Origin of the sequence: Sphingomonas aurantiaca (assembly GCF_003050705.1) — a bacterium.
GTDB lineage: Bacteria > Pseudomonadota > Alphaproteobacteria > Sphingomonadales > Sphingomonadaceae > Sphingomonas > Sphingomonas aurantiaca.
The window spans coordinates 417,105-472,361 of the sequence record NZ_QAOG01000001.1; the positions used below are offsets into that span (position 1 = coordinate 417,105).

Genomic DNA, 55,257 nt, shown 5'->3' on the forward strand with positions numbered 1-55,257 from the left:
AGACACCGACTTCTCGTCGGAAACGACTGCGCTCGCCAAGGCGCAGATCCTGAGCCAGGCATCGACCGCGATGCTGAGCCAGGCCAACCAGAGCCAGCAGGGCGTTCTGAAGCTGCTCGGCTGATCCGGTTCGGTGCCGGCACCGCCCCCCTAGGGTGACGGCGCCGATCGGAGCGATGACGCGCACGCGCTTTCCCGTGCGGCGTTCAGGATCCAGAGACTCGAACCCCGGCGACCAAAGGTCGTCGGGGTTTGTTCGTTCTCGGCCGACAGGAAAACTCCAGCAAGATTTTATAAACCAAAGAAAAAAGCGGCAATATATGGCCGGTTTTATTTAAGTCCGGCGGGATCCTGCCGTTACTTATTATGGCGGCACGGCCCTTCGCCACGGGGGCGGCGGGGATCGCCGAGAATTACTGGAGTTTTACAATGTCTGTCATCGGCACCAATGTTTCCGCACTGCGCGCGACCAACGCTTCGACCAAGGCCTCGAACATGCTGGCCACGTCGATGGAGCGCCTGTCGACCGGCAAGCGCATCAATTCGGCCAAGGACGATGCCGCCGGCCTCGCCATCTCGTCATCGATGACCGCGCAGATCAAGGGCATGAACCAGGGCGTCCGCAACGCGAACGACGGCATTTCGATGGCGCAGACCGCCGAGGGCGCACTCGACGAGGTCACGAACAACCTGCAGCGGATGCGCGAACTCGAAGTCCAGAAGGGCAACGGTACCTATTCGCCCGACGACATCAAGAACATCAAGTCCGAGCAGGACGCGCTGTCCAAGCAGATCACGAGCGTCCTGACGAACACGAAGTTCAACGGCGTGGCACTGTTCGCCGGTACCGCAGGTAAGGGCACCGACGGCAAGGTTTCGATCCAGGCCGGTGCCAATGCGACCGACGCGATCGAGCTTGACCTCGGCGGGGATCTTTCCGCCGCCGCCACGGGTGTCGGCACGGTCGTGACCGCAACCGGCTCGGCAGGCGCGCTTTCCGACTACGACACGGCGATCTCGAACGTCTCGAACCGTCGCGCAAACCTCGGCGCGTCGCAGAACCAGTTGCAGTCGGCGGTCAACAACCTGACCTCGAACGCGACCAACCTGTCGGACGCCAAGAGCCGCATCGAGGACACCGACTTCTCGTCGGAAACGACTGCGCTCGCCAAGGCGCAGATCCTGAGCCAGGCATCGACCGCGATGCTGAGCCAGGCCAACCAGAGCCAGCAGAGCGTCCTGAAGCTGCTTCAGTAATCCGAGCACCGGCATTGGCATCGCCCCCCAAGGGTGCCGATGCCGGTCGGATCCGCCCGCGCCTGGCGCGAGCGGTACGAAACCCCGGCGGCCTCGGCCGTCGGGGTTTTCTGTTTGGGGCGGGCGCCGACGGGCAATCGCCAAGCGCCGCATCGCCGCGCTACACTCCGCCGCATGACCATCCGAATCGGCATTGGCGGCTGGACCTACGCGCCGTGGCGGGGGACCTTCTATCCCGGGAAATGGCCGCAGACGCGCGAGCTGGACTATGCCGCGGCGCGCGTCACCGCGATCGAGATCAACGGCACCTATTATAGTAGCCACAAGCCTGCGACGTTCGCGTCCTGGGCCAAGGCTGTGCCCGATGGCTTCGTCTTCGCCCTCAAGGCGTCGCGCTATTGCACGAACCGCAAGGTGCTGGCGGATGCTGGCGAGTCGATCGCCAGGTTTACCGGACAGGGCATCGTCGAGCTGGGTGACCGCCTCGGGCCGATCCTGTGGCAGTTCATGGCGACCAAGCGGTTCGATCCCGAAGATTTCGGTGCGTTTCTCAAACTCCTGCCCGCCAGCCAGGATGGTCTTGCGCTACGCCACGCGATCCAGGTCCGGCACGAGAGTTTCGCGGTGCCCGAATTCGTCGCGATGTGCCGGGACGCGGGCGTCGCGATCGCGTTCGCGCAATCGGCCGGATACCCCGCGATTGCCGATGTCACCGGCGACTTCGTCTATGTGCGGCTGGAAGATGCCGAGGAGCGGTTCGTCGCGGGCTATGCGCCGAGCGCGCTCGATGCGTGGGGGGCCAGAGCGAAGACGTGGTCGGCGGGTGGGCGACCAGAAGGCCTGCCTTATGTCGAGGACGTCGTTCCGCCGGATCGCACCCGCGATACGTTCGTCTTCGTCATCAACGGCGCCAAAGTGCGCGCACCCCACGCAGCAATGGCGTTGATCGAACGCATCGCACCCTGACCGCGAGAGGACCGGGACGGGTCCGATAGGGTGGGGCACAAGCGGTGAGGTCGCGCGGCGCGGTCAGGCCTTGCCTAGGAGGATTGCGGCGATCTGCTCTCTGTACAGACCGGCAAGACTCAGATGCATCTCCATCACCTGCGCGGTCAGCGCCAGCGCGGCGAGCTGGAGATGACGCCCATGCCAGAGTTCGAGATCCTTCGGGGAGCGGGGCATGAACTGCATCATGTGCCCAGTCTGGGGGCATCGGGTTAAATTAACGCTATTATGTCAGTAATATGATCACAATCTAGATCAATATATCAGTCGGAATGGTTGTATCGGACACGGGCAGAATGCCCGATTTTTCCGACACCCGACCGCGCCCGTCGGCGGTCTATATGCCGGCTGCGTCGTCCGGCGTCGCGGTTTCCACGACCGGCGCGGGGATGACCACCGGAGCCGGCTGGGGTTGGCCGGCCTGTCCGATCAGCGCGGTGTTCTCGATCACGTCGAGCGCCTGGCGCGCCACGACGTACCGGCGGGCGGCGCTCATCCAGTTGCCGGCCTGTGCCGCACCCGGCAAGCGCGCGACTTCGGCGCGGGCGGCTTCGACCTGGCCGGCTTCGAGCAACCGGCGTGCGCGGGCGAGGCGATCGGTCGGCATCGGCGATGGGGTGCCGGCCTTGCGCAGGACCACGAGCGAGTCGATCTGATGTTGCAGCGTGTCGAGCCAGCCATCGCCGGTCGACGCAGTGATGTCGGGCGCGATCGTGTCGAGGCCCTGGCGCAGATCCTCGAGCGTCACCGGCTGGCGTGCGGCCTGGATGAGCGTGGTCGTCGCGCGCGGCTGCGCCTGGGCGAACCGCAACCGCAACTGTTCCTCGAGATAGCCGAGCCCGACCCCGCGATCGAGCGCACGGCGCGCAGCGAATGCCACCATCAGCCCTTCGGCGCGCGTCGCCTGTCCGCCGGCCGCGGTGGCATCGGTGGTGATCGTCGCGGTGCGCGCCTCGAGCGCGGTCAATTGCGCCGCCAGCGTTGCTTCGCGCGTCGCCAGAACGGCGGTATCGACCGGCGCTGCGGCCTGCGGCTGACCATCGGGGCCGAGCGGCTGCGACGGAATATAGCCTGCATTGCCCGCGGCAGCCTTCTGTCCGGCAGCGGTCGATGCGGCATTCGTCGCGCGGAAGGTGGCGAACCAGGGCAGCGTCCGGACCGCATAGCCCATCAGGCCGAGCCCGGCGATGAAGGCGAGGCCGACCAGCGCCAGGATGACGCCCATTCTGGGTCCGCGTGCCCGTGGGCGGTCGGTCGGCACGTAGTCAGTCATGGCGTGCTTATCTCCGGCCTAGCCACGCTGGTCAATCGCGCGTGTGTTCGCACGTGCAGCAGCACATGCGACGACCGCGGCATCGGTCGGTTGCGGGGCGATCGTGACGTCTTGCCAACCCGCGCCGGCGGCGTCGCCGACCGCCTGGCTGATCGCGACGAGCGCGATCCGCGCACGCGCCGCTCCGCTCGCATCGACCAGCGCGGCCAGCCGCATCGCGGCGCGTGTCGAATGGAGCAGTATCGCGTTATTCTCGAACGACCGTGCAACCGCGTCGTCGAGCGGCACGGGATTGCTGGCATAGACGGTGACCGGCTCGACAGCGCGATCCCGGTCCTCTGCCTCACCCGTGGCCGCGCGGTCGCGGCCCGTGAGATGCAGCAGCCGGGCAAAGCCGCGGTCCTGTGCCAGCGCGACGGCCGCTCGCCCGTCCGCGTTGCCGGTGAGCGCAACGCCGAACCCGGCCGCGCGCGCCGCCGCCGCCGTCGCCTGGCCAACCGCGACGACGGGCAAGTGTTTCAACGCCTCGACCCCGATACCGGCGTGGCGAACCGCGTTCGCGCTTGTCAGCAACAGTGCGTCGAACCGGGCGGGGTCGGGCGAGGTCCAGTCGACCGGCACGACCGCGAACAGCGGGATCTGGCGCACGTCCATCCCCAGCGCCCGCAGCGCGGTGGCGGTGCGCGTGTTGCCGGGCTCCGGCCGCAGCACCACGACCGGCGTCATGCGGAGAATAATCGTCTCACGCTGGCCGGTGCGCGTGCGAGCAGATCCTCCGCAAGCGCCGTCCCGAGATCGTCGTCGACCGTCCCCTCGATCGATCCCGCGACGTCGCACGCGCCGTCCTCCGCGATCAGCTCGGCGCGGAGCGTCAGCGTCTCGCCCGCGAGCGACGCCAGCGCCGCGACCGGCGAGTGACAGTCCGCGCCGAGCCGCGCGAGCAGCGCACGCTCGGTCAGCACGCACAGGCTCGTATCGCGGTGGTCGATCGCCGCGACGATCCCGCCCGCTGCGCTCCCGGCGAGCACCTCGATCCCGACCGCCCCCTGCGCGGGCGCGGGCAGCATCACATCGGTCGGGATCGCATGGCCGTCGTCGCGCCCGAGCCGGTCGAGCCCGGCGGCCGCCAGCAACGTCGCGTCCATCTCGCCGCTCGCCACCCGGCCGAGCCGCGTATCGACGTTGCCGCGGATCAGCACGATCTCCAGGTCGGGCCGCAGCCGCAGCATCTGCGCGCGCCGCCGCGGCGAACTCGTGCCCACCACCGCGCCTTGGCGCAGGTCGGACAGCGTCTCCGCGCCGATCAGCCGGTCGCGCACGTCGGCGCGCGGCAGCATCGCCGCGATCGCCAGCGTATCTGGCCGGATCGTCTCGACGTCCTTCATCGAATGCACCGCGCAGTCGATGTCGCCGTCGTGCAGCGCGCGATCGAGCTCCTTGGTCCACAGCGCCTTGCCGCCGATCTCGGCCAGCGCGCGATCCTGTACGCGGTCGCCGGTGGTGCGGATCACGACGATCTCAACGGCGTCGGGCGACCAGTCCTGCGCCGCACACAGCGCATCGCGCACCATGGCTGCCTGGGTGAGAGCGAGCGGCGAGCCGCGCGTACCGAGCCGAAAACGAGTCATTCGCGTGCCATGCAGAAAGGGCAGGGCTTCGACAAGCGCCGGCGGGCACGATAGGACGCGGTGATGATCATTCTCGGCATCGAATCCTCCTGCGACGAAACCGCCGCCGCGCTCGTCACCGGCGACCGACAGGTCCTCGCGCACCGGCTGCTCGGACAGGAGGCCGCGCACGCGCCGTTCGGCGGCGTCGTCCCCGAAATCGCCGCGCGCGCGCATGTCGAGGCGCTCGAGCCGCTGATCGTCGCGGCCTTGGCCGACGCGGGGCTCAAGCTGGCCGATGTCGATGCGATCGCCGCCACCGCCGGGCCGGGACTGATCGGCGGCGTCATGGTCGGGCTTGTCACGGGCAAGGCGCTCGCGCACGCCGCGGGCAAGCCGTTGATCGCGGTGAACCATCTTGAAGGCCATGCGCTGTCGCCGCGGCTGTCCGACCCCGACCTCGAATTTCCGTACCTGCTGCTGCTCGTGTCCGGCGGGCATTGCCAGTTGCTGCTGGTCGAGGGTGTCGGCGCGTACCGGCGGTTGGCGACGACGATCGACGACGCGGCGGGCGAGGCGTTCGACAAGACCGCCAAGCTGCTCGGGTTGGGCTTTCCCGGCGGCCCCGCGGTCGAACGCGCCGCCGCGCTCGGCGACCCGAAGGCGGTGCCGCTGCCGCGTCCGCTCAAGGGCTCGGCCGAACCGCATTTCTCGTTCGCCGGGCTGAAGAGCGCGGTCGCGCGCGTCGTCGGGCAGTATTCGCCCGAGGATCTCGCTGCCTCGTTCCAGGCCGCGGTGGTCGATTGTCTGATCGACCGCACGACCAAGGCGTTGCGTACGTCGCACGGCGCCACCGCGCTCGTCGTCGCCGGCGGTGTCGCGGCCAACACCGCGGTGCGTGGCGCGTTGCAGGCGCTCGCCAGCGCACACGGCCTTCGCTTCGTCGCGCCGCCTTTGTGGCTGTGCACCGACAACGCTGCAATGATCGGCTGGGCGGGGGCCGAGCGATTCGCGGCGGGCCTCACCGATCCGCTCGACGTCGCCGCGCGCCCGCGCTGGCCGCTCGATCCCAACGCCGAAGCGGTGCGTGGCGCGGGGGTGAAGGCATGAAGATTGGGGTCATTGGTGGCGGCGCGTGGGGCACCGCGCTCGCGCAGGTCGCGGCGCACGAAGGGCGTGAGGTTATCCTGTGGGCGCGCGAACCCGCGGTCGTCGACTCGATCAACGCGACCCATGAGAACGCACTGTTCCTGGCGGGTGTCGCGCTCTCGCCAACGATCCGCGCGACGGACGACCTCGCCGCGCTAGCCGGCATGGACGCGATCCTCGTCGTCGCGCCGGCACAGCATGTCGGCAGCGTCCTCGCCGCCGCGCCGGTCGGCCGCATCCCGCTCGTGCTGTGCGCCAAGGGGATCGAGGCGGGCAGCAAGCGGCTCGTCGGCGAAGTCGCGCGCGCGGTGCATCCCGACGCGCCGATCGCGGTCCTCTCCGGCCCGACCTTCGCACACGAGGTCGCCGCGGGATTGCCCACCGCGGTGACGCTCGCATGTGAGGATGCCGAGCTCGGCGAGCGCCTCGCGGCACGGCTCGCCGCGCGTCATTTCCGTACTTACGCCTCGACCGACGTCGCGGGGGCGGAGATCGGCGGCGCGGTGAAGAACGTCCTCGCGATCGGCTGCGGCGTGGTCGAGGGCGCAGGGCTCGGCCAGAACGCGCGCGCCGCGCTGATCGCGCGCGGGTTCGCCGAGATGACGCGGTTCGGCCTCGCCCGCGGCGCGCGCGCGGAAACGCTGGCGGGCTTGTCGGGGCTTGGCGACCTCGTCCTCACCTGCTCCTCGCCCAGCTCGCGCAACTTCTCGCTCGGCGTCGGCCTCGGCCGCGGCGACTCCGCAGCCGCCCTTCTGTCCGACCGCCGCACCGTCGCAGAAGGCGCCTTCACCGCCCCCGTCCTCCGCGAAGCCGCGCGCGACGCGGGGGTCGACATGCCGATCACCGAGGCCGTCTGCCGCCTGTTGGAAGGTGCGCCCGTCAGCGACGTGATCGGCGACCTGCTCGCGCGGCCGCTCAAGGGCGAGGCCGGCTGACCCTAGATCCTCCCCCTGGCGGGGGAGGATCTAGGGTTACCGCAACACGCGTGCCGCCAGCCCCGAACAATCCGCATCGCTTGCGACCGGACCCTGCTTCCCCGTAATCCCCCGGCCGATCGCCTTTAAGATGTTTCCGACCGACTTCACCTCGGGCGGGATCGTCACCTGCGGCCGCTCTATCGTCCCCGTCATATAGGCCGACCCCGGCAACCGCAGCAGCGCATGCTGTTTGGGCGTGCCCGTCAGCCGGATGTCGAGCGTCTCGCCGGGAAACACCACGCTCCCTTGGCCGCGCAACTGGCTGGCGGTCGTGTCGACGATCATCGGATCGACCCGTCCGCGCCCGCGCGTCACGTCGAGCTTGAGCACCACGCACCGCAGACCCGCACGCTCGCCATCCTTCGCCAGCAACGCGCGCGCCGCATCGAACCCCAGCGCCGCCGCGATCCCCTGCGGCAAATGCCCGTCGCGCGCGACGAACCCGATCGTGCCGTTCGATCGCCCGACCGCCGCACGGATCGTCTCGCCGGGTCCCTTCAGCCGCACGCGCGCGCTGAGGTTGCCGCTGAAATCGCCGCCGCCGCCCGCGATATCCTGCACGCTGCTGCCGCGCAGCCGGAGGTCGATATCGACCGTGGGCACCTTGCGGTCGCCGCGCTGGTCGACGGTCACGCGTCCCGTGACGTTACCATGCGGCAGCCGCGCGACCAGATCGCTCAGCGTCAGCAGCTGGTGGTCGATCGCCAGCACGCCCTTGGCGGACAGGATCGGCGACGCGCCCTTGCCGCTGACGATCCGCCCGATCCGAAACCCCATCCGCGCATCGGTGGTGTCGATCTTGCCGATATCGATCCGCGTATTGGGCACCAGCCGCGGCCCGATCGCGCGTTCCAGCGCGGCGCCCTCGGCCTTGCCCTGGTCCGACGCCAGATCGCCGAAGTCGAACTGCCGCGACACGATATCGCCGTCCACTTTGCTGCGCCCCGCCTGCTTGTCGACCGTGACATGGCCGGTGAAATCGGACCGCCCGACCACGCCTTTCAGCTCCGTCACCGTCCATTTCGGCTGGTCGTGACGGACATGCGCGCTGAACGACACCGGCTGCGTGCGGAACAGCCCCGCCTCGATCACCGCGTCGATCAGCTTCAGATCGGTCGCGCGCGCGGTCACGTCGAGGCTCATCGCATCGGTATCGAGCGGCCGGTCCATCCGGCCCTTGGCGCTGATCGACAGCGCATCGCCATCGATCGACGCGGTGAACGGCCAGGGCTTGCCCTGGAATTTCGCCACCGAGGGCCCCGCGACCGCGATCCGAACGGCCGCGCCGCGGATCGTGCCGCTGCCGGTCGCGCGGATCCCGTGCACCGGATCCGATACGAACCGCGCCGTGGCAAAACGGTCCTGCTTGTCGTCGCGATACGTGATCACACTGTCGCTGATCGTCAGCGCGTCGAGATCGGTCGAACTCCCGCCGCTTTTGGGCTTGCCCGGCCGCTCCCAATTGGTTCGGCCATGCTTGTCGCGCACCAGCACGAGCCGCAGCCCGCGCGCCTTCACGTCGCGCGGTCCGAACGCGCCCTTGAGCAGCGCGAGCCCGGAAAACGTCGCCTCGGCTTCGCGCAACCGCACGAAATCGCCCTTGCCGGCCCAGTTGGCCTGCGGGATCCGCACATCGGTGATCCGGATCGTCGGGTTGAACCCGAACGCATCGACTCGCTCGATCCCGCCGATCGTCACCGGCCGCCCGAACCGCGCGGTGAGCTGCCGCTGGATCACGCCTTTCAGCGATCCCCAGGGGAAGGCGGCCAACCCCACCAGCCCCAGCACGAGCACGCCCGCGACGACGATGCCGGTGATTTTCACCCAGCGTTTTTCGAAGAATCCCCTCATCTTACCGCGACGCGCCGAGCGGCCATTCGTTCCGCCTGCGTCAGGACCGCTGCCGCAGATTTAGCCCGTCACCCCAACTTTACCCCGTCACCCTGACTTTACCCCCGTCATCCTGACTTCACCCCCGTCATCCTGACGAAAGTCAGGATCCAGAGCCCGTTACGGTGTCGTTCGTGATCCTGGATCCTGACTTTCGTCAGGATGACGAGATGTCAGAAATCGATCGCCATGCCCTTCAGCTCCCAGTCGCCATAACGCGTGGGATCGCGCGGCTCGGGGTCCTTGTCGGGCACGATCGGCTCGGGTTTCGGCACCGGGGTGGTCTTCGCGAGATATTCGGGTGGCTTCACATGATCGGGGCGCTGGCCCATCGCGGCTCTCCGGATTTGCGTGTTGGCGTCGTTATCGCCAAATGGGCCTTGTCGCGCGACTTTCCAATGGACGCAGCGGCACCCGAACGCGAAGGACCTTTGATGCCCGACTATACCCACGCCCCCGAGCCGCTTGGCGTCCCCACACGCCGCGCCGCGCTCCGCCTGCTCGACGCCGTGCTCCGCCGCGGCGAGTCGCTCGAATCCGCGCTCCCCGCCGCGACGCGCGCGATCCACGGCCCCGATCGCGGCCTCGCGCATGCGATCGCCGCCGAGACGCTGCGCCGCCTCCCCGATCTCGACGCGATGATCGATTCGGTCACCAAGACCAACCTGCCCGACGATGCGAAGGCGCGGATGGCGCTGCGCATCGCGCTCGTCCAGGTGCTGATCCTCGGCACGCCGTCGCACGCCGCGATCTCGACCGTGCTGCCCTTGGTCGACGGCGGCCCGCGCAAACTCGTCCACGGCGTGTTCGGCACGCTGTTCCGCGCCAACATGCTGCTCCCCGAGGTGCCGACACTGCCTGCCCCCGTCGAACTGCGCTGGGAAGCCGCGTGGGGCGAGGAGATGGTCGACGCCGCCGGCCGCGCGATCGCCGCGCCGCCGCCGCTCGACCTGACGATCGCCGACCCCGCCGAAACCGAAGGCTGGCGCGAGAAACTGGGCGGCGAGAGCTTCATGCCCGGCCATCTCCGCCTCGGCGACCACGACTCGGTCCCCGACATGGCCGGGTTCGGCGACGGCGCCTGGTGGGTGCAGGACATCGCCGCCTCGCTTCCCGCGCGCCTGCTCGGCAAGGCGCCGTCAGAGGGTGGGGGCCATGTCCTCGATCTGTGCGCCGCGCCCGGCGGCAAGACGCTGCAGCTCGCCGCGGCCGGCTGGACCGTCACCTCGGTCGACAATTCGCAGAGCCGGATCAAGCGCCTGCGCGAAAACCTCTATCGCACACATCTGAAGTCGGAAGTCGTCAACGCCGACATTCTCGAATGGGCGCCGACCGAGCCCGCCGACGCGATCCTGATCGACGCGCCGTGCAGCGCGACGGGCATCTTCCGCCGCCACCCCGACGTTCTCCACCGCGTTCGCCCCTCGATCATCGCCGAGACCGCGGCGTTGCAGGCACGCATCTTCGCGCGCGCCGCGGACTGGGTGAAGCCCGGCGGCACGCTCGTCTATGCGACCTGCTCGCTCGAACCGTCGGAAGGCGAAGCGCAGCTCGACGCGTTCCTTGCGGCGCGTAGCGACTACACGATCGTGCCGGTCGAACAGGCCGAACTACCCGCCGGCATCACCCCGACCGAAGCCGGCACCGTCCGCACGCTTCCCGGCATGCTCGCCGAGCAAGGCGGCTGCGACGGCTTCTTCATCGCCCGCCTGAAGCGCAGCTAACCAGGAAGGCCGTTCCCCCGCGAAAGCGGGGGGCCAGGATCACGCAGCGCGCCGCTCGTGACCCTGGATTCCTGCCTCCGCAGGAAAACATGAAGGGCTGGTACAGCGTACCAGTCCCGCGCTAGGACACAATCATGCAACCCGTCCGCATCGCCCCCTCGATCCTCTCCGCCGATTTTGCCAAACTCGGCGGGGAGGTCCGCGCCATCGACGCCGCCGGCGCCGACTGGATTCATATCGACGTGATGGACGGCCATTTCGTCCCCAACATCTCGTTCGGTCCCGCGGTCATGAAGTCGGTGCGCGGCGTGACCACCAAGCCGTTCGACGTCCACCTCATGATCGCCCCCGTCGACGCCTATCTCGACGCGTTCGCGGAGGCCGGCGCCGACTGCATCACCGTGCATTACGAGGCCGGCCCGCACATCCACCGCTCGCTCCAGCACATCAAGAGCCTCGGCAAGCGCGCGGGGATCGTGATCTGCCCCGGCACGCCCGCCAAGATGCTCGACTATCTGCTCGACATGGTCGACCTTGTGCTGGTGATGAGCGTCAACCCCGGCTTCGGCGGCCAGAGCTTCATTCCGAGCCAGCTCAAGAAGATCGCCGCGATCCGCAATATGATCGACAAGAGCGGTCGCGCGATCGACCTCGAAGTCGATGGCGGCGTCGATGCCGAATGGGCGAAGCGCTGTATCGAGGCGGGCGCCGACGCGCTCGTCGCCGGCACCTCGGTCTTCCGCGGCGGCCCCGATCACTATGCCGCCAACATCGCCGCGTTGCGGGGGTGAACGAACCGTATAACCTGACGCGCGATGTCGTGACCGATCCCGCGCCCGACGGGATCGACGAAGGTCGTCGCCTGATCCGTCTCGGCGGCGACAAGGGGCTGTCGCTCGCCGATCGCCTGGCCGAGCGCTTCCACCGGCTGACGTGGCGCACCCCGCTCCACACGCTGCGGCTCAAGGGACGCTACCCGCTCAAGCTGATCGCGGTCCCCGACGACCCCATCCTCGGCGACATCCCGCGCGGCACGATGCTGCTGGAGGGCGTGCTCGCGTTCCGCGGCGAAGCGCGCGATATCGAGACGCTCGATCTCGCCAAGCCGCTGCCGAAACCCTTCGCCGAATATCTGCAGAGTTTCGCGTGGCTGCGCGATCTGTCGACCGTCGCGACCCGCTCGCGCGGCGCGCCGATCGCCGAATATCTCATGGGCCTCTGGCTGACCGCGCACGCCGACACGCAGGGCGGGATCGCGTGGCGCCCGGACATGTGGGGGCGGCGGATCCTCGCCTGGACCGCGCACGCGCCGCTGATCCTCTCGTCGTCCGACCAGATCTACCGCTCGAAGGTGCTCAACGCGCTCGCCAAGGGCGCGCTCCACCTCGATCGCAATGCCGACAAGGCCCCCGCGGGCGCGCCGCGCATCGCCGCGTGGTGCGGGGTCGTCGCGGCGGGCCTCCTGATCCCCGGCGGCGAACCCCGCCAGGCGTTCGGGGAGGCCGGGCTGCTCCGCGCGCTCGGGACCGGTCTGTTCGACGACGGCGGCTCGGTCTCGCGCAGCCCGGCGATGCTGCTCGATTCGATCCAGCTGCTAACGTTGCTCCAGGAGAGCTACGCCGCGCGCGGTGCCGAATTGCCCGAGACGGTCGCGGTCACGCTCACCCGGATGGTCGCAGCCCTGCTCGGTGTCGCGCACGCCGATCGTGGGTTGTCGAGCTGGCAGGGCGGCGGTCCGTCGAGCGAAACGCAGGTCGCCGCGGTGATCGAGGCGAGCGGCGTGCGCACGCGTCCGCTCCGCCAGGCGCGCGACTGGGGCTATCAACGCCTCGCGGCCGGCACCGCGGTGCTGATCGTCGACGCGGCACCGCCGCCGATCGCGCGGCTCGTCGAGGGCGGCTGCGCGTCGACGCTGGCGTTCGAATTCTCCGACGGCCCGGCACGGATCGTCGTCAACTGCGGCGGCGCGCGGGCCGGGATCGCGCAGCTGCCCGCGGCGATGGTCGAGGGGCTGCGCTCGACCGCGGCGCATTCGACGCTGACGATCGCCGACAGCAACTCGACCGCGATCCTGGCCGACGGCACGCTCGGCCGCGGCGTCGGCGAAGTCGAACTCAGCCGCCAGGAATCGGAGGCTGCGAGCCGGATCGAGGCGAGCCATGACGGCTATGTCCGCCGCTGGGGCTTCCTCCACCGCCGCCAGCTGATGCTCACCGGCGACGGTCGCGAACTGCGCGGCGAGGATGCGCTGTTGCCGCAGGGGCGCAAACGCCGCGTCGGCCTGTCGCTGTTCGCGATCCGCTTCCATCTCGGCGAAGGCGTGCAGGTGTCGCCGACCGCGGATGGCCTTGGCGCGATCCTCCGTCTGCCCGGCGGCGCGCTCTGGCAGTTCCGCTGCCGCGGTGGCGCGTTGGTGGTCGAGGACAGCGTCTGGATCGACGCCGACGGCCGCCCGGTCGCGACGCAACAGCTGATGATCACGGGTGAGGCGGCGGCCGGTGGCGCTAGCGTGAGTTGGGCGCTGAAGAAGGCCTGACGGTCACCGCCATCATCCCCCACCGCCGTCATCCTGACGAAAGTCAGGACCCAGGATACCAAACGACCGCGCCCGTGGCTCTGGGGCCTGACTTTCGTCAGGATGACGTAAGGAGGAGAGCGCAAGCCCCCCTGTTCCCCAACGGCAACCGACGCTAAGGCCCGCCGCACGGCGACTCCACGAAAGACCCTCATGACCAGCATCCCGATCAAGCGCGCGCTCCTGTCCGTCTCCGACAAGACCGGGATCGTCGATCTCGGCACCGCGCTCGCCAGCCACGGCGTCGAACTCGTCTCGACCGGCGGCACCGCCACCGCGCTGCGCGCCGCGGGTCTCACGGTGCGCGACGTGAGCGAACTCACCGGCTTCCCCGAGATGATGGACGGCCGCGTCAAGACGCTCCACCCGATGGTGCATGGCGGCCTGCTCGCGGTCCGCGACGACGCCGGCCACGCCGCCTCGATGGCCGAGCACCAGATCGGCGCGATCGATCTCGTCATCGTCAACCTCTACCCGTTCGAAGCTACGGTCGCAAAAGGGGCAGATCGAGAAACGGTGATCGAGAATATCGACATCGGCGGCCCCAGCATGGTCCGCTCGGCGGCCAAGAACCACGCCTATGTCGCGATCGTCACCGACCCCGCCGACTATGCGCTCGTGTCGGGGGGCACCACCACGCTCGACGACCGCAAGACACTCGCCGCCAAGGCCTTCGCCACCACCGCCGCCTATGATTCGGCGATCGCGACGTGGTTCGGCACCGTCGACCAGGCCGAGGAATTCCCCGCGACGCTGCCGATCACGCTCAAGCGCGGCGACACGCTGCGCTACGGCGAGAACCCGCACCAGTCCGCCGCCTTCTATACGGCGACGGGCAGCGTCCGCGGCATCGGCCAGGCGCGCCAGCTCCAGGGCAAGGCGCTGAGCTACAACAACCTCAACGACGCCGACGCCGCACTCGAACTCATCGCCGAGTTCCGCGACGCCGACCCCTCGGTCGTCATCGTCAAGCACGCCAACCCGTGCGGCGTCGCCACCGCCGCCACGCTCGCCGAAGCCTATGCCGCCGCGTTCGCGTGCGACACGGTGTCGGCATTCGGCGGCATCATCGCCGTCAACCGCACGCTCGACGCCGAGACCGCGCGTGCGATCACGGGCATCTTCACCGAAGTCGTCGTCGCGCCCGATGCAGACGACGACGCGATCGCGCTGTTCGCCGCCAAGAAGAACCTCCGCCTGCTGCTCACCGGCGCGCTCCCCGATCCCGCGCGCACCGGCCTCACCGCCAAGTCGATCGCGGGCGGCTGGCTCGTCCAGGGCCGCGACAACGGCACGCCGGGCGAACTCACCGTCGTCACCAAGCGCCAGCCGACCGAGCAGGAACTGATCGACTGCCGCTTCGCCTGGACCGTCGCCAAGCACACCAAGTCGAACGCGATCGTCTACGCCAAGGACGGCAGCACCGCGGGGATCGGCGCGGGCCAGATGAACCGCCTTGAGTCCGCGCGCATCGCCGCGTGGAAGGCGAAGGACGCCGCGGACAAAGCCGGTTGGGGCACGCCGCGCACGATCGGCTCGGCGGTCGCCTCCGACGCGTTCTTCCCGTTCGCCGACGGGCTGCTCGCCGCGGTCGAGGCAGGCGCCACGGCCGTGATCCAGCCCGGCGGCTCGATCCGCGACGCCGACGTCATCGCCGCCGCGGACGAAGCCGGTCTCGCGATGGTCTTCACCGGCATGCGCCACTTCCGCCACTGATACAGCCCGCATTGTTCCCGCGCGAAAGCGGGGGCCCAGGACCACGAACGCCATCGTGCGTACCCCTGGGCTCCCGCTTCCGCGGGAGGACAGCGGTGTGTGGCAAAGCTGCCCATAAAACAGGCACGCTCGCCGCACTGCACAAGTTTTAACCCCAAATCGCCCGCTGCTCGCCTTCCGAGCGCCGTCCACCCCTCCGCACCAAAACTGGCACGCACATTGCGATGCGGTTCCCAAGACAACTGGGGAAGGGGCGCGATGAAACTCGTCATTGCCATCATCAAGCCGTTCAAGCTCGACGAGGTGCGCGAAGCGCTCACCACGATCGGCGTGGCGGGCATGACGGTCACCGAGGTCAAGGGGTTCGGCCGGCAGAAGGGCCAGACCGAAATCTATCGGGGGGCCGAATACAGCACCAACATGGTGCCCAAGATCAAGATCGAGGTGGTCTGCGCCGCCAGCCTGTCCGACCGCGTGGTCGAGGCGATCCAGGCCTCGGCGAACACCGGCGCGATCGGCGACGGCAAGATCTTCGTGCTCGACGTGGGGCAGGCGGTGCGCATCCGCACCGGCGAAACCGACGATTCAGCCCTGTGACAATGAACGACTCGAGGGGGGACATGATGAAGCATGATATGAAGACGGCCGCCGCCGCGGTCCTCGGGTTCGGCGCGGCGATGATCGCCGCCGCCCCCGCCTGGGCGCAGGACGTCGCCGCACCCGCCGTGGCGCCGGTCGTCGCGCCCGTGGTGGCGACCGTGAACAAGGGCGACACCGCCTGGATGATGACGTCGACGCTGCTGGTGCTGATGATGATCGTCCCCGGCCTCGCGCTATTCTACGGCGGCCTCACCCGCGCCAAGAACATGCTGTCGACGATGACCCAGATCGGCGCGGTCGCGTGTCTCGCGATGCTGCTGTGGGTCATGTACGGCTACACGATGGCGTTCGGCGACGGCGGCGGCGAGTATATCTCGGGCTTTGGCAAGGCGCTGCTCCGCGGCATTACGCCCGACTCGACCGCGGCGACCTTCACCGCGGGCGTCGCGATCCCCGAATATGTCTTCATCTGTTTCCAGATGACGTTCGCCGCGATCACCATCGCGCTCGTGCTCGGCTCGGTCGTCGAGCGCATGAAGTTCTCGGCGGTGATGGTGTTCGCCATCGTCTGGCTGACGATCGTCTATTTCCCGGTCGCGCACATGGTGTGGGCATCGGGCGGCAAGTTCTTCAAGATGGGCGCGCTCGATTTCGCCGGCGGCACCGTCGTCCACATCAACGCGGGCGTCTCGGCGCTGGTCGCAGCGCTCATTCTCGGCAAGCGGATCGGCTACCCCGCCGAGCGCATGGCACCGCACTCGCTGACGATGACCGGGGTCGGCACCGGGCTGCTCTGGGTGGGCTGGTTCGGCTTCAACGCCGGCTCGGCGCTCGAAGCGAACGGGTCTGCGGGTCTCGCGATGCTCAACACCTTCGTCGCCACCGCGTCGGCCGGCCTCGCCTGGATGCTGATCGAGCGCGTCAACGGCCACAAGGGTTCGGCACTCGGCTTCTGCTCGGGCATCATCGCCGGCCTCGTCGCGGTCACCCCGGCGGCGGGCAATTCGGGCCCGTTCGGCGCGATCATCCTCGGAGCGGTCGCCTCGGTGGTCTGCTATTATGCGGTGACCTTCCTCAAGCCGAAGCTCGGCTATGACGATGCGCTCGACGCGTTCGGCATCCACGGCATCGGCGGCATGATCGGCGCGATCGGAACCGGCATCGTCTACGCTCCCGCGTTCGGCGGCCCCGGCAAGCCCGATTTCGACATGGGCCACCAGCTCTTCGTCCAGATCGCCGCTGTTGCTACCACGATTGTCTGGGCTGCGATCGGCACCGTCATCGCGATCTACGTCGCCAAGGCACTGACCGGCCTGCGCGTCTCGCCCGAAGTCGAAACCGAAGGTCTCGACATCGGCGAGCACGGCGAGCGCGCGTATAACTGATCGGTATCGGGCCGGACGAGCCCGAACCCACGACGTTCCTCCTGCGGACAACCTTGGCTCGGTATGGCAACATACCGGGCCATTTTTCTAGTTGATCGAAGTGGTGCTTCGATCGCGTTCGAGGAGGGGGGCGCCTTGAAAGTTCTCCTGAAAGCGGGCGTTCAGGGCCAGGCAAAGCTACGAGAGTCAAATCCCCCTTCCGCTTGCGGGAGGGGTTAGGGGAGGGGCCGACGTACGTACTGGCCTCCGGTCCATGGGGCTAGCCCCTCCCCCGACCCCTCCCGCAAGCGGAAGGGGAGCAGAAGAGTGCCATTTCGACTCTGTTCGCCGCTTATGTCCTAAGTGCCGGTACACCCCGGCAAAGGCCGGGGCCCAGTTGGAAGGTCTCAGTACCGACGTGCCGCGTTCCGTTAGCGCCGTCTCCCAACTGGACCCCGGCTTCCGCCGGGGAGGAACGCGTCAGCCGTCAGCGAACCGCGTCAGACCCGCACGCCCTTCGGCGCCAACCGCCGGATATCGAGCACGTCGACCTGCGCGAGCATGACAGCCCCCAGCGTGCGGTCCCCGGTCTCGACGAGGATACCCTCGCGCGTCGCGCGCACGGTGCGCCAACTCACCTCGCGCACAGCCAGCCGCTTGCCGATTCGCCGGACCGCCGCGACTCGCCCGTCGGCCGCGATCGCCAGCGCGCCATGGCCATCCGCCCCGACGACCGCGCCCGCCACCGCAAAGCCCGGAAGCTGTGCCTGCGCGGCATCCGCCGCTTCTTCGGGCGTCTCGATCTTCATGACGCGCCGCATCCGCACGGCGGCCCAGGCCAGCCCCGCGAGCAGCACCACCACGACGGCCACGATGCCGCCGACGATCGCAGGCGTCATCGCGGCCCTGCGAGCGCGTCCAGCATCGGGCGAATACCGCGCAGGTCGTACCCGGCGTCCTCGGCCTGGGCGAGCAGCAAATTGGGGTTGCGCCCCTGCTTCGCCGCCGCCAGTGCCCACAAATTGCAGCTCCGCGTGCCCGACCGGCAATAGGCCAGGACGGGGCCCTTGGACTCCACCAGCGCCGTGGTCATCGCGTCGATCTGCGGATGCGAGAAGCCCGCATGCGTCACCGGAATAGAGAAATAGGCCAGACCGGCCGCCTCTGCCGCCGCACGGATCGAATCGCCCGAAGGCTGGCCCGCATCCTCGTCGTCGGGGCGGTTGTTGACGATCGTCTTGAAGCCCGCCGCGGCGATGTCCGCGACCTGTTCGACCGCGATCTGCGGTGCGACCGAAATGCTTTCGTTGATGTGCCGGATCATGCGGACTCGCGGATAACTGCCAGAAAGGCATCTCCATAGGCGTCGAGTTTGCGCGCGCCAATGCCCGACAGCACGGCGAGCGCCGCGCGCGATGCGGGCCGCTGCGCCGCCATGTCACGCAGCACCGAATCGTGGAAGATCACATACGGTGGAACGCCCGCTTCCTTCGCCAGATCGCGCCGACGGATGCGCAGTGCCTCGAACAGCGGATCGTCGACCGGGTTCGGCACCGCGCCCGCCGCAGCCTTGCGCCGCCGCTCGCGCTTGGGCGGCACGATCACCGACAATGCGGCCTCGCCCTTGAGGATCGCCTTCGCCGCTGGGCCGAATTCGAGGCCGCCATGCGGATTGGTCCGCAGCGCATCCTTCAGCATCAGCGCGCGCGACACGGGTTTGAGCAACGCCACCTCGTCGCCCTCGACGATCCCGTAGACCGACAGCGCCTCGTGCCCGTTCATGAGGCTGCGCTCCGACGACACGCCGGTCAGGATGCCCTCGATATAACCGACGCCGAACATCTGCCCGGTGCGGAACACCGCCGACAGGAATTTCCGCGCGGTCTCGGTCGCGTCGACCGCGTCGACATTGCCGAGGCAATTGTCGCAATTCCCGCAATCCTCGAGCCGCTCCTCGCCGAAATGCTTGAGCAGGATGCGGCGCCGGCACCCCGCCGTCTCGACCAGCCCGCCCATCGCGGTCAGCCGCTGGCGTTCGCCTGCCTGCCGCTCGGGCTCGACCTCGCCGATCCGCTGGCGCGCGCGCGCGAAATCCTCGGCGCCCCAGAACAGATGCGCGATCGCCGGGTCACCGTCGCGCCCCGCGCGGCCGGTCTCCTGATAATAGGCCTCGATCGATTTCGGCAGCCCGGCATGCGCGACGAAGCGCACGTCGGGCTTGTCGATCCCCATCCCGAACGCGACCGTAGCGCAGATCACCATGTCCTCGCTCGCGACGAAATCCGCTTGGTTCTTCGCGCGCACCTGCGGATCGAGCCCGGCATGATAGGCGCGCGTCGGCCGTCCACTGCGCCCCAGCGCCTCGGCGAGCTTCTCGGTCGCGGCGCGTGTCTGCGCATAGACGATCCCCGGCCCCGGGATCTTCTCAAGGATATCGGCGATCTGCCGGTTGACGTTGTCGCGCGCGGAAATCGCATAGCGGATGTTCGGCCGGTCGAACCCCGACACAATCAGCCCCTCGCGCGAGATCCCCAACTGTTCGAGGATATCCGCGCGCGTATGTGCGTCCGCGGTCGCGGTCAGCGCGAGCCGCGGCACGTCGGGAAAGCTGTCGAGCAGCGGCCGCAGCAACCGGTAGTCGGGGCGGAAGTCGTGCCCCCACTCGCTGACGCAGTGTGCCTCGTCGATCGCGAACAGCGAGAGCTTCGCCTGCGACAACAGATTGCGGAAGCTCTCGTTCGAGGCCCGCTCGGGCGCGACGTATAGCAGGTCCAGATCGCCCGCGCGGAACCGCGCGATCGTCTCCTCGCGATTGGTATCGACCGAGGTCAGCGTCGCCGCCTTGATCCCGACCGCGGTCGCCGCGCGCAACTGGTCGTGCATCAGCGCGATCAGCGGCGACACGACGACGCACGTCCCCTCGAGCATCGTCGCGGGCAGCTGGTAGCAGAGCGACTTGCCCGCACCGGTCGGCATTACCGCCAACGTCCGCTGCCCCGCGAGCACACGGTCGACGACATCGCGCTGCACGCCACGAAAATCAGGAAAGCCGAAGATGCGCTGGAGATCGGGGAGGGGGTCGAGTGCCATTGCCTCGGACCTAGGGTTCGTTCACCCTCGCCGCAATGGATGATCCGCGTGGGCGAGCATTCGCGACGGGATCACCGGGGGGAATCCTATGTCGACGGCCCATACCATGTTCGCCGCGATCCTGGCGCTATGCGCGCTGACCGGCGCGGCGACGCCGGCGCGCGAACGCGTCATCGGGGGCAACGGCATCGTCGACTCGACCATCGCGGGTGCCGCGGGCCGCATTCGCATCGAACCCTCCGGCACCGGGATGCCGCTGATCACCACCGCCTTTGCCGAGCGCGCGACATTGAAATCGGGGATGCTGTCGTTCAGCTACGCGGTCGGCACCGAACGCGTCCACGGCAGGACGGGGGTTGGGTCGATCGACCTCGGCACCGGCCCGTCCAAGCATCGCATCGGCTGGACTGCGATCCCCTACACGACCGCTGCCGATGGCGTGGTAGGGCCGGGCGGGGTATCCGAAGACGTTGTTCGGTTCGTCCTGCATCCACCGGTTCCCGGCGAGCGCATGGCGACGTTGCCGATGACCGACCAGGGCGGCCTGGCGGGCGGCTGGGGCGAATTATACGCGCTGATCGATCTTGGCGGGCAGCCGCTGCGGATCCGTTTCGACCCGTATCACGCACGCACGCTCGCCACGGCGAGCGCCGCCGTCCGCATCGCGGCCGCGCAGGGCGGTACGCTGCAGGGGGCGGTCGAAAAGGTCGAGATCGCGTTCGGCATCGAACGCCCGGTCCGCACCATGACGCTCGCTCGTAGCCTCGCCATCGGGCCGTTGCAGTTCGCCACGCTGGGTGTTCGTACCGCCGATTATGGCTCGACCGCAGGCCTTGCCGATGCTGCCGCACCGATCGACCCGGACGAGGTCGTCGTCACCGCAAAATCCAAAAAGCCAGGGCGTGATCGGCTCTCGATCGGCGCGGACCTGCTCGCGCGCTGTTCCAGCATCGTCTTCGACAAACCGGCCAAGCAAATCCGCCTGACCTGCGGATAAGGGCAACTCGGTCGAGATCGGGCCAGTCTGTTGCAGAAGCGCGGCGCCAAAACACGGCCACGCGCGAGGTCTGCGTGCGGCGGTTATTCCGCCGCCAGGGCCCCGTCATCGTCCCCGGCACGTTCCTGCGCCTGGCGGTTCCACATCTCCGCATACACGCCCTCTCGGCGCAGCAGTTCGCCATGCGTGCCCTTTTCGATGATACGCCCTGCCTCCAGCACGACGATCTGGTCGGCGTGCACCACGGTGGACAAGCGGTGCGCGATCACGATCGTGGTGCGGCCGCGCTCGATCGCTTCAAGGGTATCGAGGATATCCGCCTCGGTGCGGCTGTCGAGCGCCGACGTCGCCTCGTCGAGGATCAGGATCGGCGGGTTCTTGAGCAGCGTGCGTGCGATCGCCACGCGCTGCTTCTCGCCGCCCGACAGCTTCAGCCCGCGTTCGCCGACGCGCGTCGCATAGCCCAAAGGTTGGCGTTCGATGAACCCGGCGATCGCCGCGCCCTTCGCCGCCGCCTCGACCTCGGGCATTTCGGCGCCCTCGCGGCCATAGGCGATGTTGTAGCCGATCGTGTCGTTGAACAGCACGGTGTCCTGCGGCACGATCCCGATCGCGGCGCGCAGCGACGCCTGGCGGACCTGCGCGATGTCCTGGCCGTCGACAGTGATCCGTCCGCCCGTCAGGTCGTAGAACCGGTATAACAGTCGCGCGAGCGTCGACTTGCCCGCGCCCGATGGCCCGACGACCGCGAGTGTCGATCCCGCCGGCACGTCGAGTTCGAGGTCGCGCAGGATCGGCCGGCCTGCATCATAGCCGAACGAGACATTCTCGAACCGGACATGGCCTGCGCTCACCGCGAGCGCAGGTGCGTCGGCGACGTCGACGACGGAGGCGGGCGTATCGATCAGGTCGAACATCGCGGCCATGTCGAGCGCGCCCTGCCGGATCGTCCGGTACACCATCCCCAGCAGGTCGAGCGGCCGGAACAGCTGTGCGAGGAGCGTCGACACGAACACCACGTCGCCCGCGGATGCGAGCCCGCGGCTCCACCGCCACACGACGAAGCCCATGCCGCCTGCGAGCATCAGGTTGGTGATCAGTGCCTGACCGAGGTTTAGCCAGGCGAGCGAATTCTCGCTCTTCACAGCGGCTTCGGAATAGGCGGTGATGCCTTCGTCGTAGCGGCGGGCCTCGCGTTCTTCCGCACCGAAATATTTGACGGTCTCGAAGTTCAGCAGTGAATCCACCGCATGCGCGACCGCGCCGGTATCAAGGTCGTTCATCCGCGCGCGCAGTGCGTTGCGCCAGTCGGTCACCATCCGCGTGAAGGCGATATAGCCGACGACCATCACGACGGTCGCGATCACCAGCGGCCAGCCGAACTTGGTCCAGAACAGCCCCAGCACCAGGACGAGTTCGAACACCGTCGGCGCGATGTTGAACAGCAGGAAATAGAGCATCGTGTCGATGCTCTTGGTGCCGCGCTCTACGACCTTGGTGACCGCGCCGGTTCGCCTGGACAGGTGGAAATCAAGGCTCAGCGCGTGGAGGTGGCGGAATACCTGCGCGGCAAGGCGCCGCGACGCATCCTGCCCGACGCGCTCAAACACCGCGTTGCGCAGATTGTCGAACAGCGTCGTCCCGAACCGCGACGCGGCATAGCCGACCACCAGCAGTACGACGAGCGTCAGCGCGCCGCGATCATTCCCGGCCATCCGGTCGACTGCGTATTTCAGCGTGAACGCCGCGCCGAACACCTGCACCAGCTTCGAGGCGATGACGAGCAACATCGCGACGACGATCCGCGCCTTCAGCTTGGGCTGCCCCGCCGGCCACAGGAATGGCAGGAAGCGGCGGAGCGTCGGCAGCAACGGCTGGTCCGCGCGGGTGGAGGTGTAGGTATCAGGGGGCATTGCTGGTTGGGATGTAGGCGCGGTCAAGCCCCGGCGAAAGCGGTTGGGGGAACAATCCTGCCACTTCGTCGCTTTTCCTATCGTGTCCAACGCCGGGCGCCGCGATCCACTGGAGAATGAAATGGAACCGCTGTTCTACGTCATGGCCATCATGGGCTGCGGTGACGGCAACATCAATTGCACCGAGGCGCGGGTGATCCCGGCACGATATGAGACAATGGCGCAGTGCCGTGCGGCGCTGCCAGATCAGCTCGCGCAAAATACCGATGTGCCGTATCCGATGATCGGCGCAAATTGCCGCGCGCAGGGGCGGTACATGGCGAAGGTCGGCAAGCCCAAGTCGCAGGGCTGATCACTATTCCAGCCGCCGTCCTAGCCTTTGGGACGGGTCCACAACCGCGGATCGCGCGGTTGCCGGGGATACAGCTTTTCGCGACCAGCGGCCTCTCGCGCTGCGGCGACGATGAACCCGAGCTTTTGCATCCCGGACGTAGTCACACGGTGATCCCAAGCGTGCTCTCCGCGAGCTGCAACGGTCCGTCCAATCGCGCCGTAGATCCCAGCAGCCGCGAGCACCGCCCAGGCCGAGCGGAACGATAGCGAGGGCGTTCCTTGTCGAGCGCTAGCTTCGAATGCTGCCGCGCGATCGGCCATCCGCTTCGACAGTAGCGCAAGCCGCGAGCGGAAGGGCGGCTTCATGTGCTGGCCCGGCGGAAAGTCCATTTCTACCAGCCATTCGATCGGCAGGTAGCAGCGCCCGACGCGATCATCCTCCTCGATGTCGCGTGCGATATTGGCGAGCTGGAATGCCATGCCCAGGTCGCAGGCACGGTCGAGCGTGTCGTCGTCATCGGGGTCGACGCCCATCACCACCGCCATCATGCAGCCGACGACGCCCGCGACATGGTAGCAATAGCGATACAGGTCGTTCTCGGAGCGCGGTCGCCAATCCTCGGCATCGAGCGCGAAGCCCGCGACGAGATCGCGAGCGAACCGCTTGGGCATCCGCGTCTCGGCCGCAACGATGCGCAGCGCATCGAAGGCGGGCTCGCCGACGACCTCGCCCGCCAGCGCCTGCTCGGTCATCGCCGAGAGCGCTGCGAGCCGTTCGGGCGCGTCGTGGACCACGGTCATGCCGTGGCCGTGATCCTGCCCATCGGCGATGTCGTCGCAGCGTCGGCACCAGGCGTAGAGCAGCCACGCCCGCTCGCGCGTGGGCTTGTCGAACAACAGGCTGGCGGCGGCGAAACTCTTCGATCCGCGCGCGATGGATTCGTGCGCGGTCGCGACGATCGCCTCGCGCGAGGGGGCGGGGTGACTCATCCGCGCACGCGCGCCACGATTGCGGTCACCACCCCGGCGAAGGCCGGGGCCCAGTTGGGGAACAGCGTTTGGTTGGCGTTGCGCGTCGTCACCTCAACCTTTCCAACTGGGCCCCGGCCTTCGCCGGGGTGGCGATGTAGGTTGAGATCGGACGTCAACTGAGGCTGCCTCACAGATCCGACGCGTTCATCCGGACGATCGGCTGGGTCGGCACATGCTCCGCCATCCGGTCGAGCAGTACGTCGAGCGTATCCGCGACGATCAGCAGGTCGCGGTGCTGCGGGCGCAGGAAACCGACCTCGCCCATCTTGTCCCAGAACGCGATCAGGTGATCGTAATAGCCCGCAGTGTTGAGCAATCCGACCGGATCCGCATGATAGCCGAGCTGTGCCCAGCTTAGCGCCTCCCACAATTCGTCCATCGTGCCGGTGCCGCCGGGGATCGTCACGAACCCGTCGGACAGGTCGGTGAACATCTGCTTGCGCTGGTGCATCCCCTGCACGACGTGGAGTTCGGTGAGCCCGCGATGCGCGACCTCGGCATCGACCAGCGCCTGCGGGATGACGCCGATTACCTCGCCGCCGCCTTCCAGCGCGCCATCGGCGATCGCGCCCATCAGGCCCGTCCGGCCACCGCCATAGACGAGGCCGATCCCGCGCTTCGCAAAAGCCAGCCCCAGCGCCCGCGCGCCCTCGATATAGGTCGGATCGGCCGGCGTCGCCGACCCACAATAGACTGCAAGACGTTTCATACGCCCGCGTTAGGGGATGTGATACCCGGTCACAAGGAGGGTACCCGGCCTGATTGGGCGGGTGCCGCCGCGATGGCGGCACCCGCCGACTATCTCAGCACTGGCTCCGACAAAAATCACCGGCCTTCTCGGCGGCATAGTTGCAGACCGTGCTCGCAGGCCAGGGCAGGGCGTTACAGGCGATTTGGGCTGCCTGCTGCGCGATGTTGCAGGCCGTCGTGCAGGCATTGCCGGCGTCGGCTTGCAAGGGGGCCTCGCCGACCTCGACCGTCTGTCCGTCGAAGTTCTTGCCGATGATGTCGCGGATCTTCTGCTGCTCGTCGCTGCTGATCCCGTTCCAGTCCACGCTGTTGACAGTAATGGCCATGACGCATCCTCTCTGTTGTCGACCGGTATCCGGTCGACAAAGATGCTAGAACACTGACCGCCGGCATCTACATCCGATACAGCCATTACTGCGTTAGTCGCGACGTCAGAGGAAGTTTAGCCTAGTAGTCTATCGAAAATTAGACCGTTTCGGACGAATCTGGCGGACGCTATGAGGCTTGGTAAGGCTATCGTTCGCCGAGCATCAGTGCCGCCGTCGCCTTCGCACTCCCCACGACCCCCGGAATTCCTGCCCCCGGATGCGTGCCCGCTCCGACGAAGTACAGGTTCGGAATATGCTCGTCGCGGTTGTGCACGCGGAAATAGGCGCTCTGCGTCAACACCGGTTCCAGCGAGAACGCCGACCCCAGATGCGCGTTCAAGTCCTGCGCGAAATCCTTCGGTGCGTAGCTGAACTTGGTCACGATCCGATCGTGGATATCGGGGATCAACCGCCGCCCGATCTCGTCGAGGATGCGCTTTTCGAGGATCGGCGCGATCTCGTCCCAGTCGACCGGGAACTTGCCCATGTGCGGCACCGGCGCCAGCGCGTAGAAGGTCGAATGTCCCTCCGGCGCCAGCGAAGGATCGGTCACGGTCGGATGATGCAGGTACAGCGAGAAATCCTCGCTCAGCACGCCGTGATCGTAAATGTCCTCGAGCAGCCCCTTATAGCGCGGCCCGAACAGGATCATGTGGTGCGGGATGCCCGGCCACGTGCCCTTGATCCCGAAATGCACCACGAACAGCGACGGCGAATATTTCTTCCGCTCGAGCGATCCCGTCTTGCGCTTGGCGCTGCGCGACGTCGCGAGCAGGTCGCGGTAGGTGTGCATGATGTCGCTGTTCGCCGCGACCGCGTCCGCCTGACCCGACCAGCCGCTGGCGGTCGTCACGCCGGTCGCGCGGTCGCCGAGAGTCTCGATCGCGGTGACCGGATCGTCGAGCCGGAGCACGCCGCCGAGCCGCTCGAACTGGGTTACCAGTGCGGCGACCAGCCGGTTGGTGCCGCCGCGCGCGAACCACACGCCGCCGTCGCGCTCGAGCTTGTGGATCAGCGCATAGATCGCGCTCGTCGTCATCGGGTTGCCGCCGACCAGCAGCGTGTGGAACGAGAGCGCCTCGCGCAGCTTCTCCGATTTCACATAGCTGGACACGATCGAATAGACCGACCGCCACGCCTGGTATTTCGCGAGTGCCGGCGCCGCCTTGATCATCGACCCGAAGTCGAGAAACGCCACGTGGCCGAGCTTTTCATAGCCCTCGTGGAAGACGCCCGCCGAATAGGCGAGGAACTTCTCGTAGCCCGCCCAGTCACCCGGATGCAGCTTCTCGATCTCGGCGCGCATCTGCACGTCGTCGTTGGTGTAATCGAAATTCGTCCCGTCGGGCCAGTTCAGCCGGTAGAACGGCAGCACCGGATCGAGCGTCACGTCCTCGCTCATGTCGCGCCCCGTGAGTGCCCACAGCTCGCGCAGGCAATCCGGATCGGTAATGACAGTCGGCCCCGCATCGAAGGTGAAGCCGTCGCGTTCCCAATAATAGCCACGGCCGCCCGGCTTGTCGCGGCTCTCGACGATCGTCGTCTGCACGCCAGCGGATTGCAGCCGGATCGCGAGTGCCAGCCCGCCGAAACCTGCGCCGATGACTATTGCGGTCTTCATGATGACATACTGCCTGCGATGGCGCGGACGGCGCGCACGATGGGGACGGGGGGCTTGCCGGTCAGGACCCGCGCCTTGTCGGAGAGAGTCGAGCGTCCGGCGTAGAAACGGCCAATGAGCGGTGGTGAGAGGCGGTAGAAGCGTTCGAGGATACGATAGCGTTCCTCGGGCTCCGCCGCGCGAAACAACATCGTGTCGAGCATCCGGTAGAAACCGCGGCTTTTCCACGTCGCGCGCGCCATCGCATGCGTCGCGTCGTGCAGCCTTGCACCGGAGAAATCGCTGAGGCCCGCGAGCATCGCGGCGGTCCGCACGGCATCGGGCAGCGAGTAGCCCGTGGTCGGATGGAACATGCCCGCGCGCATCCCGGCCTTGGCGACGCGTGCGCCGCCCGATCGCCAATAGGCCTCGAAATCGCCCCCCATCGCGACCGGCAGAACGCCTGATTCATGCCGCGCCGCCTGCGCCACGCGCCAGCCGCGCGCGTCGGCATAGTCATGGATGCGCGCGGTCAGCGCCTCGACGTCGAGATCGGGCGTGTCGCTGTAATAGGTGTCTTCGACGAACATCCGGTCGGCCGCCAGCGGCAGGCAATAGACGAAGCGATAGCCGTCGATCTGCGGCACGGTCGCGTCCATGACGATCGGCACCGGGCTCTCGTGCGGCGCGTCGAGCACCAGTTCGCGGCCGACGAATTTCTGCCACGCCAGATCGAGCAGCGACAGGTCGCCCGGCCCGCGCGCGTCGATCACGCCGGTCGCCTCGATCCGGTCGCCGTCGGCCAGCACCACCGCGGTGGCACTCGCGCCCGATACCTTGCGGCCCAGCATCAGCGCGTGCGGCGGCAGGACGCGGCGCACCTCGCGATCGAGCCGCTCGCTCTCGATCGAATAATAGGTCGCGTCGATCGTCCGCGCATGCGCCGGGAAGCGGACGTCATAGGCAGGCCATGCATGCACGACGAGCGGTGCGACGAGCCAGCGGTCGGCCTGCGCGACGTCGCTGCCGAAGAACGACCAGAGGTGATTACCGCCGACGACGCGCGCAGAGTCGATCAGTCGCACGTCGAGCGCGGGGTGCTTGGCCTTGAGCGCCAGCGCGATCATCCCGCCGGCCAAACCCGCGCCAACGATCGCGACGTCGCAGGAGATCGTCGATGCCATGCCTCCGACTAGCGCAAACGGCGGGACACGAAAACAGCCTTTCCCAAGCAATCTTGAACGAAGGCAACCTGCGTTGCCGGGCTCGCCCATGATCCTCCCCCGCCAGGGGGAGGTGGCTGGCGATTGCCAGACGGAGGGGGCGGTAATGGAAACCACTGTTCCGTGTCCTCCCCCTCCGTCACCTTCGGTGCCACCTCCCCCTGGCGGGGGAGGATTGAAGGCGTGCGATCAGGGCGTCTTCGCCGTGGAACGGGGAGGGCGGGGGTGTTCCCCTTTCCCTGCCGATAACGGTATCGTGCGGCGATGCAGACGTCACTCTCCGTCCCCATGCTCACCACCGCTCGGCTGACGCTGACCGGCCACACCGCGTCCGACCTCGAGGACTGCGCCGCCATGTGGTCCGACCCGCGCGTCTATGCGATGATCGGCGGACAGCCGCGATCGCGCGAGGACGTCTGGATCCGCCTCCTGCGTGCGATCGGCCAGTGGACGCTGTTCGGCTACGGCACCTGGGTCGCGCGCGATACGGCGGGCCGGCTGATCGGTGAACTCGGCCTGATGGAGACGCGCCGCGCGATCACGCCGTCGATCGACGCTGCGCCCGAAATCGGCTGGACGCTGGCCGGCGACGCACATGGCCAGGGATACGCCTCCGAGGCGCTCGCCGCGATCCTCGCCTGGACCGACGCGCGAATCCCCAGCACGACCTGCATCATCGATCCCGCCAATGCCGCGTCGATCCGCCTTGCGGACCGGCTTGGCTATCGCCTGCGCACGACGGGCCTCTACCGCGATGCGCCGATCCTGATCCTCGATCGTGCCGCGGGTTCGGCGGGTGCCGGGGTCAGCGCTGCGCGGTGACGACCGGTTTCTGCACCGCTCCGATGGGCATCGGATCGCCTGCCCGATCATAGAACGCCATCAGGACCAGCCCCAGGGCCAGGATGCTGCCAGCGATCGCATAGATCAGCCCCTTATGGTCCTTACCGGTATCCCCGCGCGCGGCGTTGTGGTTTGCCATGCATCACTCTCCGATTTGGCAGGTCATCCTGCTCTGGAGGGGAGGCTATCACGTTTCGGTGCACTGCATAGAGGCTATTGCAACGCCGAGCTATTCTCCCCGCGACGCTGTCGATCTCCGCATCAGCCACCCGAACACCCGTTACCCGACAGGGCGAAACCCCCTATACGCCGCATCATGTGGCTCGCCATTCTCCTCTCCGCGATCGTGATGACCGCGATCGTCGGTGTCCGGTATCTGATCGTGTCGGGCGCGTTCGCTGCGGTGACGCGGGCGCGGCATCCCGGCCTCTATCGCGGGCTCGACGCGCAGATGCGGCGCGAGATCTGGTGGAGCATCGCGTCGGCCGCGATCTATGGCGTTCCCGCGGGGGTGGTCGCCTGGGGCTGGCAGTATCGCGGCTGGACTCAGGTCTATACCGACGCCCATGCGTATCCGGTTTGGTATCTGCCGGTGTCGGTGCTCGCCTTCATGGTCGCGCACGACACCTGGTTCTACTGGACGCATCGCTGGATGCATCGGCCCAAGCCGTTCAAGCTGGCGCATGCGGTGCATCATGCCAGCCGCCCGCCGACCGCATGGGCGGCGATGGCGTTTCACCCGATCGAGGCGATCACCGGCGCTGTGGTAATTCCGCTACTGGTGTTCGTCATTCCGATCCATGTCGGCGCGCTGGGTCTGGTACTGACGATCATGACCGTTATGGGTGTGACCAATCACATGGGGTGGGAGGTTTTCCCGCGGTTCATGTGGCGGGGCGCACTCGGCGGCTGGCTGATCACGGCAAGCCATCATCAGCGTCATCACGAACAATACGGGTGCAACTATGGCCTATATTTCCGCTTCTGGGATCGGCTCTGCGGCACCGACAACGGGCTCGGCGACTTTGCCAAGGCGCATGCAAAGGCTGCCGCTCGTGGCAGCCGCGGCGGTGACCTGGGCGATGCTGGCCGCGGCGGCCCCCGTCACGCGGCTTGACGTCGAGGTCGACAATCTTCGGTCGGCCAAGGGCATGATCCGGATCTGCCTCACCGCTGATCCGGACAATTTCCCCGCCTGTATCGACGATGCCAACGCGTTGACCCGCTCGGTGCCCGCCAGCGTCAGGACCACCAGCTTTCCCGGCCTGCCGCAGCGCGGCTATGCGCTGGCGATCATCCATGACGAGAACAGCAATTCCAAGCTCGACACGATCGCGGGCATCCCGCGCGAGGGCTATGGATTCTCGCGCAACGCCGCGGTCCGGTTCGGTCCGCCGCGCTTTTCGGCGGCCCGGTTCATGGTCGCCGGTGATGCCGAATTGCAACAGGTAAAAATGCGTTACATCTTCTGATTGCCCGTAACGGACCGAAAACGATTTCACCGCGTTGCGACGTGGAACGTTTTTGTCCGGAGCATTTCCTTGCGCGCATTCACTCTCTTTACGTCTGCCGCAATCGCGGCACTTGCGATCGCCACCCCTGCGCTGGCACAGACCGATCCCAATCCGTCGCCGACGATCACCGATCCCAAGGACAACAACCGCGTGACGGTCGCGCTCGGTGTGGTGTCGATGCCCGATTACGAAGGCGCGGACAGCAATTCCTTCACTCCCGCGGGCGCCTTTGTCGGCACCGTGCGCGGGCATGACTTCTTCCTCCGCGGCACGCAGCTGTATTTCAACCTGATCCCGAACACGGGTGAGGTCGGCACCAATTTCGAGCTCGGCGTGATCGGCGGCGTCCGCCGCGATCGCACCGGCGACATCGACAACCGGCAGGTCCGCGCGCTCGGCAAGATCGATACCGCCTATGAGCTGGGCGGCTATGTCGGCGTCGCCCGGACCGGCGTCATCACTAGCGACTATGACACGCTCACCGCGCGCGTCGCCTATGTCCATGACGTTTCCGGCACGTACGACAGCTATGTCATCACGCCGCAGGTGAACTACACCACGCCGCTGTCGGTCCGCACGCTCGTCTCGCTCGGCGTATCCGCGGACTATGCCGGAAAGGGCTTCGGTCGCACCTACGCGGCGGTGACGCCGATCGGCACGCTGGCCAGCGGGCTGCGCACCTATGACGTGAATGACAGCGGCTTTCGTCGCGTCAACGCATCGCTGTTCGTCGTGCAGAGCCTGTCGGGCGATCTTCGCCACGGTTTCGGCATCGGTGCGGGCGTGCTCTATGGCCGCATGGTCGGCAAGTACAAGGACAGCCCGATCGTCGCCGATGTTGGCGATGCCGATCAGTGGCTGGGCGCACTGGGCCTGACCTACACCTTCTGACACTTGCATAGTCTGGACCTCGCCTCGCGTTGAGGTCGGAAGCCTTCCCCATCGGTTCACCCGATGGGGAAGGGCGGTTGTACCCCGCGTCAGGTCGCTGCTTGAGCGCGACCCGCTGATCCCCGTCGAGGGCGTCGCGTACCCCGCAGACATGGTCTGCAACACACCGTAAAATTATTTCATGGCGACCCCTTGAAGCGTGCGTCCAGAATCCGATGGCGGACGTTCCTCGACATGGACGGCATTTTTTTGCCCGCAATAGAGCGCTTTACGGGCTGGACCTTCTTGAAAGGGTCTGGCTTATATCGGTCCAGATTGTTCGATTGTTCTAAAAACTCCGACGTCTGCAACTACAAGGGGAGGACCCTGATATGACCGAGAGCGTGCACCTGATCGAAGCCCTCGATGCCCGCAAAGAGCGACGCAGCGAGCGGCGTGACTTCTTCAAGAACGCGCTCGGCGCGGCTGCGATCACCGCAGCCGGTGCGACCGCCTTGTCCTTTTCCAGCTCGGCTGCGGCACAGACCATCACCGATGCGGACGTTCTGAATTTCGCGCTCAACCTCGAATATCTCGAGGCGCAATTCTATTCCTACGCCGCCTATGGCACGGGTCTCGACAACAGCCTGCTGTCCGGCACCGGTACGCAGGGTGCGGTCCGCGGCGGTCGCCAGGTGACCTTCACCGATCCGGTCGTTCGCCAATATGCGCGCGAAATCGCGCAGGACGAGATCGCCCACGTCAAGTTCCTCCGCACCGCGCTCGGCAGTTCCGCCGTCGCGCAGCCGGTGATCGACGTCAGCGTATCGGCCACCAGCGCCTTCTCGACCGCGGCGCAGGCTGCAGGCCTCGTCCCCGCCGGCACCGCGTTCGATCCCTATGCGTCGGACGAAGCGTTCCTGCTCGGCGCGTTCATCTTCGAGGACGTCGGCGTGACCGCCTACAAGGGCGCTGCCCCGCTGCTGACCAGCAAGGCGTATCTGGAAGCCGCGGCCGGCCTGCTCGCGGTCGAGGCGTATCACGCGGCGATCGTCCGCACGACGCTGTACGGCAAGGGCATCGCGACCCCGTCGCTGCGCACCTCGGCCGACGCGATCTCGCGTGCGCGCGACAGCCTCGACGGCGGCGGCGCGAACACGACGATCTTCGGCACCAACGATCTCGACCAGGGCATCTCGTCGTACAGTGCGACGCCGATCAACCTGGCGAGCACGCAGGCCGCAGTGACCGTGTCGAACATCGTTCCGCTCGACAGCAACGGCGTCGCGTACAGCCGCTCGGCCAGCCAAGTGCTCAACATCGTGTACCTCAACAGCGGTGCAGCGTCGGCGGGCGGTTTCTTCCCGAGCGGCATGAACGGCAACATCAGGACGAGCACCGCGGCGGGCTGATCGCATCAGCCTAGCCCACTGCTTTTCTTCGCTATTCAGGGGATACCCCAATGACCGATCTCAATACCAAGCTCGAAATATTCGACGCGATCGCCACGCGCCGCAACGAGCGCCGCAGCTTCCTTCGTTTCGCCGGTGGCTCGGCGATCGCACTCGGCGGTGCGACGCTGCTCTCCGCCTGCGGCAGCGATGATTCCGATCTCGCCCCGTCGCCGACACCGTCGCCGACTCCGACGGCTGCGCTGAATGACGCGGACGTGCTGAACTTCGCACTCAACCTCGAATATCTCGAGGCACAATTCTATGCCTATGCGGCGTTCGGCGTCGGGCTCAATGCGAGCCTGCTGACCGGGACCGGCACGCAGGGTGGGGTCACGGGCGGTGCGCAGGTACCGTTCTCCGACACTGTCGTGCGCGAATATGCCCGCGAGATCGCGATCGACGAGGTCGCGCACGTCGCGTTCCTGCGGTCCGCGCTTGGCACCGCCGCCGTGGCGCAGCCTGCACTCGACATCTCGGCCGGCACCGCTGCCGCGCCGGGTGCGTTTACCTCTGCTGCGCGTGCGGCTGGCGTCATCGGTGCGACGGGTGTGTTCAACCCCTATGCCGACGACAACAGCTTCCTGCTGGGGGCATATATCTTCGAGGACGTCGGCGTTTCGGCCTATAAGGGCGCATCGCCGCTGATCGCGAACAAGACGTATCTGGAAGCTGCCGCCGGCATTCTTGCTGCCGAGGCCTATCACGCCGGTCTTATCCGGACGATCCTGTTCCGCAAGGGCCTGACCACACCTTCGCTGGTCACAGGCGCCAACCAGATCAGCGACGCGCGCGACAGCCTCGACGGTACCGTCACGAACACGTCGACGGGCGTGATCGGCGACGACGATCAGGGCATCACCGGATCGGATGCGACCATGTCGAACATCGTGCCCACCGACGCCAACGGGCTCGCCTACAGCCGTTCGACCGGCCAGGTGCTCAACATCGTCTATCTCAACAAGACGGCCGTCTCGATGGGCGGGTTCTTCCCGGCCGGTGTCAACGGCAACATCAAGACGAGTGCCGCCAACGCCTGATCGGCCTGCGCAACCGAAACAGAAACCTTGGGTCGCGGCGAGCATTGGGAGCGCCGCGACCCTTGTTTGGGGAACGACCATGACTCACTTCACGAAACTCACGATGCTCGCCGGTCTCGCCACCGCGGGCATTTTTGCCGTTCCGGCGCACGCGCAGGACATGACGACCGACGACAAGCCGTTCTCGGGCCTGTATATCGGTGCTGCCGGCGGTTACGACGTCCAGCCCAACGACGTCGGCTCGTCGATCCTGTTCGACCGCAATGGCGACGGTAACTTCAGCGACAGCGTTAACACGATCACCGGTGCAAACGCCTTCTCGCCCGGCTTCTGCAACGGCTCGGCCCGCACCGCCGTCCCGGCTTATGGATGCCGTAACGACGATGACGGCTGGTCCTATTATGGCCGCGCGGGCTTCGACGTGCAGAGCGGTCCGTTCGTGGTCGGCCTGGTCGGCGAGTTCGGCAAGGCCGAGATCACCGACAGCGTCGCCGCCTTTTCGACCACGCCCGCCAGCTACACGATGGCGCGCAAGCTGAAGTGGGAAGGCTCCGTCCGCGCCCGTGCCGGTCTCGCCGCGCACAACACGCTGTTCTACGCCACCGGCGGCGCCGGTTATGCAAAGATCGACAATCTGTTCTTCACCACCAACACCGCCAACGCGTTCGCGGCGACGGGTTCGGACAAGCGCTGGGGCTATGTCGGCGGCGGCGGCATCGAGCAGAAGCTGACCAAGAACATCTCGATCGGCATGGAATACACCTATCACCAGTATAAGGACGACGACGCACGCGTCCGCGTCACCGCTGGCACCGCGCTTGCCGGCAGCCCGGTCCTGCTGGCGAACAACCCGTTCGTGCTGGCGCCCAACACTTCCGGCACCACGTTCCGCCGCAGCGACGAGAATTTCCGCTGGCATAGCCTGCGCGGGACGGTGTCGTTCCGCTTCTGACGTAAAGGTCAGCCCCCGACGCAGTGGCTGACAACCGACCAATCGACAGGAAGGACCGCTACCCGAACTGGGCGGCGGTCCTTTTTGCGTTGCGCGCCAAGCGCATCCTCCTATGCTGGCCATACCCCGGGGGAGCGCTGCCGGGTTTCCATCAAATGCGAATTTGCTGGGCACCCCACCGCGCTTGAGAGGAAGGCAGGAGCCTTCGACCCGCTGAACCTGATCCGGTTGATACCGGCGGAGGGAGGGAGCGGTCGCTACAGAACCGCAGCCTTGCTCCGATATCTTTAGGAGCAAGCGCATGGCCGACGTCGACACGCATTTCCCCCAGCCCGCAGCACAGATCGGCGTCACCACCGGCCCGATCCGGGGCTCGCGGAAAATCCACGTCGCGGTGCCGACCAGCCCCGACGTCCGAGTCGCGATGCGCGAGATCGTCCTCGACCCGAGCTGTTCCGAGCCGCCCCTGCGAGTCTATGACACGAGCGGCCCGTACACCGACCCGCGCGCCACGATCGACATCGACGCGGGCCTGCCGCAACTCCGCCGCGCCTGGATCGAAGCGCGCGGCGACGTCGAGAGCTATGACGCGCGCGAAGTCCGTCCCGAGGATAATGGCCAGCTCGGCCCCGACCGCTCGGGCGGCGTCCCGCAATTCCCCGGCAGCATCAAGCGCCCCTTGCGCGCCAAGCCCGGCGCCAATGTCAGCCAGATGCATTACGCGCGGCGTGGCATCATCACCCCCGAGATGGAATATGTCGCCACCCGCGAGAATCTCGGCCGCGCGATGCTCAAGGACTATAAGCGCGACGGGGAGAGCTTCGGCGCGCAGATCCCCGACTTCGTCACCCCCGAATTCGTGCGTGACGAGATTGCGCGGGGCCGCGCGATCATCCCCAACAACATCAACCACCCCGAATCCGAACCGATGGCGATCGGCCGCAACTTCCTGGTCAAGATCAACGCCAATATCGGCAATTCGGCGGTCGCATCGAACGTCGCGGCCGAAGTCGACAAGCTCGTCTGGGCGATCCGCTGGGGTGCTGACACGGTGATGGACCTCAGCACCGGTCGCAACATCCACGACACGCGCGAATGGATCCTGCGCAACTCGCCCGTCCCGATCGGCACCGTGCCGATCTACCAGGCCCTGGAAAAGGTCGGCGGTGTCGCCGAGGACCTGACCTGGGAGATCTTCCGCGACACGCTGATCGAGCAGGCCGAGCAGGGCGTCGACTATTTCACGATCCACGCCGGCGTCCGCCTCGCCTATATCCCGATGACCGCCAAGCGCGTCACCGGCATCGTGTCGCGCGGCGGCTCGATCATGGCGAAATGGTGCCTCAGCCATCACAAGGAGAGCTTCCTCTACGAGCGCTTCGACGAGATCACCGAGATCATGAAGGCGTATGACATCGCCTATTCGCTCGGCGATGGCCTGCGCCCCGGTTCGATCGCCGACGCGAACGACGAGGCGCAGTTCAGCGAGCTCTACACGCTCGGCGAACTGACGCATCGTGCGTGGAAGAGCGACGTGCAGGTCATGATCGAAGGCCCCGGCCATGTGCCGATGCACAAGATCAAGGAGAATATGGACAAGCAGCTCGAGGTCTGCGGCGAAGCGCCGTTCTACACGCTCGGGCCGCTCACCACCGACATCGCGCCGGGCTACGACCATATCACCAGCGGCATCGGCGCCGCGATGATCGGTTGGTATGGCACCGCGATGCTTTGCTACGTGACGCCCAAGGAGCATCTCGGGCTTCCCGACCGCGACGACGTGAAGGTCGGCGTCGTCACCTACAAGCTGGCCGCGCATGCCGCTGATCTGGCGAAGGGCCACCCGGCCGCGCAGATGCGCGACGATGCGCTGTCGCGCGCGCGGTTCGAATTCCGCTGGCGCGATCAGTTCAACCTGAGCCTCGATCCCGATACGGCCGAACAGTATCACGACCAGACGCTTCCCGCGGAGGGCGCCAAGACCGCGCATTTCTGCTCGATGTGCGGGCCCAAATTCTGCTCGATGAAGATCACGCAGGAGGTGCGCGATTTTGCCGCCAAGCAGAACAGCCCGGCGGATACGTTCCTCGCGGTGGACGTCACCGCGGCCGATGCCGACCGCGCCAAGTTCGCGACCGGCGCGACGCTGGCCGATGCCGAGCAGGGCATGGCCGATATGAGCGAGAAGTTTCGCGCGAAGGGCAGTGAAATCTATCTGCCCGCGGAATAACTCAGAGCCACAGCCCGGCTATCCTCCCCTTGGCGGGGGAGGATAGCGTCTCGCGATCAGGCGAGACTGACGCGTCCGCCGGCGTGACGCTCGAGGCGGCCGGCGAGTTCGAGTTCGAGCAGCACGGTGTGGACGACCGCCGGGCTCTCGCGCGACTGGCGAATGAGCTCGTCGATCGCAACGGGGACGGGGCCGAGCAGGTCGGCGATCCGGCGGCGGTCGGCGTCGCTGGCATCCTGCGTCGGCGTCGCGGCAAAGGCGTCGATCGGCGAGCGGACCGAGCGGGGATCGAACGGGCGGATCTGTTCGAGGATATCGGCGGCCGATTGCACCAGGGTGGCGCCCTCGCGGATCAGCAGGTTGCAGCCTTGCGCCCGCGGGTCGAGCGGGCTGCCGGGCACGGCCATGACCTCGCGGCCGGATTCGTTGGCGAGCCGCGCGGTGATGAGCGACCCGGATTTGGGGACGGCCTCGACCACGACCGTGCCGATCGCAAGGCCTGCGATGATGCGGTTGCGCGAGGGGAAGTTGCGCGCCTTGGGTTCGGTACCGGGGGGTTGTTCGGCGAGCAGGAGGCCGGCGGTGGCGATCCGCTCCTGCAAGGCGGTGTTGTCGGGCGGATAGGCGATGTCGATTCCGCTGGCGATGACCCCGATCGTGGCACCGTCGGAACCGGCACCCAGCGCGCCGATATGCGCGGCCGTGTCGATACCGCGCGCGAGGCCCGAGACCACGGTCGTGCCGTTCTCCGCCAGCTGGAGCGCGAGTTGGCGCGCGAACCTACAGGCGGCGGCCGATGCGTTGCGCGCGCCGACCATCGCGACGCAGGGGCGGGCTGCGTGCGCGATGTCGCCGCGGAAGATCAGCGCCGGGGGGGCGGTTTCGATCTCGGCTAGGAGACGCGGATAGTCCGGGTCGTCGAGGAACAGGTAGCGCGCACCAAGCCTGGTGGTGGCGGCGATTTCGCGTTCGGCGACGGAGACGTCGGCGATCCGGGGACTGCGCCCGCCGCCGCGTTGGGCAAGCATCGGGAGTGCGGCGATGGCAGCCTCCGCGTTGCCGAAGCGGGCGATGAGCTGGCGATAGGTGACCGGTCCGATCCCGGTCGTGCGGATGAGCCGAAGACGGGAGACCGTCGGGTCAGCCACTCTTTTTCCGGTTGGCGCCGATCCGCGGCTCGGTGCCGGAAAATAACCGCTCGACGTTCTCGCGGTGCTTCCACAACACGATCAGCGCGAGCGCGAGGAGCAGCAGGACGAGGTCGAACCGACCGAACAATGCCGCCGCGAAGGGTGCGCTGAGTGCGGCGGTCATGCCGGCGACCGACGAGATACGCAGCCCCGCGAGAAGGCCTAGCCAGACGACCGCATAGACGAGCCCCAGCGGCCAGTAGAGCGCGACGACGATCCCCATGAGCGTGGCGACGCCCTTGCCGCCCTTGAACCTGAGCCAGACGGGATAGCAATGGCCGATGAACGCACCGGCGGCGGCCAGCAATGCGTTACCGGGGAAGAGCGACGCGACAAGCAGGACGGCCACCGCCCCCTTGGCCATGTCGAGCAGCAGCGTGGCGGCGGCAAGGCCCTTGCGACCGGTGCGCAGGACGTTGGTGGCGCCGATATTGCCAGAGCCGATCGTGCGCAGATCGCCCGCGCCGCCGAGCCGAGTCAAAATGACGCCGAACGGGATCGAGCCGAGCAGATAGCTGAGCACGAGCGATAGCGTGGGCGCGACCCAGAGAATTTCCGTCTGCAAGCATGTCCCCCGTTCTGGCCGCGCTTATAAACGAGTCGTGGCGGACGGCAAATGGCCTCGAGCGGCGGCCGATCGCACGCGAGGTCTGGTTCAGACGCGCCAATCCGTCCTAAGGCGCGGGGATGGATATGCGCCCCATCCTGTTCTTCGATTCCGGTGTCGGCGGGTTGTCGATCGTCGGACCTGCGCGCGCGGCGCTGCCTGAGGCGCCGTTCGTCTACGCCGCCGACTCGGCCGGTTTTCCCTATGGTACCAAGAGCGAGGCGGAGATCGCCGCGCGCGTGCCGGTGTTGCTGGGGCGGCTCGCGGAGCGGTACCGGCCGCGGTTGATCGTGATCGCGTGTAACACGGCCTCGACGATCGCCTTGCCGGTGGTGCGCGCGGCGCTCGACCTGCCGGTTGTCGGAACGGTGCCGGCGATCAAGCCCGCCGCCGTATTGTCGGTCACGCGGACGATCGGCGTGCTGGGGACCGAGGCGACGGTGCGGCAGGCCTATGTCGACGATCTCGCGGCGAGGTTCGCTGGCGATTGCACCGTGCTGCGCTACGGATCGGCGGCGCTGGTCGAGATGGCGGAGGCCAAGCTGCACGGGCGGGCGGTGGCGCCGGAACGCTATGCCAAAGTGCTCGACGGCTTGTTCTCGCAACCCGGCGGCGACTCGATCGACGTGATCGTCAACGCGTGCACGCATTTCCCGCTGGTCGAGGCCGAGCTTGCGGCGGCGGCGCCCGGCGTCCGGTTCGTCGACGGCGGTCCCGGGATCGCACGGCGGATCGTTTACCTGGTGCAGGGCGAAACGTGGTCGGGTGCGGGCGAGGGCATCGCGGTCTTCACGCGGTTGGGCAACGACGAACGCGCGCTCGGACGGGCGTTGGCGGCGCGCGGGTTCGGCAGGATCGAGCAGCTTTAGGCGTCGGCCTGGGACAATGTGGCACCTTGCTTCGCGGGCGCATCGTGGCAATGTGCTGCCAGGACGAGGAAAGCGATCACCGTAAGAGCGGTATTGCGCTGGAACTGAGTGAAAGTGAGGCGTAGTGCCCAAACCTATGAGTATCGACGGCAAAACGGCGACGGACGGCATCAGCGGTCCACGAGTCGATTATTCGCGCGTGTTCACGCAGGCGATCGACCGGTTGCATGCCGAGGGGCGCTACCGCGTGTTCATCGACATCCTCCGCAACAAGGGCGCGTTCCCCAACGCGCGCTGTTTCGCCGGGCATAACGGTCCGAAGCCGATCACCGTCTGGTGCTCGAACGACTATCTCGCGATGGGCCAGCATCCCAAGGTGATCGCGGCGATGGAAGAGGCGCTGCACGACGTCGGCGCAGGCTCGGGCGGCACGCGCAACATCGGCGGCAACACGCATTACCATGTCGATCTGGAGGGCGAACTCGCCGACCTGCACGGCAAGGAAGCCGCTTTGCTGTTCACCAGTGGCTATGTCTCAAACGAGGCGACGCTGGCGACGCTGGCGAAGGTCCTGCCGGGCTGCATCATCTTTTCGGACGAGCTGAACCACGCATCGATGATCGCAGGGATCCGCAATTCGGGCTGCGAGAAGCGCGTATTCCGCCACAACGACCTCGCGCATCTCGAAGAGTTGCTCGCCGCGGAAGACCCGGCGGTGCCGAAGCTGATCGCGTTCGAGAGCGTCTATTCAATGGAGGGCGACATCGCGCCGATTTCCGCGGTGTGCGATCTCGCCGACCGGTACAATGCGCTGACCTATTGCGACGAAGTCCATGCGGTCGGGATGTACGGCGCGCGGGGCGGCGGGATTTCGGAACGCGACGACGTCGCGCACCGGATCACGATCCTCGAGGGCACGCTGGGCAAGGCATTCGGCGTGATGGGCGGCTATATCGCTGCCGATCGGACGATCGTCGATGTGATCCGCAGCTATGCGCCGGGGTTCATCTTCACGACCTCACTGTCGCCGGTGCTCGTCGCAGGCGTGCTCGCCAGCGTGCGGCATCTGAAGGCGTCGAGTGTCGAGCGCGACGGGCAGCAGGCCGCAGCGGCGATGCTCAAGGCGATGCTCAAGGATGCCGGGCTGCCGGTGATGATCGGCGACACGCATATCGTGCCGCTGATGGTGGGCGATCCGGTCAAGGCGAAGAAGATCAGCGACGTGCTGCTCGCCGAATACGGCGTGTACGTGCAGCCGATCAACTATCCGACCGTGCCGCGCGGGACCGAGCGGCTCCGGTTCACGCCCGGCCCTGCGCATACCGAGGCGATGATGCGCGAGCTGACCGATGCGCTGGTCGAGATCTGGAGCCGGCTGGACCTGCGCAAGGCGGCGTGAGACGGAGCTTGCGCGAGGGGCGAGCCAGCTTCAGTCGATCGTGATGGTGCCGTCGGTACCGGGGACATCGAGCGGTTCTCCGAATCGTATCGTACGGACCTGCGCGTAGTCGCCATCGATCGGTTCGCCGAACACGTGAACAACTGATCGGGCACTGTCGACGACCCAATACTGGGCGATGCCTATCCGTGCATAATCCGTGCGTTTGGGCCCCATATCGCGGGCCAGGGTCGTTTCGGCGATCTCTACGGCCAGAACTATATCGGGAGCGCTGCACAGCCGGTTCGTGTCCGGGCGCGTTCGAACCAACGCCACGTCACACGCCCTGATCGTCGATTCGCTTACGCGAAGTCCGGTTTCTGCCAACGCGAATAGCCCGGCGACATGTGCTATCGGTAACAGCGCCGCAAATACTTCGGACTGGTACCAGCTGTGGTTGCTCATCGGCGGGTTCATGCGTTCGAGCTCCCCGTCGACCAATTCGATCTTCATGTCGTCGAACGCACCGGCTTCGGCCATGCGCATGAATTCCGCAGCCGTGAACCGCGCCGGTGTCGAGCGAACCTGGGGTTCTGGCTCGGCGCGGACGATGGCGGCGTGCTTGTTCATTGATGGACGATAGCACTTATCGGACGCCACGCAGAGTCGTTAGAGTGCCGCCGCTAAAAGAGTCAGCACGCCCAAACCCAGCGACAGAGGCAGCCGCAACGCCATCCAGCCGGGCGGTGCGATACCGTCGCGGACCAGCGCGCGGTCGACGAGCAGCGCGCCGATCAGGCTGATGCCGAGCACCACCAGCGACGGCCCGGGCCAGCGCAGGCCGACCATCCAGGGCCACGCCGTGCCGAGCGCGATCAGCGAGGGGGCGACGCTGGCGAACCAGAGCCAGCGCGGGGCCGAGTCGGTGCGCGCGGCGAGGCCCCACCACAAGCCACCGAGGAAGCTCAGGATGATCGCGGCATAGGCATAGGCGATCGCCAGCGCGGCATAGCGGCTTTGCGGGTCACCGCTCAACAACAGCGCGACTGCGCCGAGTTGTGGGAGCAAGCCGCTCAGGCCTAGCAGCCGCGCGATGGGCGGGATGCCGCCGGTCGCGGCAGGTCGCACGGTCATCAGACGCGCGCGACCACGCCGGTCGCGACGACCGGACCGGTCGGCAGCCCGGTCGGCGAGCCGCCGAGCGGTTCGAGCGAGATCGCGAGCGTCGCGCCGGGGGCGATGCGACCGCGGTCGACGCCCTTCGGCGCCAGCGCGGTCGGACGCCCCGAGAGCAGACCGAGCGAGTGCGGCACGCCGTCGCCGCCGATCACCCAGAGCTGTGCGACGCGCGCGTCCGGAACGCCGGGACCGGCAGCGACGCGCAACGCACCGTTGGCGGGATCATAGACCGCGGCAATGGGCGACTTCGCATCGCCGAGCATCGCGACGAGCACGCTGGTCGCGCGGGCGACGGGGATCGGTTGCGAGACGGGCACGGTCGGTTCGGGGCGAACCATGACGAACAGCAGCAGCGATGCGGCGATCGCACTGGTGATGGCGGCCAGCGCGGGCCACGCAAAGCGGCTGGTCGTGGTAGACGTTGGACCGTCGAGGCTGGCTTCGATCCGCGCGGCGAGATGCGGCGGGGCCGCGTGCTCTGGCCAGAGATCGAACAAGGCGGCGAAGCGCGATCGCCACCATTCGACCTGGGCCGCAAAGCCGGGTTCGGCGAGCACGCGACGAAGCGCCGCGCCGCGTTCCTCGCCGTCGAGCAGGCCGAGCGCGAGTTCGGCGGCGGCGACGTCTTCGGGGATGGTGTCGGGATCAGCCACCGAGGCAATCCTTCAGGCGAGCGAGGCCGCGGCGGACCCAGCTCTTCATCGTCCCCAGCGGCACCGCGCGCTTAATCGCCAGTTCGGCATAGGTGATGCCGTCGAAGAAGGCGGTGCGGATCGCGTCGCGCTGCTGCGGCTCGAGACCGTCGAGGCATTCGATCAGCTCGCGCGACGATTCGCTCGCCAGCATCCCCGCCTCGGCGCCTTCGCCGGGATCGGCGATGTCGGGCGCGTCGTCGAGCGGGCTCGTGCGGCGGACGCCCTGCGCGCGCTGCCAGTCGATGGCGCGGTTGCGCGCGATCGTCGCCAACCAGGTTATCGGGCTCGCGCGCCCGGGTTCCCAGGCCCCGGCGCGTTTCCAGATCGTGAGATAGACCTCGTGCAGCACATCCTCCGCGGCTTGGGCATTGCCGCAGATACGGTGCGTGATGCCGAAAAGCTTCGCGCTGGTCAGCGAATAGAGCTCGCGAAACGCATCGCGATCCTCTTGTCCGGTGCGCAGCAGCACTTCGGAAAGGTGCGCGCGCGCGGCATCGGCGTTGAGATGTGTGATAGTCACAGTTGGGAGCCTAGCGGCTAAGTCCGTCGCGGCAATAGCCTTCGCCTGGCTTGACGGTAAGGCAGTCGGTTTTTCCCGCGAGATATTTCAGGGCGGTCGCAGTGCCGTTCGTGGGGCGCAGCGTCTCGCGTATGCCGTTGCGATCGAACGTGATCGTGTCGCCGGCCGCGACCCCGTCGAAACTGCCCTTGTTGTCGAGATCCCATTGCATCGTGAGTGCATAGCGGCCGGGCACGCCAGCGGGGGCGGGGGCGATGTCGAGGACCATGCCTTCGACGCCGATCCAGCGGCCGGCATAATCGGGCGCGGGCTTCGGCTTTGGCGGGGCCATCTTGCGTTCGACCGATCCGACGGACGTCATGGTGCCGTCGCTGCTGGTGTCGGGCGCGGGGCCGGAGCAAGCGGTCAGCGCGACGGCGGCGATCAGGGCGTGGGGTTTCATGGCGGTCTTCCTTCGCGGTCGGCGTTTTGCGAAACTGCAAATCTTAGCGCGTCATCCTGACGAAAGTCAGGACCCAGAGCCAAGAAGGGCGCGCTATATGACCCTGGATCCTGACTTTCGTCAGGATGACGGCGTCAATTGGGATGCGCGCTTCTATCACGGCCTCGCGAACAGGTGTGGCAAATCCCGGCTCGGCTCGGTAAAGGGCTGGGCACCCGATCCCCCGTCACAGGATTACGCCAGGTGCGCATCGCCATCGCGTCCGATCACGCCGCCGTTTCGTTGAAAGCGGTGCTTGCCGCGTGGCTGCGCGAGGCAGGGCACGACGTGCTCGACCTTGGCCCCGAAGGCACCGCCAGCGTCGATTATCCCGATTACGGGTACACGCTCGCCTCGGCGATCGCCGATGGCAGCGCGGACCGCGGCATCGCGCTGTGCGGGTCGGGCATCGGCATCTCGATCGCCGCGAACCGCAATCCCGCCTGCCGCTGTGCGCTCGTCTCCGAGCCGCTGTCGGCGAGTCTTGCGCGCATCCATAACGACGCCAATGCCATCGCGATGGGCGCCCGCCTGATCGGCGAGGAAATGGCCAAGGCCTGCGTCGAAGCCTTCCTGACCGCCGATTTCGCCGGCGGCCGTCATCAACTCCGTGTCGACAAGCTAAAGGTCCCCGCATGAGCACCCAGCCCAATACGCTCCATGACGTCCAGCCGGACGGCTTCTTCACCCGCGGCCTCGCCGATGCCGATGCCGCCGTCTTCGCCGGCGTAGAGGCCGAGCTCGAGCGCGAGCAGACCCAGATCGAGCTGATCGCGTCCGAGAACATCGTCTCGAAGGCAGTGCTCGAGGCGCAGGGCTCGGTCTTCACCAACAAATATGCGGAAGGCTATCCGGGCAAGCGCTATTACCAGGGCTGCGCGCCGTCGGACACAGTCGAGACGCTCGCGATCGAGCGTGCCAAGCAGATCTTCGGCTGCGGGTTCGTCAACGTCCAGCCGCATTCGGGCGCGCAGGCGAACGGCGCGGTGATGCTCGCGCTGGTCAAGCCCGGCGACACCATCCTCGGCATGAGCCTCGATGCCGGCGGTCACCTGACGCACGGCGCCAAGCCCGCGCAGTCGGGCAAGTGGTTCAACGCGATCCAGTACGGCGTCGACGCGACCACGCACCTGATCGATTACGACGCGGTCGAGGCGCTGGCGGTCGAGCATCAGCCGAAGCTGATCATCGCAGGCGGCTCGGCCTATCCGCGCGTCATCGACTTCGCGCGCTTCCGGGAGATCGCGGACAAGGTCGGCGCGTATTTCATGGTCGACATGGCGCATTTCGCCGGGATCGTCGCCGCCGGGCTGCACCCGACGCCGTTCGGCCATGCGCATGTCGTCACCACCACCACGCACAAGACGCTGCGCGGTCCGCGCGGCGGCATGATCATGACGAATGACGAGGCCGTCGCGAAGAAGATCAACTCGGCGGTGTTCCCGGGTCTCCAGGGTGGGCCGCTCATGCATGTGATCGCGGCAAAGGCCGTCGCGTTCGGCGAGGCGCTCCAGCCCGACTTCAAGAGCTACATCGCCGCCGTCGTCGAGAATGCGAAGGTGCTCGCGGCGACGCTCAAGGAGCGCGGGTCCGACGTGGTTTCGGGCGGCACCGACACGCATCTGGCGTTGATCGACCTCACCCCGCTGGGTATCACCGGACGCGATGCGGACGAGGCGCTCGAGCGTGCGGGGATCACCTGCAACAAAAACGGCATCCCCAATGATCCGTTGCCGCCGATGAAGACCAGCGGCATCCGCGTCGGCAGCCCTGCCGGCACCACGCGCGGCTTCGGCCCGGCCGAATTCCGCGAGATCGGCAACATGGTCGCCGACGTGCTGGACGGGCTCGCGAAAAAGGGCGAGCATGGGGACCCGGAGGTCGAGGCGGACGTTCGGACGCGTGTTCGCACGCTGTGCGCACGCTTCCCGATCTATCAAGGATGATGAGCATGTCGAAGATCGACGAAATCCAGAACGACATCAAGGCGACCCCCGGCCTCGGCAAGAGCATGGCCAAGTGGAGCGCGCTCGGCGCAGTCGTGGCGATCCCGGTGCCGGTGATCGGCCCGATCTTCGGTGCGCTCGCAGGCGCGGGCTACGCCTACTACAAGGGCAAGAAGAAGGTCTGAATGCGCTGCCCCTTTTGCGGACATGAAGACAGCCAGGTAAAGGACAGCCGCCCCACCGAAGACGGGGCGGCGATCCGGCGCCGGCGCCAGTGCGAAGGCTGCGCCGCGCGTTTCACGACGTTCGAACGCATCCAGTTGCGCGAACTGTTCGTGTTGAAGAGTGAGGGCAGGCGTGAGCCATTCGACCGCGAGAAGCTGCTGCGGTCGCTGTCGATCGCGACGCGGAAACGGGCGATCGAGGCGGGGCGGATCGACAAGCTCGTGAGCGGGATCCAGCGCCGGCTCGAGACGCTGGGCGAGAACGACGTGACGTCGAAGCGGATCGGCGAAATGGTGATGGATGGGCTCAAGGGGCTCGATTCGGTCGCGTATATCCGGTTTGCGAGTGTGTACCGGGATTTTAGCGAGGCGAAGGACTTCGAGGCGTTTGCCGGGAGTGTCGAGGAGGTCGGGCGGGCGGAGTGATCGGGGCCCGCGAGTCGGTCCTTCGATCCGCGCCAGTGCTGGCCACATTGCGCACTTCACCTTATCGACATTGCCTCACCCCCTTCCGTTCGTCCTGAGTAGGGACTGAGCTTGGCGAAGGCCCGTATCGAAGGACAGGTTGCATGAGCTTTTACGCCTACATGCTACGCTGTTCCGACGGCAGTTATTATATTGGCCATACCGACGCGCTCGAACGCCGCATCGCGCAGCACCAGCTTGGCGAGTTTCCGGGATACACGCATAACCGGCGCCCGGTGACGCTCATTTGGTCGCAAGATTTCCCGAGCAGGATCGAAGCGCTGGGAGCCGAGCGCCAGCTAAAGGGATGGAGCCGCGCGAAGAAAGAAGCGTTGGCGGCGGGCAATTGGGAGGCGGTGCGCTTCCTCGCGCGCAAGTCCTTCGATACGGGTCTTCGGCTTCGCTCAGCCCCTACTCAGGACGAACGGGGTGGGGTGGAAGACCGGGGTGAATTGGCTGAGCACATCGACTTTGGTGAGCTTGGCGAGATTGGTGGATTTGGCGACGTGATTGACGAAAATATGACGCGTGCGGACATTACCGGCGACAGCGAGACGCTTTCGGACGGGGCCGGGATTGTCGGCGGCCCCACCCCACCCCCGGTGATCGTCCTGGTCCGCCCCCAGCTCGGCGAGAATATCGGCAAGGCCGCGCGTGCGATGCTCAATTTCGGGCTTGTCGAGATGCGCCTCGTATCCCCACGCGACGGCTGGCCCAACCCCTCCGCGGGCCCCGCCGCAAGCGGCGCAGGCATGGTCCTCCAGAACGCGCAGGTCTACGACAGCGTCGCGGCCGCCACTGCGGACTGCGCGCAGGTGTTCGCCACCACGGTGCGCAAGCGGGGCGTGACCAAGCCCGTCGTCACCCCCGAACAGGCCGCGACCGAGATCCACGCCGCGCCCGGCCGCTCCGCGATCCTGTTCGGGCCCGAGCGATCGGGCCTCGAGACCGACGACGTCGCGGTCGCGCGGACGATCATCACGGTGCCGATCAATCCGGAGTTCGGCTCGCTCAACCTTGCCCAGGCGGTGATTCTGGTCGCGTATGAATGGTCCAAGGGGCTGACCGCGGAGCGCGAACTCAGCCAGCCGTCGATCAACCCGATCATGCCGCCTGCGCCGCAGGAGGAGCTCGACGGGATGATCGGGCAGCTCGATACCATGCTGATGGGGGCGGGGTTCTTCTATCCGCCGGACAAGATCCAGACGACGCGGCGGACGCTGCGTACGCTGCTGACCAAGCCGGGCTGGTCGAGCCAGGAGATCCGGACGATGCGCGGCGTGCTGTCGTCGCTGGCGGGGAAGAAGCCCCGGGGTTGACCTGTGTCATCCTGGGCTCGACCCAGGATTCAGAGCCAGAGAGGGCGGCGTTTGGAGCTCTGGATCCTGGATCAAGTTCAGGATGACGGAGTGTGGGGAGGGGTCGGCGGGCCGCCTCAGCGCCGGTCGAACGTCGCCAGTTCATACGCAATCGACGCCTCGACCAGCCCTTCCCACAGATCCGCGATCGCCTCATCCGGCAACCCTAGCCGCGCGGCCTCGGCCCGCGCATTCTCGATCACCTGTGTCTTGCGCGCTTCGTCGCGCACATGCCCCCGCTCAGGTTTGATGCGTGCGGCGGCGTCCATATAGGCGAAGCGGCGCGCCAGCAGTGCGACGAGCTCGCGGTCGAGCGCGTCGACGCCCGCGCGGACCTCGGTCATAGTGGTGCAGTCGGGTCCGGATAGGATGGTCATGCCGCCTCTTGCCGAGCGGCCCGCATGCTGTCCAGCTTGACTCTGGCCCGCCCTCCGTCTAGGCGCCCGCCTTCGCAATGGCCCTGCACCCCGGTGAAGCGGTGGCCCTGCCTTGTCCGGACCCTTGGGTCTCACGACGACCAGCAGAGCGATACCGGGACCAACGTTGTTTGCATTTGCAAAGGTTATATTATGTCGAAGCGTCAAAGCGCGAAGTACAAACTCGATCGCCGTATGGGCGAGAATATCTGGGGTCGTCCCAAGTCGCCGGTCAACAAGCGCGAATACGGCCCGGGCCAGCACGGCCAGCGCCGCAAGGGTAAGGTTAGCGACTTCGGTATCCAGCTGCGCGCCAAGCAGAAGCTCAAGGGCTATTATGGCGACGTGACGGAGAAGCAGTTCCGCGCATGCTACCATGAGGCGGCTCGTCTGAAGGGCGATACCTCGCAGAACCTGATCGGCCTGCTCGAGCAGCGTCTCGACATGATCGTCTATCGCGCCAAGTTCGCGCCGACGATCTTCGCGGCGCGCCAGATCGTTTCGCACGGCCACATCCGCGTCAACGGTGTGAAGTGCAACATCGCCTCGCGTCGCTGCTTCGTCGGCGACGAGATCACGCTGGGTTCGAAGGCGCAGGAAATGGCGCTGGTGATGGAAGCGCAGAGCCTCGCCGAGCGCGAAATCCCCGATTATGTCGCTCCGGACGGCGCGGCCAAGGTTACCTTCACGCGCGTCCCGACGCTCGACGAAGTGCCTTACCCGGTGAAGATGGAACCGAATCTGGTCGTCGAGTTCTACTCGCGCTGATTTGATTTCCTCCCATTCGTCCTGAGTAGCCGTCGAGTAGCGGCGCAGCCGCGTATCGAGACGGCGTATCGAGGGATAGGTTGGCGCGTACCACCTGTGCTTCGATACGAGCCCTCGATACGGCGCCTTCGGCGCCTACTCGGTCTCTACTCAGCACGAACGGTAAGCTTGTGGAGGGCGGTCCCATTGGGGCCGCCCTTTTTCGTTGCGCCGTTTCGTTGCGTGGACAGGCGCGCGTACCGCTGCCAGAACCCGCGCAACTCATTGGGGAAATGACCATGCGCGCTGCCATCCTGTCTCTGTTGCTGCTCGGGACCGCTGCGTCCGCCCAAACGACCCCGGCGATCTCGGTCGAGACGCTCAAGACCGTCACGCAGGTGCTGTCGTCGGATGCGTATGAAGGCCGCGCGCCGACGACGCCCGCGGAGGCCAAGACGGTCGCGTATATCGTCGAGCGGATGAAGGCCGCGGGGCTCAAGCCCGGCAACAAGGGTCAGTGGACGCAGGACGTGCCGATGGTGCAGATCACCGCGGGCAACGTGCAGCCCTATGTCTTCTCCGGCGGCAAGGCCCCGGTCAGCCTGAACTTCCGCACCGACATGGTCGCGGGCACCTATCGCGTCGTGCCGAAGGTGTCGGTCGCGAACAGCGACGTCGTGTTCGTCGGCTACGGCATCACCGCGCCCGAAAAGGGCTGGGACGATTATGCGGGCACCGACGTGAAGGGGAAGACCGTCGTCATCCTGATCAACGACGCCGATTGGCAGACGATGTCGCGTGAGGGGCCGTTCGAGGGCCGCGCGATGACCTGGTACGGGCGCTGGCCGTACAAGTTCGAGAACGCCGCCAAGCACGGCGCGGCGGCGGCGATCATCGTCCATGATACCGAGCCGGCGGCGTATCCGTGGGCAGTGGTGCAGTCGTCCTGGACCGGGCCGCAGCTCGAACTGGACGAGAAGGGCGATCATCTCGACCAGTCGCAGATCGTCGGCTGGATGCAGAAGGCGTCTGCCGAGCGCGTATTCGCGAGCGCGGGCAAGGATTATGCGACGCTGGCGGCGGCGGCGAAGGTGAAGGGGTTCAAGGCCGTGCCGCTCGGGCTGAAGTTCGGCGGCGGGTTCACCAACACGATCAAGCGCCAGGCGTCGAAGAACGTCATCGGTGTGTTGCCGGGCAAGACTGCGCCGAACGACTATGTGCTGTATTCGGCGCATTGGGATCATCTCGGGCGCTGCGACGCGGTGGAGGGCGACGATATCTGCAACGGCGCTGCGGACAACGCGACGGGTATCGCCGGGCTGGTCGCGCTGGCCGAGGCGCAGGTGAAGGCGGGGCCCGCCAAGCGCTCGATCGCGTTCCTCGCGGTGACGGCGGAGGAATCCGGGCTGCTCGGCTCGCGCTATTATGCCGAGCATCCGATCTACCCGCTGGCGCACACCGTGGGCGGCGTGAACATGGACGTGCTGAACGTCGACGGTCGCGCGAAGGACTTCGTGCTGGCCGGCGCGGGCAAGTCTGAGATCGAGGATCTGGTGAAGCCGTTCGTCGCCGCCGAGGGCCGCGTGATCGGGGTCGAGGCGAACCTGGAACGCGGCGGCTATTACCGGTCGGATCATTTCAGCTTTGCCAAGCTGGGCGTGCCGATGCTGGATGGCGGCAGCGGCGAGGATCTGATCGTCGGTGGGACGGCGGCGGGGCATGCCGCGCGCGAGGACTATGTCGCGCACCGCTATCACAAGCCCGCGGACGAATATGACGCGAAGTGGGACTGGTCGGGCGCGGTCGAGGATCTGGGGATCTATTACGGTCTCGGGCGCAAGCTCGCGGACGATACCAGTCTGTGGCCGAACTGGTATAAGAGCGCCGAATTCCGCGGCATTCGTGACCGCGATCGCGCAGGAGCCAAGTAAGTGACCACGACTACCGCCGTCTCGACCCCAGCCGAATGGGCGCACCACAAGGCCGTCTGGATCGGCTTTCCGAGCCATGCGGACCTGTGGCTCGACGATCTGGAACCCGCGCGCGACGAGGTCGTCGCGTTCGCCAGGGCGGTGCATGCCGAGGGCCGCGGCGAGACCGTGATCCTGGTCGCGGCGGACGTCGGGTCGGCGACCACCGCCAAGCGGCTCGCGCCGTTCGCGGAGGTGGTGGTCGAGCCGTTCGGCGACATCTGGCTGCGCGACACCGCCCCGATCATCGTCGCCGACGGCAGCGCGCGGGACTTCCAGTTCAACGGCTGGGGCGGAAAATATGACCTGCCGGGTGACGACACGATCGGGCAGCGGCTGGCGGCGAGCCGGCACAAGCAGGTCGAGACGTGTGCGTGGGTGCTCGAAGGGGGCGCGATCGATGGCGATGGCACCGGGACGGTCGTCACGACCCAGCAGTGCCTGCTCAACCGGAACCGCAATCCGTCGTTGACCAAGGAAGAGATCGAGGCGCGGCTGGCGTCGGATCTCGGCTACACGCGCGTCGTCTGGCTGGGGGACGGGCTGGTCAACGATCACACCGACGGCCATGTCGACAACCTCGCGCGGTTTGTCGGCGAGGGACGTGTGGCGATCCCGCAGGCGGCCGACAATGATCCGAACTGGCAGGTGTACCAGAATGCCGCGCGTGATGCTGCGGCAGCCGGGCTGACGGTCGTGACGATCCCGTCGCCGGGCCGCGTGCTGCGCGACGAGGAGGTCGTGCCGGCGAGCTACATGAACTTCTATATCGGCAATGCCGCGGTGGTGGTGCCGTTGTACGGGGCCGAGAACGACCAGGCGGCGGTGGTGGCGATCCAGGCGCTGTTCCCGGACCGCGAGGTCGTGGGCCAGCGCGCGGATCATATCTTGACGGGCGGCGGGAGCTTCCACTGCATCTCGCAGCAGATTCCGGGGTAAACGTCTCTTTTGTTCCCCCGCGAAAGCGGGGGGCCAGGGTTGCAAGCGGTATCGTTCCTGGCGCCTGGACCCCCGCCTTCGCGGGGGAACGGCGGGCTAGCGTGGATCTCTATCGTTTCACAAACCACCACCCCGGCGAAGGCCGAGGCCCAATTGGGGGACGTAGCAAACGGAGGACCGCCCTTCGTTACGCCGACCTCTCCAATTGGGCCCCGGCCCTCGCCGGGGTGGAAGCTGGAGCGGCCTCAGCGGCTCCAGCGGGCCCAGATCGCGGTCGGCAGCGTCAGGCCGCGCGCTTCCTCGCGGACGCCGAGTTCGCCTACTTCGACCTTGCCGGGCAAATCCGCGAACACCTGGTTGAGCAGCTCGCCGATCGCCAGCGCGGACATCCGCACTGCGTAGACCGTCAGGAACAGGAACCGCGAATTCTCGTCGAGCAGCTTGCGGCAATCGGCGATCAGCTTGGGCAGGTCTTCCTCGAGCCGCCACACCTCGCCCTCCGGCCCGCGACCATATTTCGGCGGGTCGAGCAAAATTCCGTCATACCGCCGCCCGCGGCGAACCTCGCGCGCGACAAACTTCGCCGCGTCGTCGGTCATCCAGCGGATCGGCGCGTCGGCCATGCCCGACAGCTTGGCGTTGGCCTTGGCCGCCTCGACCGATTTCTTCGACGCATCGACGTGCACCATGCGGACGCCCTTGGTCGCCATCGCGAGCGTGCCGACGCCGGTATAGCCGAACAGGTTCATGCACTCGGGCGAGTCGAGCCCCGCCACGCGTTCGCGCATCCAGCTCCACACCGGTGCCATGTCGGGGAAGAAGCCGAGATGGCGGAACGGGGTGGTCTGTGCGGTGTAGGACACCTCGTTCCACTTGAGCGTCCAGCCCTCGCGGGGGACGGGTTCCGAAAATTCCCAGCGGCCGCCGCCGTCCTCGTCGGAGCCGGGGACGAATTCGCCCTGCGCCGTCCAGTTGGTCGAGGCGGGGGCCCACATCGCCTGCGGTTCGGGGCGGATGAAGCGGAAGCGGCCATAGCGTTCGAGCTTCTTGCCGTGGCCTGAATCGATCAGGCCGTAATCCGCCCAGGGTTCGCCGATGAGTGTGTGCAGCTTCATGCCGACGGCCTCGCCCGCTCGGTGATATAGGCGGTGATCGCGTCGAACGTGGCGGGGAGCGTCGCGTAGCGTTCCTCGCGGTCGAACAGGTCGCCGACGCGGGTGGGGAGCGAGGGCCGCACGCCCGTCGCGCGCTCTACTGCGTCGCCGAACTTGGCGGGATGCGCCGTCGCGAGCGTCACGATGGGAACGCCCGCCGGCACGTCGAGGCGCAGCGCGGCGGCGAGGCCGATCGCGGTGTGCGGGTCGATCACCTGCCCCGCATGCTCGTGCGCCCAGCGCATCGCGAGCGTCATGTCGTCGAGGTCGACGCGGTCGCTCTGGAAGAGCGCCGCGGCCCCTTCGGACTGCGCGTTCGTCAGCCGCATCGCACCCGACGATTCGAAGCCAGCCATCTGCGTAGCGAGCGCCGCGCCATCGCGGTCGCCGAGGTCGAACAGGAGCCGTTCGAAGTTGGAGCTGACCTGGATGTCCATCGACGGGGTCGGGGTCTGCTGGACGCCCCCCTTCGAATAATCGCCCGTGCTCAGCGCGCGGTGGAGGATGTCGTTGACGTTGGTCGCGACGACCAGCTTGGCAACGGGGAGGCCCATCCGCGCGGCGACATAGCCTGCGAACACGTCGCCGAAATTGCCGGTCGGGACCGCGAACGCGACCTCGCGATCGGGCGCGCCGAGGCGGACCGCGGCGTAGAAGAAATACACCACCTGCGCCATCAGCCGGGCCCAGTTGATCGAGTTCACCGCCGACAGCGCGAACTTGGTCGAGAAAGCGCGGTCGTTGAACATCGCCTTTACGAGCGCCTGCGCGTCGTCGAAGCTGCCTTCGATCGCGATGTTGTAGACGTTGGGGCTGAGCACCGTGGTCATCTGACGACGTTGCACGTCGGAGATGCGGCCGACGGGGTGGAGCATGAAGATGTCGATGCCCTCGCGCCCCGCGACCGCGTCGATCGCGGCCGAGCCGGTGTCGCCGCTGGTCGCGCCGACGATCGTCAGGCGCTTGTCGGTGCCCGCGAGGAAGCGTTCGAAGAAGAGCCCGAGCAGCTGGAGCGCGACGTCCTTGAACGCGAGCGTCGGGCCGTGGAACAGCTCGAGCAGCCACTGGTCGTGATCGAGCTGCACGAGCGGGACGACCGCGGCGTGCGAGAAACGGCCATAGGCCTGGTCGCAGAGCGCCTTGAGTTCCTCGCGCGTCATCGCGTCGCCGACGAACGGCGCCATCACCGCGACCGCGGTGTCGACATAGGAGAGGCCGGCGAGCGCCGCGATCTCGTCGCGGGTCATCGTCGGCCAGGCGTCGGGCAGGTACAGGCCGCCGTCGGAGGCGAGGCCGGCGAGCGTCGCGGCTTCGAAATCGAGGACGGGGGCGGAACCGCGGGTGCTGATGTAACGCATGGCCAGCCGGTTAGCGGGACGAGGCTTTCGACACAAGGTTGCGCCGCTTGGCTATCGCAAGGACATAAATGATCGCGGCAATGGCGGCGAAGAAGAACCACTGCCCGGCATAAGCGAGGTGGTTGTTCGGGACCGACGCGATGTCGGGTCGGCCGTTTGGCGAAAGGCCCGCTTGCGGAGTGTCGGCGACCAGCATCAGGCGCTGCGGCGTGTGATCGAACAGCGATCCGATCAGCGAGCGGCCGTCGGGCGCGTGGCTTATGAACCCCGAGACTTCGCCACCCGCCCAGGCGATCTTCGCCATCGGATCGCGCGTGGTGCCGAGCTGGACGATCATGCCGGGTCCTTCGGCGCCGGTCCGGCACTGCGCGATCGCGCGGAAACCGGATTTGCCTGCGCCGGCGAGCGTGATGGCGGT

At 67.1% G+C, this 55,257-nt stretch carries 58 protein-coding genes (1 of these 58 cut by a window edge); 31 read left to right on the forward strand and 27 right to left on the reverse strand.

Translation table 11 applies throughout. From position 1 onward, the window contains the following. The 3 genes from C8J26_RS21145 to C8J26_RS02005 all read left to right on the forward strand — a co-directional run. A partial coding sequence (locus tag C8J26_RS21145; protein WP_425275393.1) for a flagellin occupies positions 1-124 on the forward strand: 124 nt, incomplete at its 5' end. A gap of 305 nt (positions 125-429) precedes the next feature. Further along, complete coding sequence (locus C8J26_RS02000; protein WP_107956506.1) at positions 430-1,257, forward strand: flagellin N-terminal helical domain-containing protein; 828 nt, start codon at positions 430-432, stop codon at positions 1,255-1,257. A 174-nt stretch (positions 1,258-1,431) separates the two neighbouring features. Further along, positions 1,432-2,223, forward strand: coding sequence for a DUF72 domain-containing protein (locus C8J26_RS02005; protein ID WP_107956507.1), 792 nt, complete (start codon positions 1,432-1,434; stop codon positions 2,221-2,223). A 63-nt stretch (positions 2,224-2,286) separates the two neighbouring features. On the opposite strand, the gene C8J26_RS20345 is transcribed toward C8J26_RS02005, so the two are convergent. The 4 genes from C8J26_RS20345 to hemC form a co-directional block, all read right to left on the reverse strand. After that, positions 2,287-2,439 (reverse strand): hypothetical protein, encoded by a 153-nt coding sequence (locus C8J26_RS20345; protein WP_156359533.1) that lies wholly within the window; start codon positions 2,437-2,439, stop codon positions 2,287-2,289. Positions 2,440-2,599: 160 nt separating this feature from the next. After that, positions 2,600-3,487 (reverse strand): MICOS complex subunit MIC60, encoded by an 888-nt coding sequence (locus tag C8J26_RS02010; RefSeq protein ID WP_082445123.1) that lies wholly within the window; start codon positions 3,485-3,487, stop codon positions 2,600-2,602. 66 nt (positions 3,488-3,553) lie between these two features. Further along, the gene (locus C8J26_RS02015; RefSeq protein ID WP_107956508.1) at positions 3,554-4,261 is read right to left on the reverse strand and encodes a uroporphyrinogen-III synthase; all 708 of its coding nucleotides are present in this window, start codon (positions 4,259-4,261) and stop codon (positions 3,554-3,556) included. Continuing rightward, entirely contained in the window at positions 4,258-5,163 is a 906-nt protein-coding gene (gene hemC / locus C8J26_RS02020) for a hydroxymethylbilane synthase (protein ID WP_107956509.1), read from the reverse strand. Before hemC ends, C8J26_RS02015 begins: the two co-directional genes overlap by 4 nt. A 60-nt stretch (positions 5,164-5,223) precedes the next feature. On the opposite strand from hemC, the gene tsaD reads away from it, so the two are divergent. Beyond that, on the forward strand, positions 5,224-6,252 hold the full coding sequence (tsaD, locus tag C8J26_RS02025; RefSeq protein WP_107956510.1) for a tRNA (adenosine(37)-N6)-threonylcarbamoyltransferase complex transferase subunit TsaD: 1,029 nt from the start codon (positions 5,224-5,226) through the stop codon (positions 6,250-6,252). Continuing rightward, positions 6,249-7,226: an NAD(P)H-dependent glycerol-3-phosphate dehydrogenase gene (locus C8J26_RS02030; protein ID WP_107956511.1), complete on the forward strand. Its 978-nt coding sequence runs from the start codon at positions 6,249-6,251 to the stop codon at positions 7,224-7,226. Before tsaD ends, C8J26_RS02030 begins: the two co-directional genes overlap by 4 nt. Before the next feature lie 36 nt (positions 7,227-7,262). Here the strand turns inward: C8J26_RS02030 and C8J26_RS02035 are convergent, their stop codons facing one another. Continuing rightward, complete coding sequence (locus tag C8J26_RS02035; RefSeq protein WP_107956512.1) at positions 7,263-9,119, reverse strand: AsmA family protein; 1,857 nt, start codon at positions 9,117-9,119, stop codon at positions 7,263-7,265. A gap of 212 nt (positions 9,120-9,331) precedes the next feature. Continuing rightward, positions 9,332-9,490, reverse strand: coding sequence for a DUF1674 domain-containing protein (locus C8J26_RS02040; RefSeq protein ID WP_082445075.1), 159 nt, complete (start codon positions 9,488-9,490; stop codon positions 9,332-9,334). 102 nt (positions 9,491-9,592) lie between these two features. Here C8J26_RS02040 and C8J26_RS02045 point away from each other — a divergent pair, with 102 nt between their 5' ends. The 6 genes from C8J26_RS02045 (at position 9,593) to C8J26_RS02070 (ending at position 17,158) form a co-directional block, all read left to right on the forward strand. Further along, on the forward strand, positions 9,593-10,882 hold the full coding sequence (locus C8J26_RS02045; protein WP_107957018.1) for an RsmB/NOP family class I SAM-dependent RNA methyltransferase: 1,290 nt from the start codon (positions 9,593-9,595) through the stop codon (positions 10,880-10,882). A 134-nt stretch (positions 10,883-11,016) separates the two neighbouring features. Beyond that, the gene (gene rpe / locus C8J26_RS02050; protein ID WP_107956513.1) at positions 11,017-11,673 is read left to right on the forward strand and encodes a ribulose-phosphate 3-epimerase; all 657 of its coding nucleotides are present in this window, start codon (positions 11,017-11,019) and stop codon (positions 11,671-11,673) included. Beyond that, on the forward strand, positions 11,670-13,418 hold the full coding sequence (locus C8J26_RS02055) for a heparinase II/III family protein (RefSeq protein ID WP_244185118.1): 1,749 nt from the start codon (positions 11,670-11,672) through the stop codon (positions 13,416-13,418). The genes rpe and C8J26_RS02055 overlap by 4 nt, the downstream gene beginning before the upstream one ends. 192 nt (positions 13,419-13,610) lie before the next feature. Then, positions 13,611-15,173 carry a bifunctional phosphoribosylaminoimidazolecarboxamide formyltransferase/IMP cyclohydrolase gene (gene purH / locus C8J26_RS02060; protein ID WP_107956515.1) on the forward strand — a complete coding sequence of 521 codons (1,563 nt, stop codon included), beginning with the start codon at positions 13,611-13,613 and terminating at the stop codon, positions 15,171-15,173. Between the two features lie 258 nt (positions 15,174-15,431). Continuing rightward, entirely contained in the window at positions 15,432-15,770 is a 339-nt protein-coding gene (locus tag C8J26_RS02065; RefSeq protein WP_056053652.1) for a P-II family nitrogen regulator, read from the forward strand. Positions 15,771-15,796: 26 nt separating this feature from the next. Then, entirely contained in the window at positions 15,797-17,158 is a 1,362-nt protein-coding gene (locus C8J26_RS02070; protein WP_107957019.1) for an ammonium transporter, read from the forward strand. Positions 17,159-17,637: 479 nt separating this feature from the next. Here the strand turns inward: C8J26_RS02070 and C8J26_RS02075 are convergent, their stop codons facing one another. Genes C8J26_RS02075 through recQ form a run of 3 tightly spaced genes read right to left on the reverse strand, consistent with a single transcriptional unit; the run spans position 17,638 to position 20,227 of the window. Beyond that, positions 17,638-18,036, reverse strand: coding sequence for a hypothetical protein (locus C8J26_RS02075; protein WP_107956516.1), 399 nt, complete (start codon positions 18,034-18,036; stop codon positions 17,638-17,640). Beyond that, complete coding sequence (locus C8J26_RS02080) at positions 18,033-18,461, reverse strand: protein tyrosine phosphatase family protein (RefSeq protein ID WP_056412914.1); 429 nt, start codon at positions 18,459-18,461, stop codon at positions 18,033-18,035. The genes C8J26_RS02075 and C8J26_RS02080 overlap by 4 nt, the downstream gene beginning before the upstream one ends. Next, positions 18,458-20,227: a DNA helicase RecQ gene (recQ, locus tag C8J26_RS02085; protein ID WP_107956517.1), complete on the reverse strand. Its 1,770-nt coding sequence runs from the start codon at positions 20,225-20,227 to the stop codon at positions 18,458-18,460. Before recQ ends, C8J26_RS02080 begins: the two co-directional genes overlap by 4 nt. 88 nt (positions 20,228-20,315) lie before the next feature. Between recQ and C8J26_RS02090 the strand changes: the two genes are divergently transcribed. Continuing rightward, positions 20,316-21,224: a hypothetical protein gene (locus C8J26_RS02090; RefSeq protein WP_107956518.1), complete on the forward strand. Its 909-nt coding sequence runs from the start codon at positions 20,316-20,318 to the stop codon at positions 21,222-21,224. A gap of 83 nt (positions 21,225-21,307) precedes the next feature. On the opposite strand, the gene C8J26_RS02095 is transcribed toward C8J26_RS02090, so the two are convergent. Continuing rightward, a complete protein-coding gene (locus tag C8J26_RS02095; RefSeq protein ID WP_107956519.1) occupies positions 21,308-23,137 on the reverse strand; it encodes an ABCB family ABC transporter ATP-binding protein/permease in 1,830 nt (609 codons plus the stop codon). Positions 23,138-23,258: 121 nt separating this feature from the next. On the opposite strand from C8J26_RS02095, the gene C8J26_RS02100 reads away from it, so the two are divergent. Next, positions 23,259-23,489: a hypothetical protein gene (locus C8J26_RS02100; RefSeq protein ID WP_056412902.1), complete on the forward strand. Its 231-nt coding sequence runs from the start codon at positions 23,259-23,261 to the stop codon at positions 23,487-23,489. Between the two features lie 20 nt (positions 23,490-23,509). Here the strand turns inward: C8J26_RS02100 and C8J26_RS02105 are convergent, their stop codons facing one another. The 5 genes from C8J26_RS02105 to crtY form a co-directional block, all read right to left on the reverse strand. After that, on the reverse strand, positions 23,510-24,460 hold the full coding sequence (locus C8J26_RS02105; RefSeq protein ID WP_107956520.1) for a phytoene/squalene synthase family protein: 951 nt from the start codon (positions 24,458-24,460) through the stop codon (positions 23,510-23,512). A 169-nt stretch (positions 24,461-24,629) separates the two neighbouring features. Beyond that, positions 24,630-25,211 (reverse strand): LOG family protein, encoded by a 582-nt coding sequence (locus tag C8J26_RS02110; protein ID WP_056412897.1) that lies wholly within the window; start codon positions 25,209-25,211, stop codon positions 24,630-24,632. A gap of 94 nt (positions 25,212-25,305) precedes the next feature. Further along, positions 25,306-25,578 (reverse strand): hypothetical protein, encoded by a 273-nt coding sequence (locus C8J26_RS02115; RefSeq protein WP_056412894.1) that lies wholly within the window; start codon positions 25,576-25,578, stop codon positions 25,306-25,308. A 187-nt stretch (positions 25,579-25,765) separates the two neighbouring features. After that, positions 25,766-27,241, reverse strand: a complete 1,476-nt coding sequence (locus C8J26_RS02120) for a phytoene desaturase (RefSeq protein WP_107956521.1) — start codon at positions 27,239-27,241, stop codon at positions 25,766-25,768. After that, positions 27,238-28,404 carry a lycopene beta-cyclase CrtY gene (crtY, locus tag C8J26_RS02125; protein ID WP_107956522.1) on the reverse strand — a complete coding sequence of 389 codons (1,167 nt, stop codon included), beginning with the start codon at positions 28,402-28,404 and terminating at the stop codon, positions 27,238-27,240. Before crtY ends, C8J26_RS02120 begins: the two co-directional genes overlap by 4 nt. A 303-nt stretch (positions 28,405-28,707) precedes the next feature. Here crtY and C8J26_RS02130 point away from each other — a divergent pair, with 303 nt between their 5' ends. Further along, positions 28,708-29,265 carry a GNAT family N-acetyltransferase gene (locus C8J26_RS02130; protein WP_107956523.1) on the forward strand — a complete coding sequence of 186 codons (558 nt, stop codon included), beginning with the start codon at positions 28,708-28,710 and terminating at the stop codon, positions 29,263-29,265. Here C8J26_RS02130 and C8J26_RS20350 read toward each other — a convergent pair. Then, complete coding sequence (locus C8J26_RS20350; protein WP_156359531.1) at positions 29,249-29,425, reverse strand: hypothetical protein; 177 nt, start codon at positions 29,423-29,425, stop codon at positions 29,249-29,251. The genes C8J26_RS02130 and C8J26_RS20350 overlap by 17 nt on opposite strands. A gap of 177 nt (positions 29,426-29,602) precedes the next feature. On the opposite strand from C8J26_RS20350, the gene C8J26_RS02135 reads away from it, so the two are divergent. The 7 genes from C8J26_RS02135 to thiC all read left to right on the forward strand — a co-directional run bounded on the left by C8J26_RS02135 (position 29,603) and on the right by thiC (position 37,343). Next, positions 29,603-30,403, forward strand: coding sequence for a sterol desaturase family protein (locus tag C8J26_RS02135; RefSeq protein ID WP_107956524.1), 801 nt, complete (start codon positions 29,603-29,605; stop codon positions 30,401-30,403). Further along, positions 30,342-30,758: a DUF2141 domain-containing protein gene (locus C8J26_RS02140; RefSeq protein ID WP_321170163.1), complete on the forward strand. Its 417-nt coding sequence runs from the start codon at positions 30,342-30,344 to the stop codon at positions 30,756-30,758. Before C8J26_RS02135 ends, C8J26_RS02140 begins: the two co-directional genes overlap by 62 nt. A gap of 69 nt (positions 30,759-30,827) precedes the next feature. Then, positions 30,828-31,691, forward strand: a complete 864-nt coding sequence (locus tag C8J26_RS02145; RefSeq protein ID WP_056412878.1) for a MipA/OmpV family protein — start codon at positions 30,828-30,830, stop codon at positions 31,689-31,691. Between the two features lie 371 nt (positions 31,692-32,062). Further along, a complete protein-coding gene (locus C8J26_RS02150) occupies positions 32,063-33,082 on the forward strand; it encodes a ferritin-like domain-containing protein (RefSeq protein ID WP_107956525.1) in 1,020 nt (339 codons plus the stop codon). A 50-nt stretch (positions 33,083-33,132) separates the two neighbouring features. Continuing rightward, positions 33,133-34,161, forward strand: a complete 1,029-nt coding sequence (locus C8J26_RS02155; protein ID WP_056412872.1) for a ferritin-like domain-containing protein — start codon at positions 33,133-33,135, stop codon at positions 34,159-34,161. 79 nt (positions 34,162-34,240) lie between these two features. Beyond that, positions 34,241-35,113: an outer membrane protein gene (locus tag C8J26_RS02160; protein ID WP_244185119.1), complete on the forward strand. Its 873-nt coding sequence runs from the start codon at positions 34,241-34,243 to the stop codon at positions 35,111-35,113. A 301-nt stretch (positions 35,114-35,414) separates the two neighbouring features. Then, a complete protein-coding gene (thiC, locus tag C8J26_RS02165) occupies positions 35,415-37,343 on the forward strand; it encodes a phosphomethylpyrimidine synthase ThiC (RefSeq protein ID WP_107956526.1) in 1,929 nt (642 codons plus the stop codon). Positions 37,344-37,399: 56 nt separating this feature from the next. Here the strand turns inward: thiC and dprA are convergent, their stop codons facing one another. Together dprA and plsY are read right to left on the reverse strand one after the other, a co-directional pair. After that, positions 37,400-38,491 carry a DNA-processing protein DprA gene (gene dprA / locus C8J26_RS02170; protein ID WP_107956527.1) on the reverse strand — a complete coding sequence of 364 codons (1,092 nt, stop codon included), beginning with the start codon at positions 38,489-38,491 and terminating at the stop codon, positions 37,400-37,402. Next, positions 38,484-39,098 carry a glycerol-3-phosphate 1-O-acyltransferase PlsY gene (plsY, locus tag C8J26_RS02175; RefSeq protein WP_107956528.1) on the reverse strand — a complete coding sequence of 205 codons (615 nt, stop codon included), beginning with the start codon at positions 39,096-39,098 and terminating at the stop codon, positions 38,484-38,486. Before plsY ends, dprA begins: the two co-directional genes overlap by 8 nt. 122 nt (positions 39,099-39,220) lie before the next feature. On the opposite strand from plsY, the gene murI reads away from it, so the two are divergent. Continuing rightward, positions 39,221-40,009: a glutamate racemase gene (gene murI, locus C8J26_RS02180; RefSeq protein WP_107956529.1), complete on the forward strand. Its 789-nt coding sequence runs from the start codon at positions 39,221-39,223 to the stop codon at positions 40,007-40,009. Positions 40,010-40,145: 136 nt separating this feature from the next. Next, on the forward strand, positions 40,146-41,408 hold the full coding sequence (hemA, locus tag C8J26_RS02185; protein ID WP_107956530.1) for a 5-aminolevulinate synthase: 1,263 nt from the start codon (positions 40,146-40,148) through the stop codon (positions 41,406-41,408). A 30-nt stretch (positions 41,409-41,438) separates the two neighbouring features. Here hemA and C8J26_RS02190 read toward each other — a convergent pair whose 3' ends face one another. Genes C8J26_RS02190 through C8J26_RS02210 form a run of 5 tightly spaced genes read right to left on the reverse strand, consistent with a single transcriptional unit; the run spans position 41,439 to position 44,223 of the window. Continuing rightward, positions 41,439-42,017, reverse strand: a complete 579-nt coding sequence (locus C8J26_RS02190) for a Uma2 family endonuclease (RefSeq protein ID WP_107956531.1) — start codon at positions 42,015-42,017, stop codon at positions 41,439-41,441. 39 nt (positions 42,018-42,056) lie between these two features. Next, the gene (locus tag C8J26_RS02195; RefSeq protein ID WP_107956532.1) at positions 42,057-42,521 is read right to left on the reverse strand and encodes a DUF3429 domain-containing protein; all 465 of its coding nucleotides are present in this window, start codon (positions 42,519-42,521) and stop codon (positions 42,057-42,059) included. Beyond that, complete coding sequence (locus C8J26_RS02200; protein WP_244185120.1) at positions 42,521-43,219, reverse strand: anti-sigma factor; 699 nt, start codon at positions 43,217-43,219, stop codon at positions 42,521-42,523. Before C8J26_RS02200 ends, C8J26_RS02195 begins: the two co-directional genes overlap by 1 nt. Then, entirely contained in the window at positions 43,212-43,781 is a 570-nt protein-coding gene (locus C8J26_RS02205; RefSeq protein ID WP_107956534.1) for a sigma-70 family RNA polymerase sigma factor, read from the reverse strand. Before C8J26_RS02205 ends, C8J26_RS02200 begins: the two co-directional genes overlap by 8 nt. 10 nt (positions 43,782-43,791) lie before the next feature. After that, on the reverse strand, positions 43,792-44,223 hold the full coding sequence (locus tag C8J26_RS02210; RefSeq protein ID WP_107956535.1) for a hypothetical protein: 432 nt from the start codon (positions 44,221-44,223) through the stop codon (positions 43,792-43,794). Positions 44,224-44,466: 243 nt separating this feature from the next. On the opposite strand from C8J26_RS02210, the gene rpiB reads away from it, so the two are divergent. The 5 genes from rpiB to C8J26_RS02235 all read left to right on the forward strand — a co-directional run bounded on the left by rpiB (position 44,467) and on the right by C8J26_RS02235 (position 48,216). After that, entirely contained in the window at positions 44,467-44,901 is a 435-nt protein-coding gene (gene rpiB, locus C8J26_RS02215) for a ribose 5-phosphate isomerase B (RefSeq protein ID WP_107956536.1), read from the forward strand. Beyond that, complete coding sequence (locus tag C8J26_RS02220; RefSeq protein WP_107956537.1) at positions 44,898-46,208, forward strand: serine hydroxymethyltransferase; 1,311 nt, start codon at positions 44,898-44,900, stop codon at positions 46,206-46,208. The genes rpiB and C8J26_RS02220 overlap by 4 nt, the downstream gene beginning before the upstream one ends. A gap of 5 nt (positions 46,209-46,213) precedes the next feature. Beyond that, a complete protein-coding gene (locus C8J26_RS02225) occupies positions 46,214-46,393 on the forward strand; it encodes a hypothetical protein (protein WP_055882487.1) in 180 nt (59 codons plus the stop codon). Further along, positions 46,394-46,858, forward strand: coding sequence for a transcriptional regulator NrdR (gene nrdR, locus C8J26_RS02230; protein WP_056412833.1), 465 nt, complete (start codon positions 46,394-46,396; stop codon positions 46,856-46,858). 143 nt (positions 46,859-47,001) lie between these two features. Next, positions 47,002-48,216: a TrmH family RNA methyltransferase gene (locus tag C8J26_RS02235; protein ID WP_107956538.1), complete on the forward strand. Its 1,215-nt coding sequence runs from the start codon at positions 47,002-47,004 to the stop codon at positions 48,214-48,216. A 116-nt stretch (positions 48,217-48,332) separates the two neighbouring features. On the opposite strand, the gene C8J26_RS02240 is transcribed toward C8J26_RS02235, so the two are convergent. Then, complete coding sequence (locus C8J26_RS02240) at positions 48,333-48,632, reverse strand: chorismate mutase (RefSeq protein WP_107956539.1); 300 nt, start codon at positions 48,630-48,632, stop codon at positions 48,333-48,335. A 192-nt stretch (positions 48,633-48,824) separates the two neighbouring features. Here C8J26_RS02240 and rpsD point away from each other — a divergent pair, with 192 nt between their 5' ends. From rpsD to C8J26_RS02255, 3 genes are all read left to right on the forward strand, one after another. Continuing rightward, positions 48,825-49,439 (forward strand): 30S ribosomal protein S4, encoded by a 615-nt coding sequence (gene rpsD / locus C8J26_RS02245; RefSeq protein WP_056017869.1) that lies wholly within the window; start codon positions 48,825-48,827, stop codon positions 49,437-49,439. Between the two features lie 278 nt (positions 49,440-49,717). Beyond that, positions 49,718-51,349, forward strand: coding sequence for a M28 family peptidase (locus tag C8J26_RS02250; RefSeq protein WP_107957022.1), 1,632 nt, complete (start codon positions 49,718-49,720; stop codon positions 51,347-51,349). Beyond that, complete coding sequence (locus C8J26_RS02255) at positions 51,350-52,327, forward strand: agmatine deiminase family protein (RefSeq protein WP_107956540.1); 978 nt, start codon at positions 51,350-51,352, stop codon at positions 52,325-52,327. It abuts the gene before it with no gap. A 245-nt stretch (positions 52,328-52,572) separates the two neighbouring features. On the opposite strand, the gene C8J26_RS02260 is transcribed toward C8J26_RS02255, so the two are convergent. The 3 genes in view from C8J26_RS02260 to C8J26_RS02270 are tightly spaced (at most 10 nt apart) and all read right to left on the reverse strand, a layout consistent with a single transcriptional unit that may run on beyond the window. Next, positions 52,573-53,442: a class I SAM-dependent methyltransferase gene (locus C8J26_RS02260; protein ID WP_107956541.1), complete on the reverse strand. Its 870-nt coding sequence runs from the start codon at positions 53,440-53,442 to the stop codon at positions 52,573-52,575. Next, complete coding sequence (gene thrC, locus C8J26_RS02265) at positions 53,439-54,839, reverse strand: threonine synthase (RefSeq protein ID WP_107956542.1); 1,401 nt, start codon at positions 54,837-54,839, stop codon at positions 53,439-53,441. Before thrC ends, C8J26_RS02260 begins: the two co-directional genes overlap by 4 nt. 10 nt (positions 54,840-54,849) lie before the next feature. After that, positions 54,850-55,257: the 3' portion of an SURF1 family cytochrome oxidase biogenesis protein gene (locus tag C8J26_RS02270; protein WP_341871488.1), read on the reverse strand. 228 nt of this gene lie beyond the right edge of the window; only the last 408 of its 636 coding nucleotides appear in the window; its start codon lies off the right edge, out of view — the gene reads right to left on this strand; it ends in the stop codon at positions 54,850-54,852.

Excerpts from the sequence above, each read along its gene's own strand:
- C8J26_RS02000 (WP_107956506.1), top strand. The coding sequence starts at position 430 with ATGTCTGTCATCGGCACCAATGTTTCCGCACTGCGCGCGACCAACGCT.
- C8J26_RS02005 (WP_107956507.1), top strand. The coding sequence starts at position 1,432 with ATGACCATCCGAATCGGCATTGGCGGCTGGACCTACGCGCCGTGGCGG.
- C8J26_RS20345 (WP_156359533.1), bottom strand. The coding sequence starts at position 2,439 with ATGCCCCGCTCCCCGAAGGATCTCGAACTCTGGCATGGGCGTCATCTC.
- C8J26_RS02010 (WP_082445123.1), bottom strand. The coding sequence starts at position 3,487 with ATGGGCGTCATCCTGGCGCTGGTCGGCCTCGCCTTCATCGCCGGGCTC.
- C8J26_RS02015 (WP_107956508.1), bottom strand. The coding sequence starts at position 4,261 with ATGACGCCGGTCGTGGTGCTGCGGCCGGAGCCCGGCAACACGCGCACC.
- hemC (WP_107956509.1), bottom strand. The coding sequence starts at position 5,163 with ATGACTCGTTTTCGGCTCGGTACGCGCGGCTCGCCGCTCGCTCTCACC.
- C8J26_RS02030 (WP_107956511.1), top strand. The coding sequence starts at position 6,249 with ATGAAGATTGGGGTCATTGGTGGCGGCGCGTGGGGCACCGCGCTCGCG.
- C8J26_RS02035 (WP_107956512.1), bottom strand. The coding sequence starts at position 9,119 with ATGAGGGGATTCTTCGAAAAACGCTGGGTGAAAATCACCGGCATCGTC.
- C8J26_RS02040 (WP_082445075.1), bottom strand. The coding sequence starts at position 9,490 with ATGGGCCAGCGCCCCGATCATGTGAAGCCACCCGAATATCTCGCGAAG.
- C8J26_RS02045 (WP_107957018.1), top strand. The coding sequence starts at position 9,593 with ATGCCCGACTATACCCACGCCCCCGAGCCGCTTGGCGTCCCCACACGC.
- rpe (WP_107956513.1), top strand. The coding sequence starts at position 11,017 with ATGCAACCCGTCCGCATCGCCCCCTCGATCCTCTCCGCCGATTTTGCC.
- purH (WP_107956515.1), top strand. The coding sequence starts at position 13,611 with ATGACCAGCATCCCGATCAAGCGCGCGCTCCTGTCCGTCTCCGACAAG.
- C8J26_RS02065 (WP_056053652.1), top strand. The coding sequence starts at position 15,432 with ATGAAACTCGTCATTGCCATCATCAAGCCGTTCAAGCTCGACGAGGTG.
- C8J26_RS02070 (WP_107957019.1), top strand. The coding sequence starts at position 15,797 with ATGAAGCATGATATGAAGACGGCCGCCGCCGCGGTCCTCGGGTTCGGC.
- C8J26_RS02075 (WP_107956516.1), bottom strand. The coding sequence starts at position 18,036 with ATGACGCCTGCGATCGTCGGCGGCATCGTGGCCGTCGTGGTGGTGCTG.
- C8J26_RS02080 (WP_056412914.1), bottom strand. The coding sequence starts at position 18,461 with ATGATCCGGCACATCAACGAAAGCATTTCGGTCGCACCGCAGATCGCG.
- recQ (WP_107956517.1), bottom strand. The coding sequence starts at position 20,227 with ATGGCACTCGACCCCCTCCCCGATCTCCAGCGCATCTTCGGCTTTCCT.
- C8J26_RS02090 (WP_107956518.1), top strand. The coding sequence starts at position 20,316 with ATGTCGACGGCCCATACCATGTTCGCCGCGATCCTGGCGCTATGCGCG.
- C8J26_RS02095 (WP_107956519.1), bottom strand. The coding sequence starts at position 23,137 with ATGCCCCCTGATACCTACACCTCCACCCGCGCGGACCAGCCGTTGCTG.
- C8J26_RS02100 (WP_056412902.1), top strand. The coding sequence starts at position 23,259 with ATGGAACCGCTGTTCTACGTCATGGCCATCATGGGCTGCGGTGACGGC.
- C8J26_RS02105 (WP_107956520.1), bottom strand. The coding sequence starts at position 24,460 with ATGAGTCACCCCGCCCCCTCGCGCGAGGCGATCGTCGCGACCGCGCAC.
- C8J26_RS02110 (WP_056412897.1), bottom strand. The coding sequence starts at position 25,211 with ATGAAACGTCTTGCAGTCTATTGTGGGTCGGCGACGCCGGCCGATCCG.
- C8J26_RS02115 (WP_056412894.1), bottom strand. The coding sequence starts at position 25,578 with ATGGCCATTACTGTCAACAGCGTGGACTGGAACGGGATCAGCAGCGAC.
- C8J26_RS02120 (WP_107956521.1), bottom strand. The coding sequence starts at position 27,241 with ATGAAGACCGCAATAGTCATCGGCGCAGGTTTCGGCGGGCTGGCACTC.
- crtY (WP_107956522.1), bottom strand. The coding sequence starts at position 28,404 with ATGGCATCGACGATCTCCTGCGACGTCGCGATCGTTGGCGCGGGTTTG.
- C8J26_RS02130 (WP_107956523.1), top strand. The coding sequence starts at position 28,708 with ATGCAGACGTCACTCTCCGTCCCCATGCTCACCACCGCTCGGCTGACG.
- C8J26_RS20350 (WP_156359531.1), bottom strand. The coding sequence starts at position 29,425 with ATGGCAAACCACAACGCCGCGCGCGGGGATACCGGTAAGGACCATAAG.
- C8J26_RS02135 (WP_107956524.1), top strand. The coding sequence starts at position 29,603 with ATGTGGCTCGCCATTCTCCTCTCCGCGATCGTGATGACCGCGATCGTC.
- C8J26_RS02150 (WP_107956525.1), top strand. The coding sequence starts at position 32,063 with ATGACCGAGAGCGTGCACCTGATCGAAGCCCTCGATGCCCGCAAAGAG.
- C8J26_RS02155 (WP_056412872.1), top strand. The coding sequence starts at position 33,133 with ATGACCGATCTCAATACCAAGCTCGAAATATTCGACGCGATCGCCACG.
- C8J26_RS02160 (WP_244185119.1), top strand. The coding sequence starts at position 34,241 with ATGACTCACTTCACGAAACTCACGATGCTCGCCGGTCTCGCCACCGCG.
- thiC (WP_107956526.1), top strand. The coding sequence starts at position 35,415 with ATGGCCGACGTCGACACGCATTTCCCCCAGCCCGCAGCACAGATCGGC.
- murI (WP_107956529.1), top strand. The coding sequence starts at position 39,221 with ATGGATATGCGCCCCATCCTGTTCTTCGATTCCGGTGTCGGCGGGTTG.
- hemA (WP_107956530.1), top strand. The coding sequence starts at position 40,146 with ATGAGTATCGACGGCAAAACGGCGACGGACGGCATCAGCGGTCCACGA.
- C8J26_RS02190 (WP_107956531.1), bottom strand. The coding sequence starts at position 42,017 with ATGAACAAGCACGCCGCCATCGTCCGCGCCGAGCCAGAACCCCAGGTT.
- C8J26_RS02195 (WP_107956532.1), bottom strand. The coding sequence starts at position 42,521 with ATGACCGTGCGACCTGCCGCGACCGGCGGCATCCCGCCCATCGCGCGG.
- C8J26_RS02210 (WP_107956535.1), bottom strand. The coding sequence starts at position 44,223 with ATGAAACCCCACGCCCTGATCGCCGCCGTCGCGCTGACCGCTTGCTCC.
- C8J26_RS02220 (WP_107956537.1), top strand. The coding sequence starts at position 44,898 with ATGAGCACCCAGCCCAATACGCTCCATGACGTCCAGCCGGACGGCTTC.
- C8J26_RS02225 (WP_055882487.1), top strand. The coding sequence starts at position 46,214 with ATGTCGAAGATCGACGAAATCCAGAACGACATCAAGGCGACCCCCGGC.
- nrdR (WP_056412833.1), top strand. The coding sequence starts at position 46,394 with ATGCGCTGCCCCTTTTGCGGACATGAAGACAGCCAGGTAAAGGACAGC.
- C8J26_RS02235 (WP_107956538.1), top strand. The coding sequence starts at position 47,002 with ATGAGCTTTTACGCCTACATGCTACGCTGTTCCGACGGCAGTTATTAT.
- C8J26_RS02240 (WP_107956539.1), bottom strand. The coding sequence starts at position 48,632 with ATGACCATCCTATCCGGACCCGACTGCACCACTATGACCGAGGTCCGC.
- rpsD (WP_056017869.1), top strand. The coding sequence starts at position 48,825 with ATGTCGAAGCGTCAAAGCGCGAAGTACAAACTCGATCGCCGTATGGGC.
- C8J26_RS02250 (WP_107957022.1), top strand. The coding sequence starts at position 49,718 with ATGCGCGCTGCCATCCTGTCTCTGTTGCTGCTCGGGACCGCTGCGTCC.
- C8J26_RS02260 (WP_107956541.1), bottom strand. The coding sequence starts at position 53,442 with ATGAAGCTGCACACACTCATCGGCGAACCCTGGGCGGATTACGGCCTG.
- thrC (WP_107956542.1), bottom strand. The coding sequence starts at position 54,839 with ATGCGTTACATCAGCACCCGCGGTTCCGCCCCCGTCCTCGATTTCGAA.